43 protein-coding genes and 2 pseudogenes are annotated in these 48,941 nt (G+C 38.3%); 26 read left to right on the top strand and 19 right to left on the bottom strand.

What is annotated here, in order from left to right; translation table 11 throughout:
* Window positions 1-245: 245 nt before the first annotated feature.
* Both I7H67_RS17710 and I7H67_RS17705 read right to left on the bottom strand, forming a co-directional pair.
* The gene (locus tag I7H67_RS17710) at window positions 246-797 is read right to left on the bottom strand and encodes a peptidylprolyl isomerase (RefSeq protein WP_192835191.1); all 552 of its coding nucleotides are present in this window, start codon (window positions 795-797) and stop codon (window positions 246-248) included.
* A 157-nt stretch (window positions 798-954) separates the two neighbouring features.
* Entirely contained in the window at window positions 955-2,025 is a 1,071-nt protein-coding gene (locus I7H67_RS17705; protein ID WP_198308456.1) for an alpha/beta hydrolase, read from the bottom strand.
* 211 nt (window positions 2,026-2,236) lie between these two features.
* Here I7H67_RS17705 and I7H67_RS17700 point away from each other — a divergent pair, with 211 nt between their 5' ends.
* Window positions 2,237-2,605: a hypothetical protein gene (locus I7H67_RS17700; protein WP_005308431.1), complete on the top strand. Its 369-nt coding sequence runs from the start codon at window positions 2,237-2,239 to the stop codon at window positions 2,603-2,605.
* A 166-nt stretch (window positions 2,606-2,771) separates the two neighbouring features.
* On the opposite strand, the gene I7H67_RS17695 is transcribed toward I7H67_RS17700, so the two are convergent.
* Window positions 2,772-3,002 carry a hypothetical protein gene (locus I7H67_RS17695; protein ID WP_000733015.1) on the bottom strand — a complete coding sequence of 77 codons (231 nt, stop codon included), beginning with the start codon at window positions 3,000-3,002 and terminating at the stop codon, window positions 2,772-2,774.
* A 392-nt stretch (window positions 3,003-3,394) separates the two neighbouring features.
* Complete coding sequence (locus tag I7H67_RS17690; RefSeq protein ID WP_198308455.1) at window positions 3,395-4,261, bottom strand: MBL fold metallo-hydrolase; 867 nt, start codon at window positions 4,259-4,261, stop codon at window positions 3,395-3,397.
* A 107-nt stretch (window positions 4,262-4,368) separates the two neighbouring features.
* Between I7H67_RS17690 and I7H67_RS17685 the strand changes: the two are divergent.
* From I7H67_RS17685 to I7H67_RS17660, 6 genes and pseudogenes are all read left to right on the top strand, one after another.
* Window positions 4,369-5,297: pseudogene (locus I7H67_RS17685) on the top strand (LysR family transcriptional regulator).
* 127 nt (window positions 5,298-5,424) lie between these two features.
* Window positions 5,425-5,979, top strand: coding sequence for a nucleotide exchange factor GrpE (gene grpE / locus I7H67_RS17680; RefSeq protein WP_004795539.1), 555 nt, complete (start codon window positions 5,425-5,427; stop codon window positions 5,977-5,979).
* A 118-nt stretch (window positions 5,980-6,097) separates the two neighbouring features.
* A complete protein-coding gene (gene dnaK / locus I7H67_RS17675) occupies window positions 6,098-8,038 on the top strand; it encodes a molecular chaperone DnaK (protein WP_004795542.1) in 1,941 nt (646 codons plus the stop codon).
* Between the two features lie 330 nt (window positions 8,039-8,368).
* Window positions 8,369-9,286, top strand: a complete 918-nt coding sequence (locus I7H67_RS17670; protein WP_198308454.1) for a matrixin family metalloprotease — start codon at window positions 8,369-8,371, stop codon at window positions 9,284-9,286.
* A gap of 111 nt (window positions 9,287-9,397) precedes the next feature.
* Window positions 9,398-10,377, top strand: a pseudogene (locus tag I7H67_RS17665) (M57 family metalloprotease).
* Window positions 10,378-10,478: 101 nt separating this feature from the next.
* Window positions 10,479-10,853 (top strand): hypothetical protein, encoded by a 375-nt coding sequence (locus tag I7H67_RS17660; RefSeq protein ID WP_003656007.1) that lies wholly within the window; start codon window positions 10,479-10,481, stop codon window positions 10,851-10,853.
* Window positions 10,854-10,915: 62 nt separating this feature from the next.
* Here I7H67_RS17660 and I7H67_RS17655 read toward each other — a convergent pair whose 3' ends face one another.
* The 4 genes from I7H67_RS17655 to I7H67_RS17640 form a co-directional block, all read right to left on the bottom strand.
* Window positions 10,916-12,208 carry a lytic murein transglycosylase gene (locus I7H67_RS17655; RefSeq protein ID WP_013199296.1) on the bottom strand — a complete coding sequence of 431 codons (1,293 nt, stop codon included), beginning with the start codon at window positions 12,206-12,208 and terminating at the stop codon, window positions 10,916-10,918.
* A 702-nt stretch (window positions 12,209-12,910) separates the two neighbouring features.
* Window positions 12,911-14,032 carry a 5-(carboxyamino)imidazole ribonucleotide synthase gene (locus I7H67_RS17650; RefSeq protein ID WP_004795549.1) on the bottom strand — a complete coding sequence of 374 codons (1,122 nt, stop codon included), beginning with the start codon at window positions 14,030-14,032 and terminating at the stop codon, window positions 12,911-12,913.
* Between the two features lie 9 nt (window positions 14,033-14,041).
* The gene (purE, locus tag I7H67_RS17645; RefSeq protein ID WP_002115451.1) at window positions 14,042-14,557 is read right to left on the bottom strand and encodes a 5-(carboxyamino)imidazole ribonucleotide mutase; all 516 of its coding nucleotides are present in this window, start codon (window positions 14,555-14,557) and stop codon (window positions 14,042-14,044) included.
* Window positions 14,558-14,843: 286 nt separating this feature from the next.
* Entirely contained in the window at window positions 14,844-15,206 is a 363-nt protein-coding gene (locus I7H67_RS17640) for a DMT family protein (RefSeq protein ID WP_014207671.1), read from the bottom strand.
* A gap of 240 nt (window positions 15,207-15,446) precedes the next feature.
* On the opposite strand from I7H67_RS17640, the gene mpl reads away from it, so the two are divergent.
* Complete coding sequence (gene mpl / locus I7H67_RS17635) at window positions 15,447-16,820, top strand: UDP-N-acetylmuramate:L-alanyl-gamma-D-glutamyl-meso-diaminopimelate ligase (RefSeq protein WP_198308453.1); 1,374 nt, start codon at window positions 15,447-15,449, stop codon at window positions 16,818-16,820.
* A gap of 69 nt (window positions 16,821-16,889) precedes the next feature.
* Here mpl and I7H67_RS17630 read toward each other — a convergent pair whose 3' ends face one another.
* Window positions 16,890-18,140, bottom strand: coding sequence for a low temperature requirement protein A (locus I7H67_RS17630; protein ID WP_198308452.1), 1,251 nt, complete (start codon window positions 18,138-18,140; stop codon window positions 16,890-16,892).
* 136 nt (window positions 18,141-18,276) lie between these two features.
* Here I7H67_RS17630 and I7H67_RS17625 point away from each other — a divergent pair, with 136 nt between their 5' ends.
* From I7H67_RS17625 to I7H67_RS17600, 6 genes are all read left to right on the top strand, one after another.
* Window positions 18,277-18,873, top strand: a complete 597-nt coding sequence (locus I7H67_RS17625; protein WP_198308451.1) for a phosphatase PAP2 family protein — start codon at window positions 18,277-18,279, stop codon at window positions 18,871-18,873.
* 320 nt (window positions 18,874-19,193) lie between these two features.
* Window positions 19,194-20,150, top strand: coding sequence for a TerC family protein (locus I7H67_RS17620; protein WP_013199302.1), 957 nt, complete (start codon window positions 19,194-19,196; stop codon window positions 20,148-20,150).
* Between the two features lie 297 nt (window positions 20,151-20,447).
* Entirely contained in the window at window positions 20,448-21,503 is a 1,056-nt protein-coding gene (locus I7H67_RS17615; RefSeq protein ID WP_151989444.1) for an aromatic ring-hydroxylating oxygenase subunit alpha, read from the top strand.
* Between the two features lie 56 nt (window positions 21,504-21,559).
* Window positions 21,560-22,882 (top strand): guanine deaminase, encoded by a 1,323-nt coding sequence (gene guaD, locus I7H67_RS17610; protein ID WP_198308450.1) that lies wholly within the window; start codon window positions 21,560-21,562, stop codon window positions 22,880-22,882.
* 216 nt (window positions 22,883-23,098) lie between these two features.
* Entirely contained in the window at window positions 23,099-23,626 is a 528-nt protein-coding gene (gene hpt / locus I7H67_RS17605) for a hypoxanthine phosphoribosyltransferase (protein WP_004795560.1), read from the top strand.
* A gap of 172 nt (window positions 23,627-23,798) precedes the next feature.
* Window positions 23,799-24,050: a GlsB/YeaQ/YmgE family stress response membrane protein gene (locus I7H67_RS17600; RefSeq protein WP_000269732.1), complete on the top strand. Its 252-nt coding sequence runs from the start codon at window positions 23,799-23,801 to the stop codon at window positions 24,048-24,050.
* Window positions 24,051-24,099: 49 nt separating this feature from the next.
* On the opposite strand, the gene I7H67_RS17595 is transcribed toward I7H67_RS17600, so the two are convergent.
* The gene (locus I7H67_RS17595) at window positions 24,100-24,798 is read right to left on the bottom strand and encodes a DsbC family protein (protein ID WP_151768081.1); all 699 of its coding nucleotides are present in this window, start codon (window positions 24,796-24,798) and stop codon (window positions 24,100-24,102) included.
* Window positions 24,799-24,893: 95 nt separating this feature from the next.
* Window positions 24,894-25,874: a CDF family Co(II)/Ni(II) efflux transporter DmeF gene (gene dmeF / locus I7H67_RS17590; RefSeq protein ID WP_198308449.1), complete on the bottom strand. Its 981-nt coding sequence runs from the start codon at window positions 25,872-25,874 to the stop codon at window positions 24,894-24,896.
* A 57-nt stretch (window positions 25,875-25,931) separates the two neighbouring features.
* On the opposite strand from dmeF, the gene I7H67_RS17585 reads away from it, so the two are divergent.
* The gene (locus tag I7H67_RS17585) at window positions 25,932-26,195 is read left to right on the top strand and encodes a metal/formaldehyde-sensitive transcriptional repressor (RefSeq protein ID WP_013199307.1); all 264 of its coding nucleotides are present in this window, start codon (window positions 25,932-25,934) and stop codon (window positions 26,193-26,195) included.
* 48 nt (window positions 26,196-26,243) lie between these two features.
* Here the strand turns inward: I7H67_RS17585 and mnmE are convergent, their stop codons facing one another.
* The 5 genes from mnmE to rpmH form a co-directional block, all read right to left on the bottom strand.
* Window positions 26,244-27,599, bottom strand: a complete 1,356-nt coding sequence (mnmE, locus tag I7H67_RS17580; protein ID WP_013199308.1) for a tRNA uridine-5-carboxymethylaminomethyl(34) synthesis GTPase MnmE — start codon at window positions 27,597-27,599, stop codon at window positions 26,244-26,246.
* A gap of 90 nt (window positions 27,600-27,689) precedes the next feature.
* Window positions 27,690-29,450, bottom strand: a complete 1,761-nt coding sequence (gene yidC, locus I7H67_RS17575) for a membrane protein insertase YidC (RefSeq protein WP_004795565.1) — start codon at window positions 29,448-29,450, stop codon at window positions 27,690-27,692.
* A 5-nt stretch (window positions 29,451-29,455) separates the two neighbouring features.
* Window positions 29,456-29,776, bottom strand: a complete 321-nt coding sequence (yidD, locus tag I7H67_RS17570; RefSeq protein ID WP_003656027.1) for a membrane protein insertion efficiency factor YidD — start codon at window positions 29,774-29,776, stop codon at window positions 29,456-29,458.
* Window positions 29,777-29,786: 10 nt separating this feature from the next.
* The gene (gene rnpA / locus I7H67_RS17565) at window positions 29,787-30,179 is read right to left on the bottom strand and encodes a ribonuclease P protein component (RefSeq protein WP_004795567.1); all 393 of its coding nucleotides are present in this window, start codon (window positions 30,177-30,179) and stop codon (window positions 29,787-29,789) included.
* A gap of 29 nt (window positions 30,180-30,208) precedes the next feature.
* Window positions 30,209-30,343 (bottom strand): 50S ribosomal protein L34, encoded by a 135-nt coding sequence (gene rpmH / locus I7H67_RS17560; RefSeq protein ID WP_000831329.1) that lies wholly within the window; start codon window positions 30,341-30,343, stop codon window positions 30,209-30,211.
* Between the two features lie 681 nt (window positions 30,344-31,024).
* Between rpmH and dnaA the strand changes: the two genes are divergently transcribed.
* The 6 genes from dnaA to I7H67_RS17525 all read left to right on the top strand — a co-directional run bounded on the left by dnaA (window position 31,025) and on the right by I7H67_RS17525 (window position 38,787).
* Window positions 31,025-32,431, top strand: coding sequence for a chromosomal replication initiator protein DnaA (gene dnaA / locus I7H67_RS17555; RefSeq protein WP_005308372.1), 1,407 nt, complete (start codon window positions 31,025-31,027; stop codon window positions 32,429-32,431).
* Between the two features lie 97 nt (window positions 32,432-32,528).
* A complete protein-coding gene (gene dnaN, locus I7H67_RS19745; protein WP_005308370.1) occupies window positions 32,529-33,677 on the top strand; it encodes a DNA polymerase III subunit beta in 1,149 nt (382 codons plus the stop codon).
* 14 nt (window positions 33,678-33,691) lie between these two features.
* Entirely contained in the window at window positions 33,692-34,774 is a 1,083-nt protein-coding gene (gene recF / locus I7H67_RS17540) for a DNA replication/repair protein RecF (RefSeq protein WP_005308367.1), read from the top strand.
* Between the two features lie 52 nt (window positions 34,775-34,826).
* Window positions 34,827-37,295 carry a DNA topoisomerase (ATP-hydrolyzing) subunit B gene (gene gyrB, locus I7H67_RS17535; protein ID WP_004795574.1) on the top strand — a complete coding sequence of 823 codons (2,469 nt, stop codon included), beginning with the start codon at window positions 34,827-34,829 and terminating at the stop codon, window positions 37,293-37,295.
* 37 nt (window positions 37,296-37,332) lie between these two features.
* Window positions 37,333-37,725: a cytochrome b562 gene (gene cybC / locus I7H67_RS17530; protein ID WP_005308364.1), complete on the top strand. Its 393-nt coding sequence runs from the start codon at window positions 37,333-37,335 to the stop codon at window positions 37,723-37,725.
* A 135-nt stretch (window positions 37,726-37,860) separates the two neighbouring features.
* Window positions 37,861-38,787: a hypothetical protein gene (locus I7H67_RS17525; RefSeq protein ID WP_198308448.1), complete on the top strand. Its 927-nt coding sequence runs from the start codon at window positions 37,861-37,863 to the stop codon at window positions 38,785-38,787.
* A 50-nt stretch (window positions 38,788-38,837) separates the two neighbouring features.
* Here I7H67_RS17525 and I7H67_RS17520 read toward each other — a convergent pair whose 3' ends face one another.
* A complete protein-coding gene (locus I7H67_RS17520; RefSeq protein ID WP_198308447.1) occupies window positions 38,838-40,769 on the bottom strand; it encodes an ATP-binding cassette domain-containing protein in 1,932 nt (643 codons plus the stop codon).
* 253 nt (window positions 40,770-41,022) lie between these two features.
* Here I7H67_RS17520 and I7H67_RS17515 point away from each other — a divergent pair, with 253 nt between their 5' ends.
* The 4 genes from I7H67_RS17515 to erpA all read left to right on the top strand — a co-directional run bounded on the left by I7H67_RS17515 (window position 41,023) and on the right by erpA (window position 45,107).
* The gene (locus tag I7H67_RS17515; RefSeq protein ID WP_198308446.1) at window positions 41,023-42,027 is read left to right on the top strand and encodes a putative solute-binding protein; all 1,005 of its coding nucleotides are present in this window, start codon (window positions 41,023-41,025) and stop codon (window positions 42,025-42,027) included.
* A gap of 255 nt (window positions 42,028-42,282) precedes the next feature.
* The gene (locus tag I7H67_RS17510) at window positions 42,283-43,290 is read left to right on the top strand and encodes a putative solute-binding protein (RefSeq protein WP_003656045.1); all 1,008 of its coding nucleotides are present in this window, start codon (window positions 42,283-42,285) and stop codon (window positions 43,288-43,290) included.
* A gap of 352 nt (window positions 43,291-43,642) precedes the next feature.
* Window positions 43,643-44,647 carry a putative solute-binding protein gene (locus I7H67_RS17505; RefSeq protein ID WP_013196508.1) on the top strand — a complete coding sequence of 335 codons (1,005 nt, stop codon included), beginning with the start codon at window positions 43,643-43,645 and terminating at the stop codon, window positions 44,645-44,647.
* 124 nt (window positions 44,648-44,771) lie between these two features.
* Window positions 44,772-45,107 carry an iron-sulfur cluster insertion protein ErpA gene (erpA, locus tag I7H67_RS17500; protein ID WP_003656048.1) on the top strand — a complete coding sequence of 112 codons (336 nt, stop codon included), beginning with the start codon at window positions 44,772-44,774 and terminating at the stop codon, window positions 45,105-45,107.
* Between the two features lie 62 nt (window positions 45,108-45,169).
* Here the strand turns inward: erpA and I7H67_RS17495 are convergent, their stop codons facing one another.
* Both I7H67_RS17495 and I7H67_RS17490 read right to left on the bottom strand, forming a co-directional pair.
* The gene (locus tag I7H67_RS17495; protein WP_198308445.1) at window positions 45,170-46,012 is read right to left on the bottom strand and encodes an alpha/beta fold hydrolase; all 843 of its coding nucleotides are present in this window, start codon (window positions 46,010-46,012) and stop codon (window positions 45,170-45,172) included.
* 127 nt (window positions 46,013-46,139) lie between these two features.
* Entirely contained in the window at window positions 46,140-47,267 is a 1,128-nt protein-coding gene (locus I7H67_RS17490; protein WP_004795587.1) for an anhydro-N-acetylmuramic acid kinase, read from the bottom strand.
* Between the two features lie 61 nt (window positions 47,268-47,328).
* Between I7H67_RS17490 and tyrS the strand changes: the two genes are divergently transcribed.
* Window positions 47,329-48,561 carry a tyrosine--tRNA ligase gene (gene tyrS / locus I7H67_RS17485; protein WP_198308444.1) on the top strand — a complete coding sequence of 411 codons (1,233 nt, stop codon included), beginning with the start codon at window positions 47,329-47,331 and terminating at the stop codon, window positions 48,559-48,561.
* Window positions 48,562-48,941 lie beyond the last annotated feature (380 nt).

Here is a 48,941-nt window from a genome sequence, read left to right as displayed (position 1 = left end):
TTTTCCGCTCTTCGTCAGAGACAGAATTCAACGCAATACCAAGTTTTCATCTCAACCCTGTAAGCTAAGATATTCTCGTGTATCGCGTCGGGATGAGTGCATTATAGGGAAAAAAAACTGGTACGCAAGCACTTTTCTAAATATATGTGTTCGACCGACTCTTTTTTGCCCAACCAAAAATCAAAAAAGCCAAAATAATTAATCAAACCATTGATAACAAACAATAAATTTTAAATCATTTATTTTCATTCTTTTTTGATTTTCACTTCTATTATCTTAATAGGTTGTTTAGGAACGTTCTGATGCATGCCATCATTGGTTGTAGGTACCTTTACAATACGGTCAACCACATCCATTCCTTTAGTTACTTTTCCGAAAACTGCATAACCCGGGTTACCAGCCGAGCGATTTAGAAAACTGTTATCTGCGACATTAATAAAGAATTGACTAGTAGCAGAGTCAGGATTTGCAGTACGAGCCATTGCTAAAGTTCCACGGGTGTTAGCAATTCCATTTCCAGCTTCGTTTTTGATTGGTGCTCGGGTTGTCTTTTCCTGCATGTTTGCAGTCAGGCCACCGCCCTGCACCATGAAACCAGGAATTACGCGATGGAAGATCGTATCTTTATAAAAGTTCGACTTTATATAGGTTTTAAAATTCTTTACGCTGATTGGGGCTTTCTCGTCATAAAGTTGTATTTCTATGTTGCCTAAATTTGTTTGCATTTCAACTAAAGTGTCAGCCCAAACTGAATGACTGCTTAGACCTAAGCAACATAGCATTAATAATTTTTTCATATCTTCCTACAATAAAATGCAAAACTTAATAGAGGTTAAATTTAATCATCTATATAAAAGAATTCTAGTGAGTATTTATTATCTTTTATTTAAGGCCTAATATTTTGGATGTGTATATGTGTCCATGTTCCACGTGAAACATGGACCAAACTTTTATTTAGCTATTTTTATCCCAAAATTTTCTAAAGTTTTTACTGAACTCAATGGTGTACCGTTTGGCTTTTTTGGAAATAGGCGTCAAATTTATAAAACCATGAGTTTGATCTGAATATTCTTCATAATGCATTTTGACACCATTTTGGCGTAGCTTATAACTATAAATTTTCCCTTCATCATGTAATACATCATGCCCAGCAGTAATCACAAAAGCCGGAGGATTCTTCTTCAAATTGCCGTAGGTTGGAGAAATAATTGGATCATCTAGTTCTACGTTATGCTCGGTTGCATAATATTGAGTGACATTATTGATATCATTATCCGTCAAAACCAATCCTTCGTTATATGCATAGAAGGAAGGATGTCGACTCTTGAAATCGACGGCAGGATAAATAAGAAGTTGGGCCTGAGGAGCATAAGGTTTATTTACTGATCTTTGAGCCACGACTGTACTAATGTTTCCACCAGCACTATCCCCCGCTACCGCAATTCGACCTTTTAATATTTTTAACTGTCTACGATTTTGATATACCCAAGCTAAAGCATCTTCACAAGATTGGATTAAATGCTGAGGAGAAACCTCAGGCGCTAGAGGGTAATCGATACTGAGGACTTGTACTTTTGCATATTTTGCCAATATACGACAAACCTCATCATGAGTATCTAAACCACCAACAACAAATCCTCCTCCATGATAGAAAACAATAAGAGGTAGTTTTTTATTAGGTGCTGGATGATAGTGTCTCGCAAAAACGGTTCCACTTTGGAGAGGTAAACGAATATCTTCTACTAAGTCTATTTCTGTTGACTTGTGGCGTATAGCCAGCATTTGCGTATCGAACTGCCTTCTAGATTCAATTGGGTCTGAACCAATGAAACCGATACGACCCTGTTTAATTTGTACAGCCATCATACATTTAGTAAATGAGTCGAGATCTGGATATTGGTAAGAATATCCAAGAATTTTAGTAAGTGATTCTTGAGCTAATCGAGGTAACTTATCAAGAGCTCGAGCAGCAGGCCCTTGGCCCTTATCTAGCAATGTTTGAATTTTTTGATTAAATGCTGTCATGCCTATCTCCATGAATCCCTCTTATCCTTCATATTTTCTACAGAATTCTGTTGTTATTTGACTATATTCGCATACAACTCATGTAATCAAGATACAAAGGTAAAACCCAAATTACGCTAATCTGATTTCAAGCAAATGTCATTAACAAATCTGTCACTTAAAACAGGACTTTTTTGCCAATTATTGTTAACAGACAAAAAGAGGTACGATTATGTCAACAAAACTAGTTGTTACTTTATTAGCAACCAGTCTTTTAACTGTAGGCTGTGTGGCTTATACGGACGACCCTTCTTATCGTGGTGGTTATGGTTACCATGATCATGATAGTAATCGCTATGATCGCAATGATGGACGTCGATATAACGATTGGGAACGAAGACGCTGGGAAGAACGTCAAAGAATATATGAACAACAACGAAGAGTTGCTCGCGAACAAGATCGAAATCGTCATGAATGGGATAAAAGACGCCATGACGAGGATAAGAAACGCTGGGATGACGATAAAAGACGCCACGAGTGGGATAAAAAACGGGTAGAAGATCGTGATCATAATCGTCGAGATTCTCGTCATGATGATTAAATTCATTACTATATAAAAAGCCCCAATAAGCTACGTCTTTTGGGGCTTTTTTGAGAATTCTAAACTCTCTTAATTATAGAGTAATGAGTAGCAGCTCACTTCATACATAAATCGGCATCTTAAATATATGACTCTATAATCTTTTAACTATTCTTATCACTAAGAATTACTGAGCTGTTGCAGAACCTGAAACAGAACCAGAAGCGCCAGCATCAACTTGACCTGGTTGTGCTTGGCCAGAAACGCCCGCATCAACACCTACACCAGCTTGTACGCCAGATGGGCTAGCACTTGTTTGAGCAGAACCTGATGCGTTTAAACCAGCTTCAGATGCACAACCAACAGCTGTAAAAGCAACACCAGCAAGTACTACAGAGATAAGACCTAATTTTTTCATAATCGCTTTCCTTTCATTACGACAAACACTTAAATGCAAAGATCATCTTCGCGCTGCCTATAATTCACAATTTTTTTTTCTGGCGTGCGTATCATTGGTTGTCTTTTGTAGTAATAGAAGTACAAATTGTGCAATTTTTTATTAAATTAGCTTCCTTACTCTTAGCTCTATCTTTTATATAAAACTAGCAACTTAAGCTTTTGTTTAATTTTATCAATTTTTAATTTTTATCTGAGCCTTTTGCTCTACTCAAAAAAATTCTCTTTATAGAAACGCTATATAAGGTGCGTAGAATGTTACAGAGGTTTTTTGCTTAAAAATTCCTCTTCCCATTAAAAAAAGCCGGGTTTAGACCACGGCTTCTCTAAAAATTTACGATATTTCGATTTAAATTACGGCCACTGCATCTCGCCTTTTACAACTTTTGCACCCAGGTCTAGGCTATCCACACTTTTTAATGTTGGATATTGTTTTTGCATGAGTTGACTTAGCTCAATCGCATTTTTACTTACTTTAACGGCTTTCTCATAGCTCTTGAGATAGTCGATCGAAAAGTTAACCGCATCCAAACCTTGTGGAGCTCCCTCAACCATATGGGCAGGAACAACCGTCTGAGGTTGTAGTGATTTAATGTTTTCTAGCGTTTGAATTACTTCATTACGGTCTTTAACTTTTGGTGTATCTGCCATCCATAAATGAATACCTGAAGATACAGGAATACCACCTACTACTGCCTTAGAAGAAGGAATCCATAAATAAGTGAGTTCTTTCTTACCTTTGATCTCGATTGACTCATTCTCTAGCTTTAAAGTTTTAGCAGTATAAGCTTGAGGCACAATAATTTGGCTAGGCGCATTTGCACCCATTTGTGGCCCCCAATACTTCACTTTGAGCGCTTGAGTATCTTGAATATGTTTAACAGTTTCCGGCGTTGCAATGATTTGTACATTTGGGAAGTATTGCTTAAATACATCTAAACCAAAGTAATAGTCTGGATCGCCATAGCTTACAAAAATTGTTTTGAGCGTTTTACCGCTATCAATAATGTCGGCAGCAATACGTAATGCTTCAGATTTTGAGAATTGCGCATTAACCAATAGAACTTCTTTATCGCCTTCAATTAAAGTAGAGGTCACACCAAAATGTTCGGGTTTAGCCAGAAAACTTTGGATTTTTAGATCTTGTGCAAAAGCAGAGGAAGCCATTGTCAAAGCTGTGGCAGTTGCTAGGGCTGAAGCAGTTAATTTAAAAAATTTCATTATATATTCTCCAATTTCATGAGAAATACTTTAAATTGCAATTCCTGTAAGGTAAATGCACTAAATTAAGATAAACTGTTGCATATATTGTAATAATGATAATGCATATGGACACATTAAAAGCCATACAAGTCTTTGTTTCTATTGCTCAGCATGGCAATTTAACCAAAGCCGCAGAACACCTGAATTATTCTCGTGCGATGGTTTCTCGTTATCTTGAGCATCTTGAACACACATTCTCGACTCGACTATTTCAAAGAAATACACGAAAAATATCACTCACACCAGCAGGTGAAAAAGCCCTCCTCTACTGCGAAAATATTTTACAACAACAGCAACTTCTACAAGAGCTAGCCGCACCTGAACAACATAACGGTACAATTCGCTTTACCTGTGGCTTGTTTTTATTTCAATTAGGGGTTGGAGAATGTATTCGCCAATTTAAACAGCAACATCCACATATTCAATTTGATGTATATTTGACTGAAAATACGATGGACTTAATTGATGCTCAGGTCGATTTAGCTTTACGTATAACGCAAAAAGTTGCCGATGGTTTAATTGCACGGCCTGTTTGTCAAATCGAGTCTGTTTTCTGTGCACATCCTGATTATTTAAAACAGCACAGCCCCCTCTCCCATCCAAGGCAACTTATTCAACATGAATGTTTAGCTCACCACAGCCAACATCAATTTTGGACACTTTTTGATGAAGAGCAGCAACCGCAGAATTACCCTTTAAACGTGACCTTTAAAAGTAATGATGTAAATGCTGTTTATGATATGTGTTTACATGCCCAAGGTGTGGCAATGTTGCCTTCACTATTAGTTAAAAAAGATTTAAAAGAAAAAAGATTAGTTCCTTTATTTAAAAACTTTTCAGCTCCTGAATTAAGTTTGTCAGTGGTATATGCATCTAGACAACATTTACCCAAAATAACGCAGGAATTTATTGCTTTTATGATCGAAAATTTAGATTTTTACTTAAAACCGCAAAATTAAAAGTTTTAAATTGCCGTGTACGCTTGAATTTTTAGGCAATGCCCATACTTCATCCCTATTAATGAATTACAGCATATGCATGGCAGTTCAGGTTTTACCCAGTAAATGCTGATGCCAAAAGGACTGTACATGTTTAAAAACCCATTTAAACGGAGATCATCAATGGCTAATGAGCAAAACGAGCAAGCTCAAGACATTCAACACGAGCAAGCAGAGCAATCTAATGAGCAAACTCAGGCTGAAGGTGTAGAGCAAGCAAACGACGTTACCGTTGAATCTTTACAAGCGCAAATCACCAAATTAGAAGAAAGCCTGAAACTTGAAAAGGCACGTACAGCAAATGCTGTTTACGAAGCACAAAAAAGTGTAGAGCGTATTCAACGTGAGTCTGACAAGCATAAAGAAACTGTGCTTGAAAAATTTGCCAAAGAATTACTTGATTCTGTAGACAATCTAGAGCGCGCAATTCAAGCAGCGGGTGATGAAGAAACACCAGTACTTGAAGGTATCAAATTAACCTTAAAGTCACTGTTAACTGCGCTTGAAAAATTTGGCGTTGTAGAAGCTGATACTAAAAATGGTTTCAATGCAGATTTACATCAAGCAGTAGGTATTGATCCTAATGCTAAAGCAAATGAAATCGGTACTGTTTTACAAAAAGGCTATACGTTAAATGGCCGCTTATTGCGCCCTGCTATGGTTATGGTTGGTCAATAAGTAAATTTTTGAGAGTTTTTAGATTTTTTTTAGCTAAAACGCTTGAAAAAAATAGATTCACTCTCATATCGGATAACAAGCAAAAACATTGCAAAAGAATTTTTGAGGAAAACGTCACATGGCAAAAATTATTGGTATTGACTTAGGTACTACCAACTCATGCGTTGCTGTACTTGAAGGCGATAAAGTAAAAGTAATCGAAAACGCTGAAGGCGCACGTACAACTCCATCGATCATCGCTTATAAAGATGGTGAGATCTTAGTAGGTCAAAGTGCTAAGCGTCAGGCAGTAACTAACCCGAAAAATACATTATTCGCTATTAAGCGTTTAATTGGTCGTCGTTATGAAGATCAAGCGGTGCAAAAAGATATTGGTCTTGTACCTTACAAAATCATCAAAGCTGACAATGGTGATGCTTGGGTTGAAGTAAACGACAAAAAATTAGCACCTCAACAGATCTCTGCTGAAATCTTGAAAAAGATGAAAAAAACTGCAGAAGACTATTTAGGTGAAACAGTTACAGAAGCAGTTATTACTGTTCCTGCTTACTTTAACGATGCTCAACGTCAAGCAACTAAAGATGCGGGTAAAATCGCTGGCTTAGACGTTAAACGTATCATTAACGAACCAACTGCTGCTGCACTTGCGTTCGGTATGGACAAAAAAGAAGGCGACCGTAAAGTTGCAGTTTACGACTTAGGTGGTGGTACTTTTGACGTATCAATCATTGAAATCGCAGACCTTGATGGCGACCAACAAATCGAAGTGTTATCAACAAACGGTGATACTTTCCTTGGTGGTGAAGACTTTGATAACGCGTTAATTGAATTCTTGGTTGAAGAATTTAAGAAAGAACAAAGTGTGAACTTGAAAAATGATCCACTTGCGTTACAACGTTTGAAAGAAGCTGCTGAAAAAGCAAAAATTGAGCTTTCTTCATCAAATGCAACTGAAATTAACCTTCCATATATCACTGCCGATGCAACTGGTCCTAAACACTTAGTGATCAACGTAACTCGTGCAAAACTTGAAGGTTTAGTTGCTGATTTAGTTGCTCGTACAATTGAGCCTTGCCGTATTGCGCTTAAAGATGCTGGTCTTTCGACTTCTGACATCTCTGACGTAATCTTGGTTGGTGGTCAGTCTCGTATGCCACTTGTACAACAAAAAGTACAAGAATTCTTTGGTAAAGAGCCACGTAAAGACGTGAACCCTGACGAAGCAGTTGCAATCGGTGCTGCGATTCAAGGTGCGGTATTGTCTGGTGACAAAACTGACGTTCTTTTATTAGACGTAACGCCATTAACTTTAGGTATTGAAACAATGGGTGGTGTATTAACACCAATCATTGAGAAAAACACGACGATTCCTGCGAAGAAATCACAAGTGTTCTCTACTGCTGCTGACAACCAGCCTGCTGTAGACATTTCTGTTTACCAAGGTGAACGTAAGATGGCTCAACAAAACAAATTGTTGGGTAACTTCCAATTAGGTGACATTCCGCCTGCTCCACGCGGTGTGCCACAAATTGAAGTATCTTTCGATATCAATGCTGATGGTATCTTGAAAGTATCTGCTAAAGATAAGAGCACTGGTAAAGAGCAATCGATCCAGATTAAAGCAAACTCAGGTTTGTCGGATGCTGAAATCGAAGCAATGATTAAAGATGCAGAAGCGAATGCTGAAGAAGATCGTAAGTTTGAAGAACTTGCAAAAGCTCGTAACGAAGCTGATGCATTAATTTCAAGCTCGAACAAAGCTGTTAAAGATCTTGGTGACAAAGTTACTGAAGATGAAAAAACCGCTGTAAGCACTGCCGTTTCTGAACTTGAAGCAGCAACAAAAGAAAATGATGTAGAAGATATCAAAGCTAAAACTGAAGCTTTACAAAACATCTTGATGCCTATCACTCAACGTGCTTATGAACAAGCGCAACAAGCTGGTGGCGCAGAAGGCTTTGATCCAAATGCATTCCAAGGTGGCGATGCTGGTCAACAAAAAGCTGATGATGGCGTTGTAGATGCTGAGTTCACTGAAGTTAAAGATGACAAAAAATAATTTGTTTCTTTAATAAAAAACCGCGCTTAGGCGCGGTTTTTTATTGGTTACAAAAAATAACAATGTGTTTTTTCATATATTTTTAAATTATTTAATGTCAAAAAGGTCAACTATAAAAACTAATGTATTCATTATAAAAAAGATTTTCTAAACTAAAATACATTGTTACTTATTACATTAATTATTCCATTATTGCCAAGTCTAAAAACATCTTTTTAAATTTTTCTACCAAGATCACAAAGCTCTCCCACTCTCCTGTACTTTTTATCATTTTGACGAATTAAATTAAGTAGCTAACAATAAGATTTTATTTATATTTTTTATTTTGCCATGAAAACATTTCTATGGTGGGGATTGAGCTTATATTTATGCATAGGCTTTCAAACGACAAGCTTTGCTCAAAATAATCTAGCAATGGGTTCCTCTAATCAACCTTTAAAGTATCGAATTGCTTTTATTGATCCACGATTTCAATTAACTCGAGAAAAATTTATTGAGGTTAGCCAACAAGCTGCTGAAATCTGGTACAAAGAGACTGGAAAAACCTATTTTATCTATGATTCAGAAGCTCAGTTGGCAATTAACTTAATTTATGATGATCATCAACTCATGAAAAGCGAGCAACAGGAAAATTTGAATGCACTTTTGCAAAAGGAGGAAATATGGCGCCTTAAAAATGAAGAAATTGTTTTAAATAAACAAGAGATTGATCAGCTATCGTCTGATTTAAACAAAAGAAAGATCAATCTGAAAGCTGAGTTTGAGCAATATCAACAAGACGTAATACGCTTTAACCAAGGAGAACATCAATACTATCGTGCTGATGAGCTAAAAGAGCAGCAAAATCAACTCCAGCAAAAATCTGGAAATCTACAAAACGAATCAAATAGTTTAAATTATAAAATTCAACTACTTAATCTAAAAATTAGGGAGCTCAATCAAGAGCAAAATGATTTAAGCTCTCTAAAAACACGATTCAAACTTGAACAAAAAGCCAGTATTCAACCCTTCCATAAAGGCTTATTCAGCCAAAACCAAATTCAAATTTACGGTTACGCTTCTTTAAATGATTTACGTTTAACCCTTGCTCATGAGTTTGGCCATGCATTAGGACTAAAACATACTACTGATCCTAAATCATTAATGTATCCACGATTAAAAGAGCAAGATATCCATAATTTCAAATTAACAGATTCAGATTTAGAGTTATTAGGCTCAATTTATAGTTCAATTAAGGAAAATCATTAAAGTTAAATAATTAAAAAAACTAAATAAAACCAAACTAAATGAATTTTTTCTAAAAAATAATTTGGCATTTGGTAAAAAATAATGAGACTAAAGTCTCATTTATTTATTTGAATCGTACGTTTTTTGATTGATTTTTCACTTTATATTCTTATAATACGTTTTTTTAAAATCTCCCCCCTTCAATTATGCGTTTAACATCTTTGTTATTAGGCGTAGCCTTTGCTTTTTCTAATTTTCAGGCTAATGCTAATCTTGCTACTCCAGCTCACACTCAAATTCAGCAAAAAGCAGGTCAACATTTGACTTACAAAATTGCTGATATTGATCCACGTTTTGGTTTAAGCCAAGACCAATTAATTCAAATTAGCCAACAAGCTGCGGACATTTGGAAGCAAGGTACTGGACAGGATTATTTTACTTATGATCCAAATGCAAAGTTAGAAATTCGTTTAGTTTACGATAATAGCCAGAGTCGTTCTGAACAGCGTCAAAAAATTGCTGCTCAGTTTCAGCAAGAACAGCAACGTGTAATTGATGAACAGCAACAAATTAAGCAATTGAAACAAACTCTTGGCCAAACTCAATCTGACCTTGAAAATAAGAAGCAGATTTTGAATGGCAAATTGAAAAATCTTGACGAGCAAATGATGCAGCTTAACCAAGGCAAATTAGCACCTGAATACAGTGCTAAATCTTTGGCTAAAACTCAGAAAGATTTGCAAAAACAAACTGTTGCTTTAAAGAAAGAAATTGCTGCATATAATGAGCAAGCTAAAGATTTAAATGTCAAAGTTACTCACTTTAATCAAATTAACAATGAGTTCAACAATTCATTGACCCAATTTAAGCAAAATGCCCAAGCTGATGTCTTTAAAAAAGGTATCTATAATGGCAAGCAAATTGTGATTTATGAGTTTAAGTCTATTGATGATTTACGTTTAACAATTGCTCATGAGTTAGGACATGCGCTTGGTTTAAAACATAGCGATCAACCAAATGCATTAATGTACTCAGTACGTAAAGATGGTGATAGAAAAGTCACTGGTCTTACAGATGCTGATCGTGATCTATTAAGTGCTTTACCTCAATAATTAAGGACTTGATATAAAATGATGTATCTATTTCTAGGTAGATACATCGAAATTCATATCAAAGTCATGTTATTGTGGTCATAAGAGCTAACTAAAATAGAATGGAGATCAAGATGAGTTACTATCATATCCTGATTGAAGTAAATGATCACATCAGCACAATTGAACAAACACGTGATATTGAACTGTTTGATATTATTGAAATTAAACCATACCTTCATTCTATTTTAATTCCCTTTTTCAATGAGCATGAAATCGAGCTTGAAGATGAAAATATCGAATATAAAGATATTCTACATCTTGAAGTGAAACAGACTCTGTTACCGATTGAACATTTAATTGAAGAAGAACAGAAGCAATTACCAAGTGATACAGATGTTACGATCACTGCGTATGAAATCTTTAATGATCGAGATTTAAGCCAAGATGTCACTTCAGTTATTTTTGATATTTTGGAAGCGGTAAAATTAGATTAGCAATCTAATACAAATACTTATAAAAAAGGTCTGCACATGCAGACCTTTTTTATATCTTCATTTTATTGCATCATTTTTTGGGCTTGTTCTTGGCGAAATGCGCGTAAGATTTGTTGCCCTGCTCGTCCTGATGGATTTAAACCTAAACGAGTTTGCTCCTGACGAATAGCTACACGGGTTTTATCCCCAATAAGACCATCAACTGCACCAATATCGTAGCCGCGATTAATCAAAAACTGTTGGATTTCACGACGTTCAGCGCGTGAAGTTCCTGGATCATCAGTTGGCCAAGATGTTGCAAAAGGACGAGCGCCTTTTAAACGATCAGATAGATGGGCAATTGCAAGACCATAACTTTCCGCTGCATTATAACTGTAGATAGCATCAAAATTCTTAAATACTAAAAATACTGGACCATTTACACCTGCCGGTGCCATTAAACCTGCCGACGTACTGCCAGATAAAGGCCCTTGAACAAGTGGAGAGCCGTCAATTCGAGTTACCCCTCGTGCACTCCAGCTACTTAATGCTTTCTTTGAGCGTCGCCCTTCTCCATCAATTGACATGCCTTGAGGAACTTTTACTTCAAAACCCCATGGCATTCCTGTTTGCCAACCAGCTTTATTTAAGAAATTAGCCGTTGATGCTAATGCATCTGCAGTACTTGATACTAAATCGCGACGACCATCTCCATCAAAATCAACAGCTAAACGCTCATAGGTCGATGGCATAAATTGCGTATGTCCAAACGCCCCAGCCCAAGAACCTTTCAGTTGATCTTCGGTTAAGTCACCGCGCTGTAAAATACGCATGGTGGCAAAAAATTCAGTACGGAAATAACTTTGTCGACGACCTTCACAACTTAAAGTTCCTAGTGCCTGTAATAAAGGATATTTTCCAGAAATATCACCAAAATTACTTTCCACACCCCATACTGCCACGATTGTTTCTGGTGGCACGCCGTAAGTTTGAGAAGCACGATTTAAAACATCGCGATGTTGCGCCAGTTTTTGTTTTCCAAGCTCAACACGCTCTTCATCGACTAAGCCAGAAAGATAATCCCAAATTGGTGTCGAAAATTCTGGTTGATAGTTTAATTTATCAATAACTGAATAATCTGGAGTTAAGTTTTGAGTATAACGGTCATAAGTTGCTCCCGAGACTCCCGCAGCAATTGCTTGAGAACGTAAATTTGCCAAACAACTTTGGAAATTATTATTAGGCGTATAATCTTCGCTAGTTACTACTGGAACAGTAGCATTGCTAGATATTGTAGAACCATTAATTACGAGCTCTGCTTGAGCCTGAGTCATTGCTAAAAATACAGAGCCAACAATACAAGAAAAACGTCGCATATTATCCCAGTTTCAATTTTTGAATTTAAATTTTTAAGTACCATACCATTATGAGTCTAAAATTTCAGAGAGAAAACGTAAATTTGAATTCATAATCTCTTCTTTAAATTCATTTTCAGTGTTTTAAATTCAAATTTCCCACTTTATTTTAAATTTAAAACTTCCCCGATGTGCATCACCAGTTTTGAATTCAAAACAATAGCGCATAGTTTAAATTCAAAAGTCTTACTTTAAATTTAAACTATAACGCAGGCGTTTCTGTGGATAAACTTATCCACAATCAAGCAAAAACAGCACTATTTATTGATTCCATTCTATATTTCATTATTCTTGATGACACGAAAAATCCAATCACCCAAACAATCTATATTTTTAAATTCAAAAATCGCGCAATAATTTAAATTCAAACTTACCGCATTATTTTAAATTTAAAACACTTCAACAAACACCATTAATTTTTGAATTCAAAAACCATGAGATCTATCGTCAACTATAAATCAAACGCTCTTGTGGATAACTAACTTTAAATTCAAAACAATCAAGCTTCACTTTTTAAATTTAAAAATACCATCAATATTTAAATTCAAAAATTTTCACAAAAAGTTATCCACAAATAAGAAATTGCTCAGGATTTATTATTTTTTAAATTTAAAAGATAAAAAAAGCGATCCGAAGATCGCTTTTTAGAGAATTAGAAATGCTTTAGAGCGTCATATCCGCTGTTAAAGCGAGTGGTTCTGGCAAAATTTCTGCTAATTGACGGCATAAATTCGTCAATTCATTACTATCCACAGGCATTAAAGTGATATGGCCTAACTTACGACCAGCACGTTCAGACTTATTATAAAGGTGCAGATGAGCACCATTTAAGGCAAGTACATCTTCAGTTTTAGGATGCTGACCAATAATATTGATCATAACCGTTGGGCGAACAACATCTGTTGAACCCAATGGTAGACCTGCAACAGCTCGAATATGGTTTTCAAACTGAGAACAAACAGCACCTTCAATGGACCAATGACCAGAGTTATGCACTCGCGGTGCCATCTCATTTGCACATAAGCCTTGTTCTGTGACAAATAGCTCTAGAGTTAACACACCAACATAGTTGAGGTGATTCAACAAACGAGTAATGTAGTCTTGAGCCACAGGTTGCAAAGCTTCGCTATTCGGCGCTGGAACAATTGAATGCGATAAAATGCCATTATGATGGTGATTTTCAGCCAGTGGCCAAGTTTTTACTTCACCATTTTGGCCGCGTACCGCAATAATTGAAACTTCGCGAGAGAATTTAACAAAGCTTTCGGCAACTAGACTTTTTGCAGGACCAAGTTCAGCCCAAGCAGTATCAATCTGGTCTTCTGAACGAAGTACAAACTGACCTTTACCATCATATCCACCAGTTGCAGTCTTAAGCACAATCGGTAAACCAAGCTCAGCAACAGCCTTTTTCAAGCTTTCTAGACTATCTACAGCACGATACGGCGCAACAGGAATAGTAAGCTCATCAAACAACGCTTTTTCTGACAAACGATTTTGCGCAGTTGCTAAAGCAACACGGGGAGGGTGCAATGCTTTGGTTTGTGTTAAAACATCCACATCTTCAACGGGCGTATTTTCAAACTCAAGACTAAAAACATCAGCACTTTCAATAAACTGCTTTAAGCCTTGCTCATCTTGGCTAGAAAAGACTTGGCCTAAAACACCTGCTGGACAATCTGTATTTGCTTCAAAAAAAGTACACTGAATATTTAATGGTAACGCTGCTTGAGCCATCATTCGGCCCAGTTGTCCACCACCAAAAATACCGATAGTTTTATCCATCTCAGCCTCTTACACCTGACCCGGAATATTTTTGCTTGCAACTTTATCAGTTTGCGCAGCGCGGAAATCAGCAACATTTTTTGCGATTTCAGGACGAGTTAAACCTAAGATTTGTGCTGCCATAATTGCAGCATTCGTCGCACCAGCTGGGCCAATTGCCAAAGTACCCACTGCAATACCAGCTGGCATTTGTACGATTGAAAGCAAAGAATCTACGCCATTTAAAATTGATGATTTAACTGGCACACCCAAAACTGGTAAATCAGTTTTTGCGGCACACATTCCAGGTAAATGCGCTGCACCACCTGCACCAGCAATAATCACTTGAATACCGCGATCACGCGCAGTTTCTGCGTATTCAAATAAACGGTCTGGAGTACGATGAGCAGATACCACTTCCGCTTCAAATGGGACACCAAGCTGTTTCAGCATATTGGCTGTGTTTTCGAGAGTTGCCCAATCAGATTGAGAACCCATAATAATTCCAACGAGAGGTTGAGCGTCTTGTGCTGCGGCCGCATTCATTGCTAATGTTCCAGAGACAAAAGTAAAAGAAGATAAATCTCGACGATAGCCAAGTTTTAAATGGTTCGGAAGCCCATTATTATAGACTGATTTTTCATCTCACGAAAATTTAACTGACCAGCTCTGCGAATATTTTTAATATCATCAAAAAATGTCATGGTTTAACAATGACACATTCTCAAATTTTATTAATATTATTTAAACATCCTGCAAGATAAACAGGCATTTGGAAGAGCAATTGCTTATTGCAAAGTAGAATAAATCATTCAATGCAAGCTATTTCAACTTACTGGCTTCTAAATACGAAGTAGACACAGCCAAATAAACATACCATCGCCCACAAATAATCCAGTTTAAATGGTTGTTTAAACAAGAAAAGCATAAAGGGTACGAACACAATCAATGTGACCACTTCTTGTGTAATTTTCATTTCACCGAGTAACCAGCCTTGCGCACTCAACATACGAGTTGCTGGAATCATAAAACTATATTCAAGCAGAGCTATAATCCAACCGAATAAAATCGCTTGCCAAAGTGGAGCATGGTGCAAAAATTTAAGATGCCCATACCATGCAAGTGTCATAAAGCAGTTAGAAATAATTAATAGCGTAAAAGCTAAAACCGTTGGGCTCAAAGGCACATCCTTCATCTTTACGATGATTTAAGTATTCTAAAGATACAAAACATTATAAAAGATAAAACTGTAATTCAGCTTAAATCGAAAAAATAAAGATGTGCTTTTCTCAGGGCCTCAAACACATAGAACAACAACGATTTTTGACTATCTTTTCGAGTTTAGCCTTGCTATCGTTGCTGGCAAATTTATCAATAATGCACACACAGTCATTCATACGAATATTGTGTACAAAAGCAGTGGAGAAGGCGAGCAATGCATCTGCATATCTTGGGTATTTGTGGCACTTTTATGGGCTCTTTAGCACTTTTAGCTCGTGATTTAGGACATAAGGTAACCGGTTCCGATTCAAACGTTTACCCCCCAATGTCTACCCAGTTAGAAAACGCAGGCATTACCCTCATGCAAGGCTACGACCGTAGTCATTTACAGCCTCACCCAGATTTAGTGATTGTCGGAAATGCCATGAAACGTGGTATTGATGCCGTGGAATATATGCTTAACGAAGGTTTGCCATATATTTCTGGTCCTCAGTTCCTTGCCGATCACGTTTTACAAGGTAAACATGTGCTTGGTGTGGCAGGTACTCATGGTAAAACCACGACTACCACCATGCTGGCTTGGGTACTTGATCAGGCTGGTTTAAATCCGGGCTTTTTAATTGGTGGTGTTCCACTTGGTTTTAGTGAAAGCGCTCGTTTAGGCGGTGGAAAATACTTCTGCGTTGAAGCTGATGAATATGACTCTGCTTTCTTTGATAAACGTTCTAAGTTTGTTCACTATCACCCAAAAACGGCGATTTTAAACAACCTTGAATTTGACCATGCCGATATTTTTGATGACCTAGCAGCGATTCAAAAGCAATTCCATCATCTTGTACGTACCATTCCAAGTGAAGGTCGTATTATTGCGCCAATTACTGAAACTCATATTGATGAAGTGCTGGAAATGGGTTGCTGGACACCAGTAATTCGTACAAGTTTAGAAGCGAATGAAAAAGCTGCATTGTCTGCCGAATTAATCTCAATTGATGGCAGCCATTTTAAAGTACTCGAAAATGGCAATCTCATTGGCGAAGTTAAATGGACCATGACAGGGCAACATAGCGTAGCGAATGCTTTGGCAACGATTGCAGCCGCTCAACATGTAGGTGTTGCACTTGAAACGGCTTGTGAAGCTTTGTCTAACTTTGGCGGTGTAAAACGTCGTATGGAGTTACTCGGTACAGTGAATGGTATTGAGGTTTATGATGACTTTGCTCACCACCCAACAGCAATTGACACCACTTTAGATGGCGCACGTAAACGCTTAGGTGAACGCCGTTTATGGGCCATTATTGAACCACGTTCAAATACAATGCGTATGGGCAGTCATAAAGATGGCTTGGCACATTCAGCACGCTTAGCAGACGATGTCATCTGGTACCAGCCAGAAGGTTTAGATTGGGATTTACAACCCGTGATTGCAGCTGCTTCTAACCGTGCTCAAGTAAGCCGCTCTCTTGATGAAATTATTGAACGTATTGTCAATGAAGCAGGTGAGGGCGATGCTGTGGTGATTATGTCTAACGGTGGCTTTGGTGGCTTACATCAAAAACTCATGAGCGCATTAAAAGCGAAAGCTGCTTAACTTCCGCTTTAGATGATTCAATAAAAAAACGGGTTTCAAATTGAAATCCGTTTTTTATATCAATTATTTTTAAACTTTTTCTGGCTCTATATTGGCCATAAATTTATTAGAAACGATTAAACGTAAACTATATACAATGCCCATCGCAAAAACGCTATATCCCACGTTATTACAAATAAACGGAATACATAAAATAATGAGCGCGGTGATCGGATAAAACCATTTCGTGATTCCAGATAAACATTGGAACTCGTAAAGTATCCAAATACAGGTGGTATAGAGCACCACACTCACCGCAACGACTATTCCCATATATAAATCAGAAATATGCGCGTGATGGGTTGTGACATCCACAGCGGCGGCAAGCGCTGCACCTACCGCAGCAATACTGACAAAAACAAAATAATGGCCGTATCCCCAAACAAATGGGCGTACACCTTTAACATGATGATGTTGTTCACTACGGTCAAAATAAGCCCACCACATTGCGAACATCAACATCAATCCACCGATCATTAAGAAAACGGCTGGGATATTCATTGACTGAGCGGCTAAGGCATCACGTATGGCATTAAAACTACCGACGATTGATTCACCCAGAACAATAATCGTGAGTAACGCATAGCGTTCTACAATGTGGTGAGGATGCCACGGCGTTGGTGAATATTTTTCTGCATAGATAGGAATAAATAACTCCATCGCAACCAGAAATAAAAATAAAGGAACTGAAAGTATGTGCGCAAAATTAGCAACGAGCCAACCCACCTGAACCAAGACAATACCTACCGCATAGCGGTAAGCGGTAATTCGCCGCTCTGGATCATATTTTGCTGCACGTAACCACTGGGTAACCAGTGCCATGCGCATGATCACATAACCAATAATGATGATGTCAAAATCCTGACTACGAAATACATCAGGAATACCGGCGGCCATCACCAATGACCCCACAATCTGTACAAAGGTAAGGCATCGATACAATGCATCATCGTTATCGTAAGCTGAAGCAAACCACGAAAAATTCATCCATGCCCACCACAGCGCAAAAAATACCATCAGGTAGCTTGGCAGTGCATGCCAGAGATGATTTTCAATAATCGCGTGGTGTAACTGCTGACCTGCTGTTGCAATCGCGACCACAAAAATTAAATCGAACAATAATTCGAGGGGAGTTGCTGCTCTATGCGGCTGTTTTGGATCTCTTGGAGATAAAGGCCTCAAACTTAATTTTTTCTGTTTTTCTTGAGTAGTCATAAAATAACGTTCTCGAATAAAGTGCCAACACGTTAACACTTTAATATTAACGCCCAGAACACGCATTAAAAAATATCTAGACCTGCTGTTTAATCTTTACTCATCAATAAACTATATTTCATTTTTGTGACAATTCTTTATCAAGACAATAGGCTTAATTCTTTATCATAGCCCACGTTTTTTGTTCTTGTTTGGAATATGAATGTCTTTAGAAACACTCAACCTTAGCTTATTCCATGTGATTAATGGGGCTCAGGATGCGAGTCAATTTATCATTCGTCTTGCTATCTTTTTTGCTAATGATCTCCTCTATATTCTTTTATTCATCCTTACATTTTTATGGTTCTATGGCGATCAAGATTTAAAAAGTAGGGTCATTAAATCTGTCTTTTTAACCTGCATATCCCTCTTAGTAGGTTACGTTATCTCTCTGTTTTATCATCACGCAAGACCGTTTGTCATGGGTGTTGGTACCACTTTTATTGAACATGCGCCAACAGCATCTTTTCCAAGTAATCATATGCTGATTTTCAGTACCATTGCTCTGTCTTATTTATTTGCTCAGCGCAAAATGATTGGAATCATTCTTTTACTCTTATCATTTGTGGTGGCATGGTCACGTATTTATTTAGGTGTGCATTTCCCTTTAGATATGTTGGGGGCTTTTATTGTTGCGCTTCTGGTCAATACAGCAGGTTATTACTTCTGGAATGCTTACGGTACAAGTTTGACCGCATTCTTTATTCACCTTTACCAGATTATATGCAAACCACTTTTAGACCGCGGTTTGATTAAATAATCCGTAGATCTTTTTTTATATTAAAACCACGACATTAAGTTCAGTTGCGTAATATAAAAAAATCTGCCATTCTATGTGAAATTGGATATGTTTTATCCAAAACAGAATTTAGTTTGACAAGGGGAGTAGCCTCCTCCAAACATAACAGCAATGTTATGTGTCAGATATCGTCAATACACTTTTATTAAAAAGTCGGTATCTGAGCATCGTGAAATTCATGATGTAGGCAAGACCTTGATCATGTTGATACAGATGTTTTAATTCATCTGGCAACTGGTCGAGGTTTTTTTATGCCCAATTGCCGGATGTGAGGAGGATTTATGGAAACAATCGGCAATTTATGGCTGTACATAGCATTCTTTGGCATTGTCATTGTCATGCTTTTAGTGGACTTTTTAGGCTTTAAGCAAAAGCAAGGTCAGGATGTCTCAATTAAGCAAGCTGCATATTGGAGCGTGGCGTGGGTAAGCGTCGCGGTTTTATTTGGTGGTGGTTTATGGCTATATCTACAGCAAACGGCTGGTGTGACCTTAGCAAATCAAAAAACCATGGAATACTTCGCAGGTTACTTACTTGAAAAGTCCCTCGCAATTGATAACGTTTTCGTCTGGTTAATGATTTTTGCGGCATTTGCTATTCCAGCTGCACTACAACGTAAAATTTTACTATACGGCGTATTAGGCGCAATCGTATTACGTACTCTATTTATCTTTATTGGCGCATGGTTTGTTCAAGAGTTTTCATGGGTGCTTTATATCTTTGGTGCATTCTTGGTATATACAGGCTTCAAATTCTTAAAGGGCCAAGAAGAAGAAACCAATATTGAAGATATCAAAGCTCTAAAATGGTTACGTAAGCACATGCGTATTACGCCACAGCTTGAAGGTGACAAATTCTTTGTACGTCAAAATGGTTTATTGTGGGCAACGCCGTTATTTCTAGTTTTGATTTTGGTTGAAGCTTCAGACGTGATTTTCGCAGTAGACTCTATTCCTGCTATTTTCGCGGTAACCAGCGATCCGTTTATTGTTTTAACAGCAAACTTAATGGCAATTTTAGGTTTACGCGCAATGTTCTTCTTACTCGCTGGCGCTGCTTCTAAACTGCATTACTTACCATATGGTTTAGGCATCATCTTATTGTTCATTGGCGCGAAAATGTTGTTGCTTGATGTATTCCACATGCCAATCTGGATCTCCTTAAGCTTTATCGTAATAGTGTTGGCAATTACCGCTTATCTCTCTTTACGACACAACAAAAAGCAATTGCAGTCTTAATTCATCCTATAAAGGGATCTACATAAAAAAGCACTTTAAAAGTGCTTTTTTATTGGGTCTTGCTTGCGATCAATCAGTGCATTTTAAGTATATAACGAATAATAAAATTTCCTTTTCAAAGCTAAATTAGAACAAAAATTCAAAAATACAATTAAATAACTTTATGTATTTTAATAACTTTACTCTTATTTTCTTCATTAAAAATCAATATTGGCAAGCTCTTTGCATTTCCTAAAAAGAAAAAAGCCTAGATTTTAAGGGCTCGCGAGAGCCCTGATTTTTTTAAGGAGTGATGCCATGAATGCGATTCCAACTTTAACGCCCCTTGCAATGCCGTGTAACAGCAGTTTTGAAGCAAAAGATTGGGAAATTTTATCTACTCACTGGTATCCGGTTGCCCGTATTCAAGATGTCTCTACTGCACCACAAAGAGTGACGTTATTAGATGTGAATATGGCCCTATATAAGACAGAAAGTGGCGAAATTCACTTAGTTCGAGACATTTGCCCACATCGTGGTGTGCCTTTAACCAAAGGGTGGGTAGATGGTGAAGAAATTGTGTGTCCCTATCATGGTCTACGCTATAACACCGAAGGGAAATGTACCCAAATACCAGCTCAACCTGAGTTAACCAAAATTTCTGATCGTTTTTCTCTAACCAAATTTCCAGTTGTTGAACAATATGGCCTGATTTGGACCAGTATTCACAGTCGGGATGTTACTCAAGCCAATATTCCAGTATTAGATACTTGGGAGCATGCCGAACATCAATCAATTTTACCGCCTTTTGTCGATATTGGCGGTTCTAGCGGACGTCAACTCGAAGGATTTATTGATGTCGCACATTTTGCATGGGTACATCACAATGCCTTTGCGGATCGAGAGAACCCTGTTGTACCCAAATATCATACTGAACGCACCAGCTACGGCCTAAAAACAGTCTATATCAGCAATGTCAGTAACTATCCACACGAACTAAAACATCTCGAACCAGTAGGCTTTTTGTGGAAGCGCACCTTCGATGTCTATCCACCTTTTTCAGCAGTACTTACGGTCGATTTTCCAGAAGGTGGGGTTTTAAAAATTTTAAATGTCTGTTGTCCTGTTTCAAGCAATAAGACCCGTTTATTTGTTCCACTCACCCGTAACTTTGACCAAACTGGCGATTTAGAAAAGGTATATGCATTTAATGCGCAAATTTTTGCTGAAGACCAGGACATGGTCGAATCACAAAAGCCAGAAGACCTTCCGCTTGATTTAATGATGGAAGCACATTTTGAAGCAGACCGTTCATCAACGACTTATCGACGGATTTTGGCAGAATGGGGACTAAGTAAACGTTATACCGTTTAAATCTTGGCTAAGTGGGGTACAATCAATCGAAAAAAGTGAAAATATAAAGGCTTTCCATGTCATTGATCGCAAATACCACCGTTGTGCGTGGTCGTTTTTTAGATATTCAACAAACTGTCTCTGAGCCAACTGATATTCCAAATCAAGTGCGTTATTTAGAAGATGGTGTATTGATTAGTGAACATGGAAAAATCAAATGGTTTGGTGCCTGGGAAGAAGCTCAAGCGCATATTCCTACTGGAGTTGAGGTTCAACATTACCCAGAACAATTGATTGTACCTGGCTTTATTGATACCCATATTCACTTTCCACAAACCGAAATGGTAGGAGCTTACGGCGAACAACTTTTAAGCTGGCTCAATACCTATACATTTCCAACTGAAATCCAGTTTCAAGACAAAGCATATGCAAATGAAATTGCCCAGTTCTTTGTTCAGGAACTCTTAAAACACGGTACAACCACGGCCCTCGTTTTCTGTACGGTTCATCCCGAGTCTGTTGATGCCTTATTTGAAGCCGCAGAAAACGTTCAGATGCGTTTAATCGCTGGTAAGGTACTCATGGACCGTAATGCACCTGAAGCGCTTTGTGACACACCAGAAACGGCTTACAGTGACACCAAGGCACTCATTGAAAAATGGCATGGCAAGGGCCGCGCTCTGTATGCGATTACACCACGTTTCGCACCAACGTCTACACCTGAACAATTAGAAAGAGCAGGGCAGTTAAAACAAGAGTTTCCAGATGTTTATGTACATACCCATTTAAGCGAAAACAAAGATGAAATTGCTTGGGTGAAATCTTTATTTCCAGAACAAGCGGGCTATTTAGATGTTTATCAACATTATGGCCTAACTGGTAAACGTTCTGTTTTTGCTCATTGTGTTCACTTAGAAGATGAAGAATGGCAATGTATGCATGATACGCAGTCGGCTATCGCATTTTGCCCAACTTCAAACCTGTTCTTAGGTAGTGGTTTATTCCCATTGAAAAAAACTTGGGAAAAACAAGTGAAAGTAGGTTTAGGGACAGATATCGGTGCTGGTACATCGTTTAGTTTGCTTCAAACTGTTAACGAGGCTTATAAGGTTCAACAGTTACAAGGCGATAAACTTTCAGCTTATGAAGCGCTCTATCACGCGACGTTAGGCGGAGCAAAAGCGCTTGATTTGCAGGACAAGTTAGGCAATTTCAACATCGGTAAAGAAGCAGACTTTGTGGTACTCAACCTTAAGCCAACTGCACTACAGCAACTTCGCCAGTCTAAATCTAAATCTGTTGAAGATTCGTTGTTTGCATTATTCACTTTAGGTGATGACCGTAATATTGAGGCGACTTATATTTATGGAAACCGTGCTTATCAAAAAGAAACAGCCTAATAAAAATCGGGCCGTTAAGTTTTTGTTATTATTTGGAATATGTGCTCTTGTATTAAAGCGGGATCGACATATTGCTCAAAATGATAAAACTTCAGAGTCATCAAAGGGTGCATGAAACATCATTTTGCTTTAAAATTTTACCATTAACTCAGATTTTAGAGGTGTTGCAGGTCAACACCTTTTTTATTTTTCTTTTATATCTTGTAGGAATCTGACATGACTGTTGCAATGAGCATCATGATTTCAACCGAAGAAATTCAAGCAAAAGTCAAAGAGCTCGGCGAGCAAATTAACGCTCACTATGCAAATAGCGACAAAGAGTTAGTCCTGATTGGGCTACTGCGTGGTTCTGTTATTTTCATGGCAGACTTGTGCCGAACGATTACCAAACCGCATGAACTCGACTTTATGACAGTGTCTAGCTACGGCGGCGGTACGACTTCAAGTCGAGATGTTAAAATCTTAAAAGATCTTGATGGTGAAATTCGCGGTAAAGATGTACTGGTCGTTGAAGATATTATCGACTCAGGTAATACCTTAAGCAAAGTTATGGAAATGCTGCAAACTCGCGAACCAAATTCGATTCAATTGTGTACGTTAGTGAGTAAACCATCTCGCCGTGAAATTGATCTCGAAGTGAAATTTTTAGGTTTTGAAGTTGAAGACAAGTTTATTGTGGGTTATGGATTAGACTACGATCAAAAATATCGCCACTTACCATTTATTGGCGAAATTGGTTTATAAATTTCAAAAAAAATAGCACCGCGAGGTGCTATTTTTTATATAAAACTTTAGCTTCGAACAAAAAAGACACAAAAAATCGCAATCTGCTACAGACAAAATAGATGACTCTGCCGCACGATAGAATATGAAGCAAAATCATTAACTTCATCAAAAAAACAACTGGAGAACAAATATGTGGTCACTCATTGTCGCTATTGTAGTTGGTTTCTTTGCTGGCTTAATCGCTCGTGCCTTACATCCAGGGGATGATAAAGCAGGTTTCATCGTAACTACCCTAATTGGTATTGCAGGTTCACTTCTAGCCACTTATGGTGGTCGTTTACTTGGCCTTTATGGAGAAAATTCAGCTGCGGGCTTTATCGCATCTGTAATTGGTGCAGTCATTATTCTCTTTATTTACAATTTAATTGCACGAAAAAGTTAATGACTTTTAGGCAATAAAAAAGCACCTGATGGTGCTTTTTTAATTCATTTTACAGACCTAATTCTTTCCACACAGCCTGAATTTCTTCGGCAGATCGAGCGCCTACCAGTTTAAATCCATTTGCAAAAATTAAGGTAGGGGTACCATTAAAACCTAGTTTCTTTCCAAGCTCTAAATTACGGTCAATTGGATTAGCACAGCTTGCAACTGTTGGTTTAACACCTTGCTGAATCAGTTTTTTCCATGAATAGGATTGATTTGGTGCACACCAAACCTGTCTAGAAACAACAATAGACTGAGGTTTTAAAGGATAGATGAACGTGTAAATGGTCACATCTTTCAGCTTATCGAGTTCAGGCTCGAGCTGCTTACAATAAGGACAGTTTGGATCAGAAAATATGGCTAAAACATGCTGTCCATTACCTTTAACCGTTTTAATCGCATCTTTTAACGGTAATTGTTTCCAATCAATTGAGTTCTGTCCTAACACCAGATCTTTGGTTAAGTTTTTCTGGTCTTTTAAACGAATCATAGAACCAACAAGCATATGCTGCCCATCTTCGCCAACATAAATGATTTGTTGATCAAGATTAGCGCTATATAGCCCTGGCATTTCGGTTTTCTGAATATTGCTAATTTTCAAATTAGGATATTGTTTCTTAATATTTTCCCTAACAGTATCTACATTAGCGAAACTCACACTTGCAGTTAAGCTAAATAACGCCAATATTCCTAATTTTTTAAGCATAAAACCAACTCACAGGTAGGAGAGGAGATCATTTTAATCAGTTCAGCTTTTGAAAACAGAACTGATTACCGAGTTATAACCAAACTTCCACTCATTTATGCCAATGTTTCACGTGGAACATAAGCAGGTTTTAGAGTATTAATTTCTACCGATATATGCACAATTTCATCATGAATTGATAAAGCCTGACGAATCTGATCTGCGATTAAAGAAATATCATCAGTTTCGAGCGCTAAAATACAAGAAAACTTACCTTTTGCGACTTTCCAGACATGAATATCCGTAATTTCAATATTTTTAGGAAATTCAGCAATTACTTCACGAATTTCTTCAACCACAGGATGGTCCATTTCTGCATCTAAAAGGGTTTTTCCTGTCTCTTTCAATAACCCAAGAGACCATTTTGCAACCAAAATAGCACCTAGAATCCCTAAAAACGCATCTAAAAAATCCCAACCGAAATATTTACCCGCACAAAGCGCAATAATTGCAAAAACGGAGGTCACAGCATCTGCAACTACATGTAAAAATGCAGCTTTTTGGTTTAAATCGTGGTGATGATGCCCATGATCATGCTCGTGATGGTGATGGTGATGGTGATGGTGATGGTGATGGTGATGGTGCCCATCATCGTGAAGTAACCATGCGCAAATCAAGTTAATGACCAAACCTAAAATTGCAATAGGAATCGCTTCATTATAAAAAATCTCAACTGGATTAAATAAGCGTTGTATCGACTGAAAAGCCATAAAAATGGCGACAACCATCAGCAAAATTGCACTGCTATAACCCGCTAAAATCTCGATTTTCCAAGTTCCAAAACTAAACCGATGATCTTTGGAATAATGACGAGCTGCACGATAAGCAAAATAGGCTAAACCGAGTGCCAACATATGTGAACTCATATGCCAACCATCAGCCAGAAGCGCCATCGAATTAAAAAACCATCCACCGAATATTTCTAACACCATCATGGATGCCGTTAAAATCGTTGCAATCAAAATACGTTTTTGTGCAAGTGGATTTCCTTCATCAAACTGATGTTGATGATGACGTGATACACTATAATCCTGCATAAAATTTAAACCCAATATACTCCCTACCAGTATATTGAATTATACAAGAGAACACAGATGAGTCACATTGGTCAGGATAAAAAAATAGTTAATCGTGTAAAACGACTAAAAGGGCAAATTAATAGTATTGAGTATGCCGTTGAACAGCCTGATATTTCATGCATAGAAATACTGCAACAAGTTGCTGCCATTAAAGGTGCGATAAACGGTTTGATGAGTGAATTGATGGAACAACACTTACATCACCATGTGCTCAAAGAAGCACAAGTTGATCAGAATGAGTTAGATGAGTTTTTAAAGGTTCTAAAAAGATACGGTTAACGAGGTGACTGAATGACACAGCCATGTGCATCATTCAGAATTTTTTAATTATTTTCCAATACAAAACGAACCAAAGATTTTGCCTAATAGGTCATCGGCGCTAAAGTCACCGGTAATTTCACCTAAAGCATTTTGAGCAAGGCGTAATGATTCAGCAACCAGTTCACCTGCGTTAAACACAACAAGTTGCTCGCGTGCTTCTGAAAGATAGAGCTGTGTGCGCTTCATTGCGTCTAAATGACGTGTTCTTGCAATAAAGGTGTCTTCCTCAGGGTGGAAGCCTGCATGCGCTGTAATCGCCTCTACGAGGCCTTGTACGCCCATCTCTTGTTTTGCAGAAACGGTTATATGACGGAACCCTTGAAAATCGTTTATTTCAGCTAATTGACCTGTTAAATCGCATTTATTGCCAATTAACATTAGGCGACGAGGTTCGATGTGTTCAGCAAAATATTCTTGAGCAAGTTTTAATGGGTCATCACCTTGATTTAAATCATAAACCAGCAATAACAAATCAGCTTGTTCAATTTCTTTAATTGCTCTGCGAATCCCTTCTTTTTCAACAATGTCACCTGTTTCACGTAGGCCAGCTGTGTCTGTTAAGGTGATTGGTAGGCCATTTAAGCTAATTTTTTCATGTAAAACATCGCGAGTTGTACCAGCAATATCGGTCACAATTGCGCGCTCAACGCCAGCTAGCGCATTCAACAAGCTCGACTTACCTGCATTTGGTTTACCCGCAATAACGACTTGTAATCCTTCACGTAGTAATTGACCTTGTCGTGCAGATGTTTGAACTGCATGTACTGACTGCTGAACATCTTCAAGTAAAGCTAAAATCTTACCGTCTGCTAAGAAATCGATTTCTTCTTCAGGAAAATCAATTGCAGCTTCAACATGTAAGCGTAAATGGATCAGTTTTTCTAAAACCGTATTAATTTTTGTTGAAAAAGCACCTTGTAAAGAACGAACGGCAGAACGTGCTGCAGCTTGTGAAGTCGCATCAATCAAGTCGGCAATTGCTTCTGCTTGTACCAAGTCCATCTTGCCATTTTCAAAAGCGCGCATGGAGAATTCACCAGCTTTTGCAGCAATTGCACCCAGCTCAAATAGACGACCAAGCAATGCATTTTGAATGACTGGACCACCGTGACCTTGTAGCTCTACAACATCTTCACCTGTAAACGAGTAGGGATTGGGAAAGCATAGAACAATCCCTTCATCCATAATGCTGCCATCAGCATCATAAAACTTACGAAAACCTGCCATACGTGCTTCAGGCAAGTTTTTCTGTGTCAGGTTTTGAGCAATCTCATAAGCTTTAGGTCCCGATAGGCGAATCACGCCCACACCACCACGCCCTGGTGGCGTTGCAATTGCGGCAATCGTGGTTTGACTTTGCATATTATTCACCTAAAAACCTAAAATCCAGCCAAAGAAAAATCCGCCTAAGATTACCATCTTAAGCGGATTTATTCAGCAAAAGTTCAACGATTAAGAAGCTGATTCAGTCTTATTTATACGACTTTTTTCAACGCTCTTATTAATAAACGACTGCTGTAAAATGGTAATACTGTTGTTCACAATCCAGTACAACACGAGACCTGCTGGGAAGAACAACATAAATACCGTGAACATAATCGGCATAATGCGGAACACTTTTGCCTGCATAGGATCAGCGGGTTGCGGGTTCAACATTTGCTGTGCAAACATGGTAGCACCCATGATTAACGGCAAGATGAACCAAGGATCCATTGCTGACAAGTCTTGAATCCAGCCTAACCACGGTGCGTGACGTAATTCCACACTTTCCATGAGTACCCAATACAAGGCAAGGAAAATTGGCATTTGTAGCAACAATGGTAAACAACCTGAAAGTGGATTCACTTGTTCACGTTTGTATAAAGCCATCATTTCTTGAGAGAAGCGCATACGGTCTTCACCGAACTCTTCTTTCATGCGTTGCATTTCTGGTGCAATCACACGCATTTTCGCCATAGAACGATAACTTTTTGAAGATAAAGGCCATAAAATCATCTTCACCATCACGGTAAGTAAGATAATTGACCATCCCCAGTTGCCCACAATACTATGGAAGAATTGAAGACCTAAGAACAATAACTTGGCAATCGGCCATAACCAGCCATAATCGACAGTCTGATTCAAGCCAACCGCTAAATCTTTTAATTCAGATTGTACTTTCGGGCCTGAATAAAGTTTTGCGTCCACTTCCATTGAAGTGCCTGCCGGAACATTAATCACTGGTGAGGTAAAACCAATGATATTCATATGATCAGCAGATTGACGAGATTCAAGTTTAGCTACATAAGGCTGACCATTTGCTTGAGTCAGTTTAAGATTCCCAGGAATCCAAGCACTTACAAAATAGTGCTGAACAATCGCAACCCATCCACCTTTCGCTTCAGTATTTACTTTTTCTTCTGAGAAATTAGCAAACTTAAGCTTGTTGTAGTGTGAATCAGGTGTTCCCCAAGCTCCACCTAAGAAAGTTCCTAGAGTGAAAATACCTTGAGAAGATTTACCAGGATCATCAGAGTTATCACGCTTTAATTGTCCAAACATCTGACCTTGCCAGCTTTGTTGGCTACGGTTAATCACTTGATGTCTTACAACAATTGGATATTGCCCTTGGGTAAAGGTGAAAGTTTTAATAATTTCAACGCCTTCAGGTGTTTTAAATACCATCGGAACGTTTAAAACTTTTTCAGATTGACCCTTTTGATCCTGTACACCCTTAGCATCAGCCAAAGTATATGATGTTTTTTCAACCGCATATAATGGACGACCACCACGACTACTATCTGGCCCATTCAAACCAATTAAGCCAGATTGAGCAACATATGTACGCTTGGCATCATTTTCAAGCATAACAAATGGCTGATCGCTGTCTTTGCTTTTGTCGTGTGAGAGTAATTCAATACGAACAATATCACCACCTTTTGGATTGATCCAAATATGGTAAAGGTCAGTTTGTACTGAAATAAGCTGTTGATTCACAGGTGCAGTTGCATCTGTGGTTTGTGACTGCGCAATATTTGCTTGTGGCACATCGGAAGCCACTGTTGCATTTTTAGCATTTGGCAAATCAGCAGATACTTCATGTGAACTTACAGCCGCCGCTTGTTTTTGCGGTGCAGTTGCAGCATTTCCATAATCTTTTTGCCAAGCCAAAATGAGCAAATATGCGGTGACAAACATGGCCCCGAGAATTGCAAACCTGGCCCATTGTTGCATATCTATTACCCCAAATGGTTAGAGAGATTTTGCTTCAGTAAACGATCACGAAAGGGTACAGCAACATGATGCGTTTGAGAATCTATTTGATGAAACGAAATAAAACGAATTGCTTTTGGCGGTACCGGATCATATCCAGATCCGCCCCACGGATGACAACGACAAATTCGTTTAGAAGATAACCAAACGCCTTTGATTGCACCATGAGTTTGCAATGCTTCTATCGCATATTGGGAACAGGTCGGGATATAACGACAACGGGGTCCAAGAAGCGGACTAATCGCAATTTGATACAGTCGAATCAACCAACGTAGAAAACGAACCATTGGCTATCTCTTAATTCTGCGAGGTTGTGCCAACTTTAGAATGTTTTTTTGCTAAGCGTTGTAATTTTTGCCAAGCAAAATCTAATTGTTGATATAGCTCAGCATTCGTAATCGCTTCTATACCGACTTTCGGCATTACCACAATATCTATATCTGATCCAAAATTCGGCTGATGTAGACGAAAGCTCTCACGAGCAAGACGTTTTATTCGATTTCTTTCATGCGCACGGCGCACTTTTTTCTTAGCAACAACAATACCCAAACGGCTATTAGGCTGTTCGGTTAATTTTGCAAGAAATAAAAAATGGGGTTGATGCACTTTAAAAAGCGCACCATCGAATACACTTTTATAATCTGCAGCACAGCGTATTCGCACATCTGTGCTAAAATTGTAAAGTGTCATCACACCCAAGTCTGGTCAGCGTAACAGTATTAAACAGTTAAGCTATGACGACCTTTTGCACGACGACGAGCTAATACTTGACGACCAGCTTTAGTTGCCATACGAGCACGGAAACCATGAACGCGTTTACGCTTTAATTCAGATGGCTGGAAAGTACGTTTCATATCGAAACTCCCAAAAATGATCTTTCTATAAAGGTCCGCGATTTTATTGTGCAATGTTTACGCTGTCAATGAAAAACCAAGAAAGTTTTGTATTTAACCCAAATTTTTAATCTCTCTACTTCTTTTTATGATTGTCATAATTCAGTGCAATATATAGTTTTCAAAGTTATACACAAAGTAATTGTCTATTTTTATTGGAACTTTTATTATATACACACCTTATATACATATTTATCAACAAAACAAGATATCATCTTGGCTTTGATTTGCTGCATTTGAATTTAAATTCATATTTTGTAGTTATCCACAAAAGATCACACCCTTATTAAATAAATTCAAATTTTAAAATTTATATTTATTCTTATTAGGAGCGGTTTTTTCTGTGGATTTCGTACTTTTAAATTTAAAAAACATGTATTTGGGTTGTTGATAACTCTGTTTTTATTATATTTATGGATTGTGGATAAGTTTGTGTGATAATTTATCCACAGGTTGTGCAAAAAGTTATACACAAGTGGTTTTGAATTTAAATTTATTCACAAGAGTTTTCTTTTTAGACAAAATCACTCGAATTCGTCATGACAGATGTGGATAACTTGGTTAGAATGGCGACCCCTTCTCATATGGAAGGGTGAATCTTTAGATTGTTTGAATTTAAAAACGCAAAAATAGGGGATACACATGCTTTGGACAGACTGCTTAACTCGCTTGCGACAAGAGCTCTCTGATAACGTCTTTGCGATGTGGATTCGCCCATTAGTTGCTGAAGAAGTAGAAGGGATACTACGTCTTTATGCTCCTAACCCTTATTGGACGCGTTACATTCAAGAGAATCATTTAGAATTAATTTCTATATTGGCTGAGCAGTTGTCAGAAGGACGTGTACGTCAGGTTGAGATTTTAGTTGATTCTCGTCCTGGGAGTATTTTGTCATCGAGCGAACAACCAGCAACCACTACAGCTGCTTTGCAAACTGCACCACCACAAAGTATTAAAGTAAAAAAAGAGCCTGAGTCTGTTTCTAGCCCACATGCGAATAGTGTCGTCAATCCGAAAACATCAAAAAAGAAACTACTGAATCCTCAGTTTACTTTTTCTTTATTTGTTGAAGGCCGTTCGAACCAGATGGCTGCTGAAACATGTAGAAAAGTATTAACTCAATTAGGTGCTTCCCAGCATAACCCTTTGTTTTTATACGGTCCTACAGGATTAGGTAAGACACACTTAATGCAAGCAGTTGGTAATGCTTTATTACAAGCCAAACCAAATGCTCGTGTGATGTATATGACTTCTGAGAGTTTTGTTCAGGATTTTGTGAGTTCTTTACAAAAAGGCAAAGTAGAAGAATTTAAGAAGAACTGCCGTTCTTTGGATTTATTATTGGTAGATGATATTCATCTCTTAGCAGGTAAAGAGGCGAGTCTAGTTGAGTTCTTCTATACATTTAATGCTTTACTTGATGAATCTAAACAAATTATTTTAACTTCAGATCGTTATCCAAAAGAATTAACAGAGTTAGATCCACGTTTAGTTTCCCGTTTTTCTTGGGGACTTTCAGTAGGTGTTGAACCACCAGATATTGAAACTCGTATCGAAATTTTATTAAAGAAAGCGGAAAATAGCGGCGTTGATTTACCTCGAAATTGTGCATTATTTATTGCACAACAAGTGGTTGCTAACGTACGTGAACTTGAAGGGGCACTTAATAAAGTCGTTGCAATTTCTCGTTTTAAAGGTGCGCCAATCGATCTTGATGTTGTGCGTGAGTCTTTAAAAGATGTGCTGGCTATCCGTGCACGAACGATTAGTGTAGAAAATATTCAGCGCGTGGTAAGTGAATATTTCCGTATTCCATTAAAAGAATTAGTAGGGCCCAAACGTACGCGAATTTATGCTCGACCACGTCAGTTAGCAATGGGACTTGCTCGTGAATTGACCGGTGATAGTTTTCCTGAAATTGGAATGGCTTTTGGTGGACGTGACCACAGTACTGTGATGCATGCATGTGAAAAAGTAACCAGTCTGCGCGGAGAAGATCCAATTTTTGACGAAGATTATAAAAATCTACTGCGTCTACTTCAGAGTTAATGAAATAATAAGACATTGTTGCAAAGTCTACGTAAGTGCAGCATAGTACACAGCTAAAAAATGAAATATTTGCTCCAAGTTGCTAGAGGAATGAATCGTGCGTTTGAAAATCGCTAAAGAAAGTTTACTCAATGTTTTATCGCATGTTGTCGGTGCGGTAGAACGTCGTCATACATTGAATATTCTTTCAAACGTCAAAATTCAGACTAATGCTCAGGCGCTCACCATTACTGGTTCCGATTTAGAGGTCGAACTGGTTGCGAGCACTGTTTTAACAGAAGGGGCATGCCTTGAAGCAGGGGAAACCACAGTCCCTGCGCGTAAATTAATGGAAATTTGTAAATCATTGCCTACAGCTGCATTAATTGATTTACAAATTACTGAAGATCAAAGATGTATCTTAAAATCTGGTAATAGCCGTTTCGTATTAGGAACTTTACCAGCAGAAGATTATCCATTATTGACGACTGAAAATAGTCAAGGTACTCAAGTACAGGTAACTCAACGTGAGTTAAAGCGTTTATTTGAAAAAACTGCTTTTGCGATGGCTGTACAAGATGTACGTTTCTATTTAACAGGTACTTTATTGGAAATTGATGAAAATCAATTGCGTGCAGTAACAACAGATGGACACCGTTTAGCACTTTGTGAAATTACGGCTTCTTCTACATCATCTCAATTGGTTCAGGCTATTGTACCTCGTAAAGCTGTTGGTGAATTACAGCGCTTATTGAGTATTGAAGATGAACAATTAACATTGTTGATTGGTCGTGAGTTGTTAAATGTAACCATCAATACGCCAAGTCGTGACAAAGAGCAGGGTGATATTACTGTTCGTTTTACAACAAAATTGATTGATGGAAAATTCCCTGATTATCGTCGTGTAATTCCACGTGGTGGCGATAAACATGTATTAATTAGCCATGATGTATTTAAGCAATCATTACAACGTGTTGCAATTTTGAGTAATGAGAAATTGCGTGGTGTTTTCTTGAATTTTAATCAAGATTCTTTACAGCTTCGTGCGAATAACCCTGAGCAAGATGAGGCGATTGAAGATTTAGCTATCCAATATCAAAACGTGCCACTTGAAATGTCATTTAATGCACAATATTTACTTGAAGTATTGGGTGTACTTGATGGCGATGACGTAAACATGAGTATGAGTGAAGCGAATCAGTCTGTTTTGGTTCAAGATCCAGCACATACTGATCAAACTTATGTAGTTATGCCGATGCGTGTATAGTCTGGCTATCTAATATGCATCTTACGCGCTTAAACATTGAACGTGTGCGTAATTTAAAAACGGTTGCACTCCAAGGGTTGCAACCGTTTAATATATTTTATGGCGCTAATGGTTCAGGGAAAACCTCAATTCTGGAAGCAATTCATTTGCTTGCAACTGGACGATCGTTCCGCACTCATATTCCTAAAAACTATATTCAGTATGCTGCCGAAGATGCGATTGTCTTTGCACAGTCTAGTACTGAAAAAATTGGCATGCAAAAGTTAGCATCTGGTGAGCAGTTGATGAAGGTTAATGGCGATACCGTAGCTACCCAAGGCCAACTTGCTAAATTGCTTCCTTTGCAGCATCTTGATCCACAAAGTACCGACATTATCGACCATGGTGCAAAACCACGACGCCAACTTTTAGATTGGCTGATGTTCCACGTGGAACCTGAATTTTATTTTGCATGGCAATACTATTCGCGTGCATTAAAACAGCGAAATACGCTACTTAAAACCCGAAGAAATTTGTCGTTGGCTGATTTAGAGCCTTGGAACAAAATGCTGAGTGATTATGGTGAAATTTTGCACTCTCAGCGCTTGGGTATTGTGGAACAATGGAATGTGTTTTTTCAAAATGATTTGAGCCAATTACTACCTGATCTTGAAATTGAACTGGAATACAGTCCAGGTTTTCATACAGAGCAGGGCCTCATGCAAGACCTACTAAATCAACACCAAAAAGATATCGAAAGACGGTATACCGAATATGGTCCTCATCGCGCAGATTTGCGCTTAAAAACCCCTTTTGGACATGCTGATGTGGTTTTATCAAGAGGTCAGAAAAAATTGCTGATTATTGCTTTAAAACTGTCACAAATTGCAATGTTACATGCGAGTAATAAGGAAACTGTGGTATTATTAGATGATCTGACAGCAGAATTAGACTTAACCGCACAACAACGTTTAATTGAACGATTAAGCCAACTTGGTAGCCAGGTTTTTATGACAACTTTAGATCATGCATCGGTAAAAAAACACTTACATGATCTGTCTATTTCATATCAATTATTCAATGTTGAATCCGGTCAAGTTAGTCTTGCTTCACCATAATTTTTTGATGTTAACCATCTTTGAATAAACCTATATTTGCTAGGGAGAAACCATGAGTTCAGAGTCTCAATCAGCCTCTCAAACAGAACAAACCAATGAAAAGGCTTATGATTCCTCTAGTATTAAAGTATTACGTGGATTAGATGCAGTTCGTAAACGTCCGGGTATGTATATTGGGGATACAGACGACGGTACCGGTTTACACCATATGGTATTCGAGGTAGTCGATAACGCAATCGATGAAGCTTTAGCTGGGCATTGTGATGAAATTATTGTCACTATTCATGAAGATGAGTCAGTAAGCGTTTCTGATAATGGCCGTGGTATTCCAACCGATATTCACCCTGAAGAAGGTGTTTCTGCAGCTGAAGTAATTCTTACCATTCTGCACGCAGGTGGTAAGTTTGATGACAACAGCTATAAAGTTTCAGGTGGTTTGCACGGTGTAGGTGTTTCTGTAGTAAACGCACTTTCGCGTAAATTACATTTAATGATTTCTCGCGCTGGTCAAGTGCATGAGCAAGAATATCAACACGGCGATCCGCAATATCCATTACGCGTGATTGGTGAAACAGATAAGAGCGGTACAACAGTACGTTTTTGGCCAAGTGCAGAAACTTTTAGTCAAACGATCTTTAACGTAGAAATTTTAGCGCGTCGTTTACGTGAGCTTTCATTCTTAAACGCGGGCGTGCGTATTGTTTTACGTGATGAACGAATTAACCTTGAACATGTGTATGACTACGAAGGTGGCTTATCTGAGTTCGTAAAATACATTAACGAAGGTAAAACTCATCTGAATGAGATTTTCCATTTTACTGCGGATACAGATAACGGCATTGTTGTAGAAGTAGCGTTGCAGTGGAATGAAAGTTATCAAGAAAACGTTCGTTGTTTTACTAATAACATTCCTCAAAAAGATGGTGGTACGCATTTAGCAGGTTTCCGTGCAGCGTTGACACGTGGTCTTAACCAATATCTTGAAAATGAAAATATTATCAAGAAAGAAAAAGTCAATGTAACCGGTGACGATGCGCGTGAAGGTTTAACTGCTATTATTTCGGTAAAAGTACCTGATCCGAAGTTCTCATCTCAAACCAAAGAAAAACTGGTATCGAGTGAAGTAAAACCAGCAGTTGAGCAAGCCATGAACAAAGAGTTCTCTGCTTACTTACTTGAAAACCCGCAAGCTGCAAAATCGATTGCAGGTAAAATTATTGATGCTGCACGTGCGCGTGATGCTGCACGTAAAGCACGTGAAATGACGCGTCGTAAAAGCGCACTTGATATCGCTGGTTTACCAGGTAAATTGGCAGATTGTCAGGAAAAAGATCCAGCACTTTCTGAACTATATCTTGTCGAGGGTGACTCTGCAGGTGGTAGTGCCAAGCAAGGCCGTAACCGTAAAATGCAGGCTATTTTACCTTTGAAAGGTAAAATCCTGAATGTTGAACGTGCGCGCTTTGACAAAATGATTTCTAGTCAGGAAGTTGGTACTTTAATTACTGCGCTTGGCTGTGGTATTGGTCGTGAAGAATATAATCCCGATAAGCTACGCTATCATAAAATCATTATCATGACCGATGCCGACGTTGATGGTTCGCACATTCGTACCTTGTTATTAACGTTCTTCTTCCGTCAAATGCCAGAATTGGTTGAGCGTGGGCATATTTATATTGCACAGCCACCTTTGTATAAATTGAAAAAGGGTAAGCAGGAACAATACATCAAAGATAATGATGCATTGGAAACTTATTTAATTTCAAATGCGATTGATGAGCTGTCTTTGCATACCAATGCTGAAGCACCTGCTATTACGGGTGAGGCACTTGCAAAAGTCATTCAAGACTATCAAGTTTCACAAAAGAGCTTACAGCGCTTAACTTTACGTTATCCAGCTAGCTTATTGGATGCTTTACTTGAAGTAGAAGCATTCAAGAGCGATCAAAATCATGATCAGGCTTATGTACAACAATGGGCTGATCAAGTAAAAGCTATCATTACAAGATTACAGCCAAGTTTACGTCCAGAAATTACACTAGAGTCATTTGAACGTGAAAATGCTCAAGGTGAAAAATCTGCGCATTATTGGCCGCGTATTACGGTATATGTTCATAACTTGCCACATGCATATTTGCTTGATGCAGCTTTATTGAATTCAGCTGAGTATGCACGTTTGCTGAAAAACTCGAAGAGCTGGTTCAGTTTGCTTGAAGATGGTGCTTATTTACAAAAAGGTGATCGCCGTATTCAAGTGGCTAACTTCCATCAGGTTTGGCAGCATATTTTGCAAGATTCGCGCCGCGGTATGATGATTCAGCGCTATAAAGGTCTTGGCGAGATGAACGCTGAACAGCTTTGGGAAACGACAATGGATCCTGAAAACCGTAATATGTTGCAGGTAACTATTGATGATGCGATTGAAGCAGATCGTATGTTCTCTTGCTTGATGGGTGATGATGTGGAACCACGTCGTGCATTCATTGAAGAAAATGCTTTAAATGCGGATATTGATGCTTAATTGATAACACGATTCTAAATCAGTCTAGGGAGAGAAGATGATGGGTCAGAAAGTATTAGCTAGTTTGTTAATCTCATGTGCGTTTTTAGGAAGCTCTGCTGTTTGGGCAGCTGATTTAGAAACAAATATGAAAACTTTAGCTAAGAGCACTAAAGCATTTGCTGAAGCGAAAGATGCTGCTAATGCGAAACAACAACTTGTTGTAATGCGTGAAGCAGCAGTTTCTTCTAAGCAATATTTGCCGCATAAACTCGAAGGTTTACCTTCAGGAAATGTACAGGTAAAAGAGTACCAGGCTGGTTTAGATCAGCTGGTTACTGAGATTGATAAAGTAACTGCATTAGTTGAGCAAGGACAATTAGACCAAGCAAAAACTGAAGCAATCAATTTAGTCAAAATTCGAAATGAAAATCATAAAAAATTTAGATAATTGATTTTTTATGGGAAAGGGCTAATCATCATTAGCCCTTTTTTTGTATCCAGAAAAGCATTTTGTTTAACTCCTAAACTATTGGAAGTTATATTCTCTAGGCGGTACTTACTAATAACAATAGGCAATATAATTATGAAAAAGATTTATAAACTCATATTGGGTAGCATTGTTTTTGTCACTAGTGTATTTCAATTGCATGCTGCTACAGTCCCGACCTTTTATGGCAAATTAGTATTTCATCGTTATAGTGATTATGACGCATGGGACAGTAAGCTTTATCTTTATCACTTCACAACGCAGCAGACTACATTACTGGGCACGAACTGGAAAATCGACCATATGATGAATGGTCATTTTTCCCCAGATGGAAAATGGTTAACTTTTATGGGGGTTAACTCTGGGCAGCATTATGGCGATGCATGGGATGTGTATGCTTGGAAAGTGGGGAGTAGTGAGTTACCCATTAACTTAACTCAGGGAAATAACAAACGCGATGAAGATCCAAAATTCATAGATAACCAGCGTATTATTTTTAAACAAAATGGCGATTTAAAAATCGTTAAAATAACGGATCGGACGATTACTTCTGTCACTCAAAATGGTTGGGACATAGAAGAATCGATGCCTTATCCGATGGTAAATACCACCCAAATCTTGTATGCGAAAGGTGCTGGAAATAATTCTAGAGTTTTCAGTATTGATCAGTCGGGTGCCTATGATACACAACTGACCAATATTGCCTCATATTATCCAGTATGGTGGCAAGGCAGTCAGTTTTTATATGTGCGTTGGTATAGCGCAACAAATGCCCATGATCAGATCTATGCTTATGATATGGCTAACAAACAAACCACACGTTTGCCATTCAACAGCATTAATTATGATACTTCCGATCCAGCGCCTTTAGATCAGCGTTACATGGTAGTGTCTCTTGCTGGGCAAACAGGCAGTCGAGGCGGTTATGATCTATATATCGCAGATAGCCAATCAAGCAATGTTTGGCCTTTACCTGTAAATAGCAATTTAAATGAATTAGGGGCTTTTTATACCCCTTATTAATTAATAAAAAAGCCGATTAAGAAATCGGCTTTTTTATTTTAGAAAACAGATTAATCAAAAGAAGCTTCCATTTCTTCTAACTCCATCATGAGTTCTAAAAGCTGCTCTTCGTGTTGCTCAAGTTTAGCCTTCAGCTCAGTCTGTTCATTCATAAGTTTGAGTAAATCATCTTTACGTGCAGCCTCATATAGAGATGTGTCTGCTAGAGATTCTTCAATTTTGGCAAGCTGCGGTTGAAGCTTCTCAATTTGAGACTCAACTTTTTCAATGTTTTTACGAATAGGTCGAGTTTGTTCACGACGGCGAGCTGCTTCTTTACGCTGTGCTTCTTTATCAACTTTAGCTGGGACGGCAGCAGTGGTTGAGGACGAATTATTCTGCGCCACAGCAGTTTGAGCATTGATAAGTTGCTGACGTGCTTCACGTAGCCATTTTGCATAATCCTGTAAATCACCTTCGAATTCGGTACATTTACCGCCGTGTACCAAAAGAAGCTCGTCACAAACACTTGCAATCAGTTGACGTTCGTGGGAAACCAGTACAACAGCACCCTCAAAGTCTTGTAATGCCATGCTCAGTGAATGACGCATATCTAGATCTAAATGGTTCGTCGGTTCATCGAGAATTAAAACGTTTGGACGCTGCCATACAATGAGTGCGAGGGCTAAACGGGCGCGCTCTCCACCAGAAAAGGTTTCACATGGCGTATCCATGCGTTCACCACTAAAGCCAAAACTACCTAAGAAAGAACGTAGGGTGGCTTCACTAATTTTTTTATCTGCTATACGAGCAAGCTGTAACATTGGAGTAGCATGCCCATCTAAAGCATCCATTTGGTGCTGCGCAAAGTAACCAATGTTAAGCAGTTCAGAAGCTTTACGTTCACCCGCTAAGAGTGGTAAATCACCAACTAAACTCTTAATCAATGTTGATTTACCTGCACCGTTCATACCAAGTAAACCAATACGTGAGGTTGGTGTAATTTGTAATCTGATTTTTTCAGCTATTTGTTTATCACCATAACCAATACTGGCATTGTCTAAAGTCAGCAAAGGAGAACTCATTTTGGTGGGTTCACGGAAACTAAAAGTAAATGGCGTATCTACATGAGCGGGTGCAAGTTGCTGCATGCGCTCAAGTTGTTTAATGCGACTCTGCGCCTGACGAGCTTTAGTCGCTTTTGCTTTAAAACGGTCAATAAACTTTTGTAGGTGAGCGCGCGTTTCTTCTTGTTTCTCAAAAGCTTGTTGTTGTTGGGCAAGACGTTCACTACGCGTAGTTTCAAATGTAGAGTAGTTTCCGGTGTAAAGCGTGAGTTCCTGATTTTCGATGTGAAGAATATGATCTGTAATCGCATCTAAAAAGTCGCGGTCATGCGAAATGAGGATGAGTGTACCTTCATAGGCTTTAAGCCAATCTTCTAACCACAAGATTGCATCCAAGTCTAAGTGGTTGGTTGGTTCATCTAGTAATAATAAATCTGAACGGCTCATAAGGGTACGCGCTAAATTTAAGCGCATACGCCATCCACCTGAGAAACTCTCAACATTCAAACGCAATTGATTTTCTAGAAAACCAAGACCAGCCATGAGTTGGGCTGCTTTAGATGGTGCTGAATAACCATGAATTTCATCAAAGCGGCCATGCAATTTAGCCAATTCCAAATCAGTCAGTTGATCTGGTTGAGCAAGCTTATTTTGAATATCCCAAAATTCTTCATCACCCGAAAGAACAAAATCAATTGCAGGCATATCTAAGGCTTTTATTTCTTGAGCCATATGCGCGACAGTCCAGCCTGTAGGGCGAGTAAGTGAACCTTCATCTGCACCTAAACTTCCAAGTAATGCAGCAAATAACGTCGACTTACCTGCACCATTTACCCCAGTTAGACCAATCTTCCAACCTGGGTGTAATTGCATAGACGCTTTTTGAAATAGAACACGTCCACCGCGGCGTAAAGAAACTTGGTCAAATTGAATCATCTTATTGTATCGAGGTGAGTTAGGGATGCTGTATTTTAAAGAGAACTGCCGATGAAAACAAAACTTTCCGGATTTTAGTGAGCGGCTATTAATAATTACATATATCAAGACATTCTAAATTTCGCTATTCATCCGAAATTCTGAAAATATTGAACAAGATAGAACACATTTAAAAAAATATGGCTAAAATAAAAACAGTTTAAAATTTGGTTGATTAATGAGCTACTAATAAAACTAGACTAAGGAAAGTCAAATGAAAAAAAAATTGGGGATAATTGGCGCAGCATTTTGCTGTGCTATGGGGACAGTACATGCAGGACAAAATGTCTGTGTGTTTGATTTATTAGGAAAGTCAGGTGAATCCTATAAACTGATGGAAGAATGGGCGCTTGCAGCGAAAGAGTGGCAAGCAGATATCACTTTAATTCCATTTCAAGATGAAGCTTTGGTTGACCGTAGGTTGCGTGAAGGCAAGTGTGATGCTGCTTATATGACTTCCATGCGGGCGAGAAATTATAATAAATTTGCAGGTTCGATCGATGCGATTGGTGGGGTCACCAGTAATGCTATTGCGCAAAAAGCAATTAGTTTTGTTCTCGATAAGCGCAATAAACATCGTATGGTAACTGCACAAAATGGAGCTAATTACGAAGTCGTCGGGATTGTTCAGATTGGATTGGCTTATTTATTTGTAAGAGATAAAAACCTGAATTCAATTGAAAAAGTACGCGGTACTAAATTTGCTATTTTGCAATATGACGCAGCACAGAAAATTATGGTGGAAAGTGTTGGAGCGCAGGCCATTCCATCAGAAATTACCGATTTTGTGAAAAAGTTTAATAGTGGACAAGTCGATGCAATTGCTGCACCAGCTTATGCTTATAAACCTTTAGAGATTGGTAAAGGGGTAGGAGGGAAAGGGGCAATGTTTACTTTCCCTGTGGTTAACGTTACGGGAGATTTAGTTGCTCGAAGTGATAAATTTCCCGCAGATTTCGGTATAAAGTCACGTGCTTGGTTTCTACAGCAACTACCTCAGAACTTTGCCATGATAAAACGGCTAGAAATGGGCGTACCCTCAAAAATTAAAATGAATTTTTCAGCTGAAGACAAAATTAAATATCAAAAAATTTTACGTGAAGGTCGCCTCAGCTTAACAAAACAAGGTGTATACGATGCAACAATGATGAGTGTGCTGAAGCGTGCTCGTTGTACGGTTGAAAGAACTAATTTTGAATGTACCCTTAATGGAGAATAGTTTGTTTTTTAAACACAAAAACGCTACATATATTTCAAAGCTGAATATGGGTATGAAAATTGTGAATATAAAAAGTAACTTACGGAAACTTAGTGATTTTTACTACTAATAAATAATTTAAATTGAACAAACAATGGTTCAATGAGATAAAAATATTTGAGTAAAAGCTCTATTTTTTTCTAAAAAACATGATTAATATCTGTGTTTGAAAGGAAACTTCAAACAAAAAATCTGTTCCGTGGAAGGATGAAGAAAATGAAAAAAATCGTACTTGCTATGGCTGCCGCTTCTGTTGTTGGTTTTTCTGCTTCAGCGCAAGCAGCGAGTACCGTATGTGTATTCGACCTCTTAGGAAAAGCAGGCGACTCATATAAAATGATGGAAGAATGGGCTCTTGCTGCAAAAGGCTGGGGTACTGAAATTAACTTAGTTCCTCGTCAGGACGAGGCTGTTGCTGATAATGATTTTAAAGCAGGCAAATGTGATGCTGTAGCAATGACAGCAATGCGTGCACGTCAATATAACAAATTCGCAGGATCTATCGACTCACTCGGTGGTGTTCCAAATAACCAAATCGCTCAACGTGCAATTACTTATGTATTAGATGCGCGTAATGCAGCAAAAATGACCACTAATATGGGTGGTAAAAAATATGAAGTTGCTGGTATTTCTCCGCTAGGTTCAGCATTCATTTTCGTACGCGACAAAAACATCAACTCTGTTGAAAAAGCTGCGGGTAAAAAATTTGCCGTACTTGGCTATGACGATGCACAAAAAATTATGGTGCAACGTGTAGGTGCTCAAGCGGTTCTTTCTGATATTTCAAACTTTGCCGCGAAATTTAACAATGGTCAGGTAGATATGGTAGGTGCGCCTGCTTATGCTTACAAACCATTAGAGTTAAATAAAGGTTTAGGTGCAAACGGTGTAATGTGGAATTTCCCTGTATTACACGTTACAGCAGATCTAGTATTACGTTCTGATAAATTCCCAGCTGGTTTTGGTCAAAAATCTCGTGACTGGTTTGTTAAACAGTTACCTAAGAACTTTGCAATGATCAACCGTTTAGAAGCGCAAATTCCTGGCAAATACAAAATGAACTTAAGTGCAGAAGACAAACTTAAGTATCAAAAAATGTTGCGTGATGGCCGTATGGACTTAACTAAACGCGGTGTTTACGATGCAGGAATGATGTCTGTATTGAAAAAAGCACGTTGTTCTGTAGACAAGGCTAACTTTGAATGTTCAATGCCTGGTGAATAATTCTAATTTCTCTCAAAAAGCCTAGACTTAGTTCTAGGCTTTTTGTTTTATATGTGTTGTCAATTCTGCCATTGTGGTTAATTAGAAAGACGTTAAGCTAAATTTAGATAAAAACTTCATAAGGAAACATGAAGGTATAAAAATGGATCAAGGACTTGAGTGATTAAAATAATTGCTAATAGATAGGTCAATCTCTGTCTATTTTTCATGGAAATAAAATCATAAAAGCAAATAGGGTCTATACCAATATTCCATCATGATTTTTATATGAGGCCTATCCGATTCATACCTGAACGGTGTGAAATTTCTTGGTATCGAAAAACAAAAACTCCACAAGGAAAGGAAAAAGAATATGCAATTTTCCAAAATGCTATTACTTGCGATGGGACTTACTACAGTTTCTTTTGCAGCTCAGGCTAAACAAACAGTATGTGTTTTCGACTTCGTTGGTAAAAATGGCGATGTCTATGCGCTGATGAAGGATTATCAACTTGCCGCTAAAAACTGGGGAGCTGATATTGAACTTAAAGTGAACCAAAATGAAGCCGTGATTGCTGAAGATTTTAAAGCAGGCAAATGTGATGGGATTAGTGTGTCAGGGATGCGTGGCCGTCAATTTAACTCATTTACTGGATCATTAGACGCGATTGGGGCCATTCCTGACCTCAAACTTGCTGTAAAAATAATGCAAGGTTTAGCGAGTCCAACTTTTAGTAAATATATGGTTAATGGTCGCTATGAGGTTGTCGGTGTTATTCCAGTTGGTGATGCTTACCTTCTAGTAAACGATCGCAGCATCAATACAGTAGCGAAAGCCGCAGGTAAGAAAATTGCTGTTCTTGACTATGATGAAGCACAAAAAATTATGGTTCAGCAGGTAGGAGCACAGGCTGTTAGTGCTGACGTCACAAATTTCGGTGCGAAATTTAATAACCATCAAGTTGATATTATTGGTGCGCCAGCAGCAGCATTTAAGCCTTTAGAACTACAAAAAGGTTTAGGAACAAAAGGTGCGATCGTGAACTATCCGATCTTACAGGTCACCGGAAATATTATTATCCGTCCTGATAAGTTCCCAGCTGGTTTTGGTCAGAAATCTAGAGAATGGGTTTCAGGTCAGCTACCACGTGCCTTTACCATCTTGGGTAAAATGAAAGCTGATATTCCGCAAAAATACTGGATGGATGTTCCAGCAGCCGATAAACCAGGCTACCAAAAGCTTATGCGTGAGTCTCGAATTAATCTTACACAACGTGGTGTGTACGATAAACGCATGATGAAACTCCTTTGGCAATTCCGTTGTAAGCAAGATGCTAAAAACTTCGAATGTGGCTTACAGGATGAGAATTACAAATAATCTTGATAAAAATACTCAAGATTCGCTTTAAACTTCGAAGACAGACCCTATATTGATTATGCTATACTCAATATAGGGTCTTTTTTATTTTGAAAGGCACAGCAAAATCCGAGGAACAATCATCATGAATGCCCAAGCTCTAGTTTTGACAGATAATGCTGCCAATAAGGTACGCCAACTCCGTGATAGTGAAGGGAATGACGATCTCATGTTACGTGTGTATGTAACAGGAGGCGGGTGTTCAGGGTTTTCGTATGGCTTCAATTTTGCTGAAAGCGTAAATGAAGATGATGCAGAATTCGTAAATGGCGATGTAAAAATGCTAGTTGACTCACTTAGCTATCAATATTTAATTGGCTCAGTGGTTGACTATGTAGAAGGTCTTGAAGGGTCGCGTTTTATTATCCAAAACCCGAATGCGACAACAACATGTGGTTGTGGTTCTTCGTTCTCGATTTAAAAAGAATTTTAAAATTAAAAAAAACCTCTCTATTTTGAGAGGTTTTTGTATTGGTCAAATCATTATTTTTCACTGATAGATTCTAAAAAGTATTGAACCAGTTCAGGTGCATTCTGATATGGAATCCAATGCGATGCATCCATAAAAACTGCGTTATAACTATTTTTAAAATAATGTGAGTTTAGCTCGGCACTTTTTTCTGTAACGGCAATATCATGTTTACCCCAAATAAAAAGAGTAGGAACATCTATTGCTTTAAAAGGATTTTGAGGCTTGTCCCAAAAAAAGCCACGATACCAATTCAATGCCGTAGTTAATCTATTTTCTTCTATAAACTCAGCCTCGAATATTGCAATTTGCTCTTCGGTCATGCCTGATGACTTAAGAAACTTCCGGCCCAATTTAGGTATCTTTTTAAATAAAAGTTCGGGCAGAATCGGTAGCTGAAAAATTGCAAAATAATAAGATTTAAAAAGTTGTCTGCTGCTTAAACAAGCTTTTAAAAAAGCAGCTTGGTGAGGCACAGAAACTAAAGTGAGATGCTGAATATATTGTGGATACTTCATCGCAATGCCCGAAGCGATTGCCGAGCCCCAGTCATGTCCAATTAAATAAACTGGCTGGCCAAGCTGCTCAATGAAACTGGCCACATCTTCTACAAGTTCACTCAGTGAATATTGAAATCGGCTTTGAGGCCTAGCATTTAAACTATAACCACGTTGATGAATCGCAAGCGTTCTAAATTGATGCTGATGCAATAATTCAGAGGTTTGCTCCCAACTATGAGCAGTTTCAGGAAAACCATGCAATAAAACAACGAGTGGACCATCTATAGGGCCTGAATCAATCACATCGAATGTCCAAGCCCCACGTGTATATTGATGAATACGTTTAGTCAGATCCATACAAACATGCCTTAAATTATTTTTGTCGGCATTTATCATGAGTTTTTATGCTCATTTAAATAACAGCATTTCGGGTCAGTAAATGTGTTATGAGGTCGAATCTGACCAATCAATCAATAAGTAGTTTTTATACTACTGTGATTGTACCTAGAATTCTGAAATCCGAAGCACCTGTTACTGCAGGCAAATTACCACTTAAACCATTTACAAAACGCATTGCTAACCATGCAAATGCTGTAGCTTCGACCCAAGTAGGGGAGAGTCCTAAAACATCTGTAGGTTGAACAGACCAATTGTGCTTACGAAGACGCCAGCGTAATTGTTCTAATAAATAAGAGTTATAAGCACCACCACCACATACATATACTTCACCTGTTTCCATCTCAGAGCGATAAATCGCTTTTTGAATGGCACGCACAGTAAGCTTTAATAGGGTAGCTTGGATGTTTTCAGGTGTATCTTCTAACTCATCGTAAGTTAAATCATTTCGCCAATCGATTAACTGATCATCTAACCAGTCAATATTAAAGTCTTCACGACCTGTGCTCTTAGGGGGTTCTTTAGAAAAATACTCATGCGCATGAAGACGGTCGAGTAAAGAGCGAATAGGATGACCATAGGCAGCCCAGTCACCATTTTCATCATATGGATGACCTGTATGGCGATGGCACCAAGCATCCATCAAAATATTTGCAGGCCCTGTATCAAAACCAAATACGCCGTCAGCATTATTGGCAGGCAGCATACTCACATTAGCAATGCCACCCAAATTTAAAATCACACGATGAATACTTGGATGTTGAAATAATGCTTGATGGAAAGCCGGAACCAATGGTGCGCCTTGACCACCTGCTGCCATATCTCTACGACGGAAATCTGAAACAACCGGAATCTGAGTAATTTCAGTAATGATGTTGGGATCACCAATTTGTAAAGTAAATCCATGTTCTGGGCGATGACGAATGGTTTGCCCATGTGAACCAATTGCTTTAATTTGACTACGATCTAACTGATTTTTTTCAATGAGAGTATTAATGCCATGACCAATCATTTTGGCTAGAGCAACATCAGCTTTACCCATGCGGTCAATTTCATTGTCATCAGGCAAAGTTAACGCCATAAGCTCATCACGTAACTCGGGTTCAAATGGAACTGTAAGAGTGGCATGAAGCTGTAGTGGCTCAAATGAAGCCGCAACAATATCCACACCATCCATACTAGTGCCAGTCATTACGCCGATATAGATTGCGCTCATATGCAACTTCCCCTGCAAGACGCTGAAAAAATGTTAGTATATCGCACAAATTGAATAACTGATGTGTTTAGGTTTTGTGATGTCAAATTTCTTGCCCGCCGAAGAACAGCTTGCTCTCATCCAACGAGGCACGCACGAAATTATTTCAGAAGAAGATTTACTGAAAAAGCTCAAAGAGAATCGTCCTCTTAAAATTAAAGCTGGTTTCGATCCTACAGCACCAGATTTACATTTAGGACATACGGTTCTTATTAATAAATTAAAAACTTTCCAAGATTTGGGCCATGAAGTTACCTTTTTAATTGGTGACTATACAGCGATGATCGGTGACCCAACTGGTAAAAGCGCAACTCGTCCGCCATTGTCACGTGAACAAGTGGAAGCCAACGCTAAAACTTATCAAGAACAAGTTTTCAAAATATTAGACCCGAATAAAACAAAAGTACGTTTTAACTCAGAATGGTTTAATCAAAAATCTGCTGCTGACCTTATTCAGCTAGCAAGTCAGCAAACCGTATCTCGCATGTTAGAACGTGATGACTTTACTAAGCGCTATAGCAACCATCAGCCAATTGCAATTCATGAGTTTTTATATCCTCTAGTTCAAGGTTATGACTCAATTGCGCTTGAAGCTGACGTTGAGTTAGGCGGTACAGACCAGACCTTTAACTTACTCATGGGTCGTACCTTACAAAGCCGTTATGGCCAAGAATCACAAGTGTGTATCACTGTACCGATTCTAGAAGGTTTAGATGGCGTAAATAAAATGTCTAAATCTTTAGGTAACTATATTGGTGTATTTGATACACCAGGGGCAATGTACCAAAAAGTTTTATCAATGCCAGACTCTTTAATTGAACGCTATTTTGATTTATTAAGTTTTAAATCTCTAGATGAGATCAAAACATTATTAGATGAAATTGCTGCTGGTCGTAATCCACAAGAAGTAAAGCGTATTCTTGCACTTGAGCTAGTTGAGCGCTTCCATGATGCAGAAGCTGCCGCTAATGCACACAAAAGTGCTGGTAACCTTATTACAGAAGGTGAAGTACCAGAAGACACCCCAGAGGTGACTATTTCTCGTGGTGAGTTTGGTGGAGAAATCTTTATTGCCACGATTCTACGTGTAGCTGGATTAAATCCGAATGCTGCAGCTGCAAAAGATGCAGTAGCTCGCGGTGCAGTAAAAGTTGATTGGAAGGCTGTTGATGCAGGTTTCTCTGTAAAAGAAAACGGTACTTTCATTATTCAGTCAGGTAAAAAAGCAATTGCACGAGTAACATTCACTGACTAAGAATGTTGTGTAGTGATAAAAAGCAGGAGTAATCCTGCTTTTTTTATTTAAGGATTAAAAAAAACAATTCAACGTTCCACGTGGAACAATTTATAGATCAGTAATAATGAAAAGTAATCAAAGCAAATAACAAGATAGAGCGAAATATAGCTTGAGAGTAGAGCATTTGCTCTAATATTCCTTTGGAATAGAGAATACTATATATACCTCTAACGACTATATAAGAATAAGAAGACATCAAAAATCTAAGATGAACTGTATTTTCCTAAAAATAAAATTAATAAAAGTGGTGGAAATGCCTAAAAAAAAGCCATATATATCACTTTTTTTGCAAAATAGTAGAAAAAAACGGCACTCAATAGAAAAAGGCTGAAATACCC

This window comes from Acinetobacter sp. ACIN00229, assembly GCF_016106645.1.
Classification (GTDB): Bacteria; Pseudomonadota; Gammaproteobacteria; order Pseudomonadales; family Moraxellaceae; genus Acinetobacter; species Acinetobacter oleivorans.
Note: the sequence above shows the minus strand (reverse complement) of the source record. Positions and strands in the feature narration are given on the sequence as shown.

Excerpts from the sequence above, each read along its gene's own strand:
- I7H67_RS17710 (WP_192835191.1), bottom strand. The coding sequence starts at position 797 with ATGAAAAAATTATTAATGCTATGTTGCTTAGGTCTAAGCAGTCATTCA.
- I7H67_RS17705 (WP_198308456.1), bottom strand. The coding sequence starts at position 2,025 with ATGACAGCATTTAATCAAAAAATTCAAACATTGCTAGATAAGGGCCAA.
- I7H67_RS17700 (WP_005308431.1), top strand. The coding sequence starts at position 2,237 with ATGTCAACAAAACTAGTTGTTACTTTATTAGCAACCAGTCTTTTAACT.
- I7H67_RS17695 (WP_000733015.1), bottom strand. The coding sequence starts at position 3,002 with ATGAAAAAATTAGGTCTTATCTCTGTAGTACTTGCTGGTGTTGCTTTT.
- I7H67_RS17690 (WP_198308455.1), bottom strand. The coding sequence starts at position 4,261 with ATGAAATTTTTTAAATTAACTGCTTCAGCCCTAGCAACTGCCACAGCT.
- grpE (WP_004795539.1), top strand. The coding sequence starts at position 5,425 with ATGGCTAATGAGCAAAACGAGCAAGCTCAAGACATTCAACACGAGCAA.
- dnaK (WP_004795542.1), top strand. The coding sequence starts at position 6,098 with ATGGCAAAAATTATTGGTATTGACTTAGGTACTACCAACTCATGCGTT.
- I7H67_RS17670 (WP_198308454.1), top strand. The coding sequence starts at position 8,369 with ATGAAAACATTTCTATGGTGGGGATTGAGCTTATATTTATGCATAGGC.
- I7H67_RS17660 (WP_003656007.1), top strand. The coding sequence starts at position 10,479 with ATGGAGATCAAGATGAGTTACTATCATATCCTGATTGAAGTAAATGAT.
- I7H67_RS17655 (WP_013199296.1), bottom strand. The coding sequence starts at position 12,208 with ATGCGACGTTTTTCTTGTATTGTTGGCTCTGTATTTTTAGCAATGACT.
- I7H67_RS17650 (WP_004795549.1), bottom strand. The coding sequence starts at position 14,032 with ATGGATAAAACTATCGGTATTTTTGGTGGTGGACAACTGGGCCGAATG.
- purE (WP_002115451.1), bottom strand. The coding sequence starts at position 14,557 with ATGAATGCGGCCGCAGCACAAGACGCTCAACCTCTCGTTGGAATTATT.
- I7H67_RS17640 (WP_014207671.1), bottom strand. The coding sequence starts at position 15,206 with ATGAAGGATGTGCCTTTGAGCCCAACGGTTTTAGCTTTTACGCTATTA.
- mpl (WP_198308453.1), top strand. The coding sequence starts at position 15,447 with ATGCATCTGCATATCTTGGGTATTTGTGGCACTTTTATGGGCTCTTTA.
- I7H67_RS17630 (WP_198308452.1), bottom strand. The coding sequence starts at position 18,140 with ATGCGTGTTCTGGGCGTTAATATTAAAGTGTTAACGTGTTGGCACTTT.
- I7H67_RS17625 (WP_198308451.1), top strand. The coding sequence starts at position 18,277 with ATGTCTTTAGAAACACTCAACCTTAGCTTATTCCATGTGATTAATGGG.
- I7H67_RS17620 (WP_013199302.1), top strand. The coding sequence starts at position 19,194 with ATGGAAACAATCGGCAATTTATGGCTGTACATAGCATTCTTTGGCATT.
- I7H67_RS17615 (WP_151989444.1), top strand. The coding sequence starts at position 20,448 with ATGAATGCGATTCCAACTTTAACGCCCCTTGCAATGCCGTGTAACAGC.
- guaD (WP_198308450.1), top strand. The coding sequence starts at position 21,560 with ATGTCATTGATCGCAAATACCACCGTTGTGCGTGGTCGTTTTTTAGAT.
- hpt (WP_004795560.1), top strand. The coding sequence starts at position 23,099 with ATGACTGTTGCAATGAGCATCATGATTTCAACCGAAGAAATTCAAGCA.
- I7H67_RS17600 (WP_000269732.1), top strand. The coding sequence starts at position 23,799 with ATGTGGTCACTCATTGTCGCTATTGTAGTTGGTTTCTTTGCTGGCTTA.
- I7H67_RS17595 (WP_151768081.1), bottom strand. The coding sequence starts at position 24,798 with ATGCTTAAAAAATTAGGAATATTGGCGTTATTTAGCTTAACTGCAAGT.
- dmeF (WP_198308449.1), bottom strand. The coding sequence starts at position 25,874 with ATGCAGGATTATAGTGTATCACGTCATCATCAACATCAGTTTGATGAA.
- I7H67_RS17585 (WP_013199307.1), top strand. The coding sequence starts at position 25,932 with ATGAGTCACATTGGTCAGGATAAAAAAATAGTTAATCGTGTAAAACGA.
- mnmE (WP_013199308.1), bottom strand. The coding sequence starts at position 27,599 with ATGCAAAGTCAAACCACGATTGCCGCAATTGCAACGCCACCAGGGCGT.
- yidC (WP_004795565.1), bottom strand. The coding sequence starts at position 29,450 with ATGCAACAATGGGCCAGGTTTGCAATTCTCGGGGCCATGTTTGTCACC.
- yidD (WP_003656027.1), bottom strand. The coding sequence starts at position 29,776 with ATGGTTCGTTTTCTACGTTGGTTGATTCGACTGTATCAAATTGCGATT.
- rnpA (WP_004795567.1), bottom strand. The coding sequence starts at position 30,179 with ATGACACTTTACAATTTTAGCACAGATGTGCGAATACGCTGTGCTGCA.
- rpmH (WP_000831329.1), bottom strand. The coding sequence starts at position 30,343 with ATGAAACGTACTTTCCAGCCATCTGAATTAAAGCGTAAACGCGTTCAT.
- dnaA (WP_005308372.1), top strand. The coding sequence starts at position 31,025 with ATGCTTTGGACAGACTGCTTAACTCGCTTGCGACAAGAGCTCTCTGAT.
- recF (WP_005308367.1), top strand. The coding sequence starts at position 33,692 with ATGCATCTTACGCGCTTAAACATTGAACGTGTGCGTAATTTAAAAACG.
- gyrB (WP_004795574.1), top strand. The coding sequence starts at position 34,827 with ATGAGTTCAGAGTCTCAATCAGCCTCTCAAACAGAACAAACCAATGAA.
- cybC (WP_005308364.1), top strand. The coding sequence starts at position 37,333 with ATGATGGGTCAGAAAGTATTAGCTAGTTTGTTAATCTCATGTGCGTTT.
- I7H67_RS17525 (WP_198308448.1), top strand. The coding sequence starts at position 37,861 with ATGAAAAAGATTTATAAACTCATATTGGGTAGCATTGTTTTTGTCACT.
- I7H67_RS17520 (WP_198308447.1), bottom strand. The coding sequence starts at position 40,769 with ATGATTCAATTTGACCAAGTTTCTTTACGCCGCGGTGGACGTGTTCTA.
- I7H67_RS17515 (WP_198308446.1), top strand. The coding sequence starts at position 41,023 with ATGAAAAAAAAATTGGGGATAATTGGCGCAGCATTTTGCTGTGCTATG.
- I7H67_RS17510 (WP_003656045.1), top strand. The coding sequence starts at position 42,283 with ATGAAAAAAATCGTACTTGCTATGGCTGCCGCTTCTGTTGTTGGTTTT.
- I7H67_RS17505 (WP_013196508.1), top strand. The coding sequence starts at position 43,643 with ATGCAATTTTCCAAAATGCTATTACTTGCGATGGGACTTACTACAGTT.
- erpA (WP_003656048.1), top strand. The coding sequence starts at position 44,772 with ATGAATGCCCAAGCTCTAGTTTTGACAGATAATGCTGCCAATAAGGTA.
- I7H67_RS17495 (WP_198308445.1), bottom strand. The coding sequence starts at position 46,012 with ATGGATCTGACTAAACGTATTCATCAATATACACGTGGGGCTTGGACA.
- I7H67_RS17490 (WP_004795587.1), bottom strand. The coding sequence starts at position 47,267 with ATGAGCGCAATCTATATCGGCGTAATGACTGGCACTAGTATGGATGGT.
- tyrS (WP_198308444.1), top strand. The coding sequence starts at position 47,329 with ATGTGTTTAGGTTTTGTGATGTCAAATTTCTTGCCCGCCGAAGAACAG.